This window comes from Plectonema radiosum NIES-515 (genome assembly GCF_025753815.1).
In the GTDB taxonomy this organism is placed as follows: Bacteria; Cyanobacteriota; Cyanobacteriia; order Cyanobacteriales; family Nostocaceae; genus Hassallia; species Hassallia radiosum_A.
Window position 1 is genome coordinate 1 of sequence record NZ_JAOWRF010000316.1, and the last position, 57,503, is coordinate 57,503.

The following is a 57,503-nucleotide window of genomic DNA, read 5'->3' on the forward strand; positions in this document are numbered from 1 at the left end:
GGGGGACAGGGGGACGAATTGGAAAAATTTCTTCCTTGTCTCCCCCTCTCCTTGTCCTATAAAGGTCATAGTCTGTTAGCGCGATCGCACTCGGTTAAATTTTCTACATAATTAGATTTAGATTAGACATATTTTGGATATGAATACTGAGACGCAGCAACGCAATTCCGTGGTATTAGTACATGGTATTAACGATACGGGGCAAGTTTTCCAGACAATGGCGACCTACCTGAGAAAGCGGGGATGGTCTGTGTATACTTTAGATTTAATCCCGAATAACGGTGATTTCGGTCTGGAGAAATTGGCACAGCAAGTTGCTGATTATATTGCCGACAGCTTTACCGCAGAACAACCACTAGATATAGTTGGTTTTAGCATGGGGGGAATTATCAGCCGTTATTACGTACAGCGACTGGGGGGAATTAATCGCGTACAGCGGTTTATTACCATATCTTCGCCCCATAAGGGAACAGCGATCGCTTATGCTTCCCTACGTCCTGGATGCCTGCAAATGCGTCCTAACAGCACTTTTCTCCAAGATTTGAATAAGGACGTAGCCATGTTAAAGCAGTTGAACTTTACCTCAGTGTGGACACCCTATGATTTAATGATTGTCCCGGCACATAGTTCGCGTCTTCCCCTAGGTACAGAGGTGATAGTACCATCAAGGCTCCACCCCTGGATGTTGACCGACTCACGCTGTTTAGCGGCAGTAGCAGAAGCATTATCTCAAACACCAATTAATTGCATAGATCCAAAGAAGTTTGTCGTCTAAACATCGCCAATTTTGGCATACTCAGGACTCCCAAAAATCGCTTCTGGGTAACGATAATACTTAAATTCCATTAAGTTATGAAAAGGATCTTCTAAAAAGAAAGCGCGGTGCTCTAGAGGAGAACCGACAAAGCGGTGTTTGGCTTCTTCAAAAAAAAGTAGCTCTCGTTGTTGCGATCGCCTTAATAAATCCTCCCAGTCACCTTCAGCACTAAAAATTAGTCCAAAGTGTCTGGGATAGATACCCCCTTGCGGTGTTAAAGGTTCTTTGGTCATATGCGCTACCAGTTGATGACCGTAGAGATTGAGAATCAACGCGTGCTTATTTTCGCGACCGGCAACGCAGCCAAGCCCATCGACATAATATGCCTTGGTTTGGGCAATGTCAGTAACCGGGAAAGCCAGATGAAATAAAACTTGGTTCATAGATAAGACCTTACAGACTCGGTACTTACAATTTATAAGGATGGATGGCTGAAAACCTAGTTTGCCCAATAATTGGACATCTCCGGAAAAGAATGTAGAGACGCGAAATTTCGCGTCTCTACAAGGGTTTCGGTTAACGCATAATTAATTTCCACGACGTTTGTCTATTGGACTTTGGACAAAAAAAGTCGAGTTTAGACCCGATTAAAGATCCGACTTTGCCGACTAGGGTGCAAGAGTGTAAGTCTGGTAAGCTGTTAATAACCAGTAAATACAATACTTGATCCGATTTATTAGCTGGTTTTTCAAATCAAAGACCTCATGACTGCAAGATTATAAAGCTATCACTTACGCATTGACAAAAATGCTAGCTCATGTATTCAAGTAGCACAAGGATTGGTTAGATTATCAAAAATGTATTTACGAACAACTTTTGTCAATACATTCCTTTGTAGTTCATACCAATTATAAATTAATTTATCAGGGCGCATTTTCTCCAAGCAAACAAATGCTTGAACCGAAAAAATATGTATGTTTTGAGTGCATAAATTTACCATTTTTTCAATGTGTAAGTCCTAAGTACATCATCCCTCATGTTTTAAATCATGAACAGTAAGTCATATATACAAGCCAACCCAGAACAAGAACTTTTGTTCTGCTTATCAAGGCTAGAAATCAAGGATGTATTGCCAGAGCAAAGCCAATTCAAAGCTCTAGCTCCAAATAATTGTCGGGATTTTTGGCAATTATGGGAATCATCTCAAGATGATTTTTACAAATGTTGCCTAAAGTGGATGGGAGGTAATTCTCATAATGCCGAAGACGCACTAAATCAGGCAATGCTCAAAGCCTGTAACGAATGGACAAAATCTGCAACTAAAATTACATATCCGAAAGCGTGGTTAGCTCGACTTATCTATAACTTCTGCATGGATGTGCATCGAAAACACAAACGAGAAGCCCCAGGAATTGAAAACATTGACGATATTAAATTTGCAGATCATCCAGCATTTGCTTGTAGGGTAGAATTTCCTGAATCCAATATTTTGAATTTGGAGATGCAAGCATATCTGCACCATAGAATTGAATCTTTACCTGACAGACTGCGCCATCCTTTTATTTTACACTGCTGCCAAGATAAATCCTATCAAGATGTCGCCAAACAACTCACCCTCTCTGAAGAGAACGTTCGCAAACGCATTCAAGAAGCGCGAAGGATTCTGCAAAAGCAGTTAAAGAAGTATCTTGCAGGGGAAGATAACACTTCTCTGTATTCCCCCTCACCACCCTTAAAAAAGGTAATTCCGATGGTGGAAGAGTTTCATCAGGTTGAAACAGTGATTTGTAATTGGGAATCACCAGCAACAACAAAAAGCAAGAACGAAGAAATTAACTATAAAGTAACCGTAATATGTCTGGAAACTTTGCCACCTTCTTGTTGCAGTTTACCCAATTCTCCGGTTTGGAGATGAATGCTCACTTGGTTTTAGAAGAAAAGCCAGCAAGACTTGAGCAGAAACTCATCACCTTAAGTAAGTATGTCCATAAATATCCCCAAGGATGGAAAAAAAGATTAGAACTGGCTGATTTGCATTACAAAATAGGAAACTGGCAACAAGCTGTTGCAGAATATCGTCAAGTGATTTCGCGACAACCTGAATTGATTGATGTGCGACTGCAACTGGGGAAAATTTTGCAGCTGATGGGACTAGAAAAAGAGGCTCTAGAAATATATGAAAAAGCCTTATTCTTGTCTGAAAATGAAGGGACTCAGAATCATGTAAATGGATTGATTGCAGTTTGCAGAGGTGAGAGTCACAAGGCAATCATCGCTTTTAATTTAGCAGCAGCTTTAGAACCTGACAAAATAGTTCACTGGCTGGCTTTGGCACAGGTGCATCAGGGGAGAGAAAATTCGATTGGTACTCTCAGTGCCTTGAAGCAGGTTTTGTCAGTCAACCCAGATGATGTTGTCGCGTTGATTCACAGCTATGACGCCCTGATGGCGGTGGGAGATATTCAAGCAGCTAGAGGGCGGTTAAACAGGGCTATAGCCTTAGCTGGCGATGATTTACGGGTACTGCAACGACAAATTGATCGGCGTTGTCAAATGAGATTGGTTTCTGGTAAAGAGGGTAAGCTGACTAAAAATATGATTACCTCTGCACTGCAACAGGCTCCTCATGGGGCTGAGGCTCACAATTCCCTAGCATATTATCACATTCTCCGTGGGGATTGGGCACAGGGTGTGGAGGTCTTAGCAGAGTTTACCGCAGAACACCCAAATCATCCTTATGGTTGGTATTACTATGGGCGGTGTTTATTCGACATGGGGGAATATCGGAAGGCGGCTGAGATAATGGGGAAAGCCTATCATCTGTATCCCGATGATTGTGAAATTTATCGGGCGTTGTGCGAGATTTTACCGCTTGAACCTCTCCCCCTACCCCTCTCCTGCGAGGAGAGGGGAGTAAGAGGTCTTGCTTCCATAGTGGAGGAGATGTTGAAGCGGTTTCCTGAATGTTGGAGTGTTTGGGCTACTGCGGGACGAGTCTTAGTGGAATGCTTTCAGGAGTTTGAACGAGGGTGTCAGGTTTCGGAACAGGGTACGCAACTACAGCCCCAATTAGCTGATGCTTGGTTTCGTCATGGACGGGTTTTAGCCTTGGCTGGTAAACATCAAGAAGCGGTGCAGGTGTTGGAGAAAGGATGGCATATATTACCAGCAGGGGGTTATCTGCAATTAGTACCTGGCTTGGTTTGGCTGGGGGAGAGTTACGCAGTGCTGAGGGATGTTGGGGCTAGTAAGCGATGGTGGGAAGCCGCTTGTGAGGGATGTCAGGAATGGAGGGCATTGAACCCCGCTGCGGCTGATTACTGGCTGGGGAGAGCCTTAGTGGGGTTGGGGGATAAGTTGGGAGCGATACAGGCTTATGAAAGCGCTTTAAGTCAGCAGTTGTTGTATCCGGCTCGTGGGGAAGTTGAGAAGATTTTGCAGCGGCTGAAAGGTAAGGGGCGGAAGGCTTCTGGTGGTTGAGAGTGGATTTTTGGGGAGAAAAATTGCCCGTAACTCGAAAAATTCACAAATAGGGGTCGGGAAACGTTTAGAAGATGTGGGAAGAAAAAACCACTTAATTCAATTCAACTCATAAAAGATTTTTGAGGATGAAATCTCTAACTAGAGTTTTTGCTGCTTTTCTACTGGCTATAACCATCGCCTTCGGTGGTTTTTCAGGCAATGCCCATGCTCAGTCACCAGTGGGTGCTAACGTAAATGTTTCGATTGATGCTAATAAAACCATAGAGCAAATTCTAGGGCTAATCACCTCGACACAGAAATTTCAAATGGTGATAGCTAATCAAACTGGGTCTCCACTTACCCGTGTGGGTGGTTACAATAGTCTATCAAATTGGGTTCTTGGTGATGTTCCTCCATTAACGGCTCAATATAGAGACTGGACAGAGAATGGTGCTGGGTATTTTACCTTTGCCTCTAACTATGCAGTTGGAAATACTGGAAAATTTTTCCAATTTGGAGCTTCATGGCCTCCCATAGGAAGAAGAAAAATTAATCTCTGCGCCCGTAATGAAAATGGCAACAGCCCAGCAAACGCATGTTGGGATGCGATGACTAATGCTGATGACAAAAATCTAGTCAATGGTCAGTTCACCGCTAGAGCCATTATGGCGAACAATAATGGCAGAGTCCAGTGGATATATCAAGTGAAATAACTTGATCTAAAAAGAGGTAGAAAAAAAAGATACCTACCTCTTTTTTAGTAGTTGCTGAGTTTTTGCAAAGTTTGGATGCTTAATTTCACCAATGTCATTTTTTATTTGAGAAAAAACTTGTCATTTTGAGTTAACTAAGGATATCTAATTCATATGAAATCTCTAACTAAAGTTTTTATTGCTTTGTTGTTGAGTGTAACTATTGCCTTTGGTAGTTTTAATACTCGTGCTAATTCTTCACCTATAAGTTATGTAGACCACAATCAAGTTAGTTCATCTGATATACAACCTCAAATTCTTCCCAATCAAACTATAGAAATGCCAATAATGACCATAACATATAAAAGCATAGTTGAAATAGCTAACAAGACTAAATGTATTCTTAGACCTGTAGGTGTTTACAATCATTCCTTAGAATGGCCTCTTGGTGATATTGATTCATTGCAACTAGTCGGTGAAAGATTTAATAGTGATACTTTTTCTTTTGCATCTAACTATCAAATTGATTGTGGGATAAGTAAAGAAAAAATAAATTTACAATTTTCAACTTCATTAGGTACTGAAGGAAATCAAAAAATTAATATTGGAGTTATTAATCAAGATGGCAATCAGCCAGCAAAATCAACTTGGGATGAAATGACAGATCCTAGTGATAAATCTCTCAATAATTCTCCTTTTCAGGTTAATGCTTTCATCAGACAAAAAGACCAAGCATCGATCTGGTTATTTGAAGTTACAGAAAAATAATAGCTTTTTTGTGAAGTTTACCTCGTTCCTAGTGCGATCGCCTGATCTTGTAGGGTGCGTTAATGAAATGTAACGCACCATCCCTATCATTAAATTAGGTGGGTTACGCTGTCGCTAACCCACCCTACCTTTTATTGCGATCGCTTTTTGTTTATGGAAGTGCGATCGCTTTTTTGTAGGGAGAAGGGCGTAGAATTAGCCCAACCCAGGCATCGCTTTTTTGTAGGGAGAAGGGCGATCCTGAAGGGGAATTTGGAAGGGCGATCGCGCTTTTGTGTAGGCAGAAGTGCGTAGAATTAGCCCAACCCAGGCATCGCTTTTTTGTGGGGAATGCGATCGCTTTATGCTACAAGTGATGGTTAAATAAATTTAATTTATGTATGCCAGCTAAAAATTTATTTCATAATACAGTTAAAACAGCCCTGGCAAAAGATGGATGGACAATTACTGACGAGCATCTATTTATTCAAGTTGAGGATGTTGATTTTTACATAGACTTAACCGCAGAGAGAATTTTAGCTGCTGAAAAAACTGGTAAAAAAAATAGCAGTAGAGATAAAATCCTTTTTAGGAGCCTCAGACGTAACTGAATTTCACCTAGCTCTTGGTCAATGTCTCAACTACCGTTCAGCATTGAGGTTGACCGAACCTGCTCGGATTTTGTATTTAGCCGTTCCGGTAGATGTTTATGATGAGTTTTTTAGTCGGAAGTTTATTCAAAGAATTATTGGCGAATATCAACTAAAATTACTAATTTTTAACCCAGATAAAGAGGAGATTGTTATATGGAGAGACTGAATTACAAAGAAGTAGTCCAAAAAATTCTTGAAAGTCACGCAAAAAATCGCTCAAATAGTCAGACAGAAGTCAAATTGATATTTGATACGGAGCGCGATCGCTTTTCTGTTCTTAATATTGGTTGGCAAGAGCTAACGCGAATATTTGGTTGTATTATTTACGTAGAAATTAAAGATGGCAAAATTTGGATCGAACGCGATGGAACGGAAATCGGAGTGGCTAATGAATTAGTAGAAGCTGGAGTTCCTAAACAAGATATAGTTTTGGCTTTTAAAGCCCCATACAAACGTAAATTTACTGAGTTTGCTGCTAGTTGAAGGACATAGGAGTCAGGAAACCTACGGCAAGAGCGGGAAGCAATCTACACGTGGGGTATCGCAGAAATTTGTGAAATGGCTACTTTATAGCGATCGCTTAGATGATGAGAGATGGAGAAGTGCGATCCTGAAGGGGATGGGGATGTAGAAACGGTGATCTCTTTTTTTATGGGAGATTAGGGAGTGTGATCCTGAAGGGGATGTAGTCCGTGCGATCGCTTTTTTGTGGGGAGAAGGGCGTAGGCGCAGCCCAACCCAGGCATCGCTTTTTTGTTTACAATAATAGGTAATAGGCGTAGCAAATTGTAATATTACTTACTCCAATCTTGAATTTCTAAGTTTTCTATTTTTCCAAAATCTCTGATATTATTTGTGACAATAATCAAATCGTTGGCTATGGCAATTCCTGCTATAATAATATCAATATCGTCAATTGGTATTCCTTTATTTCTTAAATTGGCATAAATATCAGCATAAATTGTTGCAGAGCTTGTAGTCAGAGGTAAAACCGTATTGTATGAAACAAATTCTCAAAAAGATATAAGTTGTTTTTGCGCGTCACGATGTTTTAATCCACTGACAATTTCATAATAAGTGATGATGCTGATGTTAATTTTGTCATGCTCTTTCAGATAGGCTTGAAAACGCTCAACAACTAGACTATGATTACGGAAGAAAAAGGACAAAATGTTTGTGTCAATCAAGACTGGCTTCATCACTTCTTCTTCCTAAAAATCCTTGCTGGCGACGTGCGATCATTTCTTCATTGAAGTTAGCAAATACTTCATCTGACATATCATTCCAACAGCCAGCAAACTGCATATTTTTGTTAAGCGAAGGTTTAGATACTTCTATACCTAATCGAAAATAATGAATAAAGTTATATAATTCTTCTAATTTATCTGGTGGGACAAGATTTATTTCTGTAATAACTTTTGTGCGTAGGTTTAAAGAATCCATAGCAAGTTAATATAGATTGATTGACAAATTAATTATATCTCACATTATATGGAATATTAGCAATATTATATGAAGCTGCGATCGCTTTGATGATGAGAGATGGAGAAGAGCGATCAGTTTGGGGATTTGAGGAGTGCGATCGCTTTTTTATGGGGAATTTGGGAGTGCGATCGCTTTTTTGTAGGGAGAAGGGCGATCGCTTTTTTGTAGGGAGAAGTGCGATGTTGTTATATTGAACATTATATCCTCAGGACTTGGTATAGTAATGAGGTTAAAAAGACCAAGGATTAATAATTACAACCCCTGTCCCGGCAAAGTCTTTTTCATTGCGGGTGACAAGTGATAGAGAGTTATGAATTGCGATCGCTGCAATCAGAGAATCCATAGCGGGCAGAGGTCGCCCGTTCTGTTCTAATTGTCCTACTAAGTTTCCCCATAATACCATTGTTGAAAAATCTATACCTAAGATTCTGTCTTTAAAGCGACTGGGTAGGGTTTCATTTAGCCATTTCGTCAACGATTCTTTTCGCTTAGACGCGGTAATTTTACTGATGCCTTTAGCAATTTCGCCAATTGTAATAATGCTGATGTAAAGTGTTTTTGGTGCTTGGGCATCTAGCCAATCTAAAACCTTTTGATTTGGGTGTTTGGCAACAAGTTCAGAAATCAGACAGGTATCAAGCAGGTAAGTCATAGAGTGAAGTCATCGCTCTTTAGGCTGCGATCGCGGCTAAAGTCCAGTTCTTCGCTGACTTCAGCTAGGGGAGATTGACGGAAAAACTCTGAAAGTTTACTTGGTTGATCTGAGTGGGTGTTGTGATTGGGTGCAATCAGGCTTTGGGCGAGTAGTTGGATGATATACAATTTATCGTTGAGCGAAAGCTGTAAGAGTTGTTGTTCGAGTTCTGGGATAGCCATGATAGGGGTTAAGTAAGGGATGATTTTATTTTAGCGTCAGGAAATGCGATCGCTTTTGTGGCGAGAAGTGCGTAGAATTAGCCCAACCCAGGCATCGCTTTTGATTTGGAGAAGAGCGATCGCTTTTGTGTAGGCAGAAGTGCGTAGGCGCAGCCCGCCGCAGGCATCGCTTTTTTGCGGGGAGATGGGCGATCGCTTTTTTTATAGGAGATTGGGGAGTGCGATCGCTTTTTTGTAGGGAGAAGGGCGATCGCCTTTGATTTACGGGAGTGCGATCGCTTTTATTTACGGGATGGCGATCCTGAAGGGGATGTAGTCGGTGCGATCGCACAAAAGTGTGACAAGTTCCTATTCTTGATAATCACTCAGAAGTATAGGTTCTTTATTCGGAATTCTGACAATAATTTCCATAGTTCCACCCAAAGCATTCACAACTGCTCGAAGTGTATTTAATTCCAGATTTTGCCTACGTTCCAGCTTGGATACTGCTGGTTGCTGCACTTCCAGACGCTCTGCTAATTCTGCCAATCGATAAACCGAGTTTTTCTTTTCAGATGTCTAAGAGTAATTTCTTCAAGACGAATTTGGGAAGCTCTTGCTGAAATCAGTTCTTGTCTCTTTCTGGGAAGTTTATTTAACTCTTCAGATAGGGTTGTATATTTTGTCATCAATTTTCCTCCTTAAGTATTTCCAGATATTTTTCATACCGTTTATCTGCGATCGCTTTGATGATGGGAGATTGATGAGAGCGATCGCTTTTTTTATGATAGATTCAAGAATGCGATCAAGTAGCCCGTCGTAGACATCGCTTTTTTATGGGAGTGCGATCGCACGAGGGTTAAACTGCTATCCTTACAGTTAAGGTAAAAGACTATTCTGCATTTAATCATGTAGGCACTTTGCGTTAGGACCCATAGGAGACACCAAACTTTTTATTCTTTGGTGATAACACCACCTCCGCAAAGGCTGAGGTTGAGTTGAAATCTATCTCAGTCCTTGCAGCTTTAAAAGCACTTTTGTAAATATTAAGAGGGTGTAGATACTGGTGATGCCTTTAATGCTTTCTTTTATTTCTTCTTTAAATCCCTGGCTGGTCGGAGTCGGATTAAACACAGTTTTATTAGGCATAGTTTTTATTGCTCCCAAAAAGCTGCTTACCCCAGCAGGTATATTGCACGCTTGGTTTTTGGGTGTACTACTCTGGGGAACTCTCGGCTGGCAAGGATATGTAGTAGTAATGTTCTACTTTCTTGTTGGTTCTGCGGTTACACGCATCGGGATGAAGCAAAAAGAAGCTGAAGGAATTGCCGAAAAGCGTTCTGGGGCAAGAGGTCCAGAAAACGTTTGGGGTTCGGCTTTGATTGGAGCGCTGTGTGCTTTGGCAATCGGGATCATAAATTGGGGATTGATTTCAATTCCCCAGTCCCCATTCCCAAATCTCCAATCCCTCCTCCTATTAGGTTTTGTTGCTAGTTTCAGCACCAAACTTTCTGATACGTGCGCTAGCGAAGTTGGTAAAGCTTATGGTAAAAGCACTTTTTTGATTACTACACTGCAACCAGTGCCACGAGGGACAGAAGGAGCGGTGAGCTTAGAAGGAACTCTTGCTGGAATGCTTGCTTCTGCTGCGATCGCACTTTTTGCTTGGGGTGTCGGTTTAATTAATATACTCGGTGTAGTTTGCTGTCTTCTGGCAGCCTTTATTGCCACAAATATAGAAAGTGTCATTGGCGCAACTCTGCAATCTAAATATACATGGTTAACTAACGAAGTCGTCAATATGATAAATACATTAATTGGTGCGATCGCTGCGATCGTATTCGCCTTAATATGGGCAATCTAGACGCAATTGCCGCCCACCCGATTAATTTAATATTTTTTAATAGACATCGACCGCTCTTTTATAAACCCCGCCGTTAACGGCGGGGTCTTTATGCGTTGCCCGAAACCCAAGAGACGTAGCTAGCTTACGTCTCTACGTCTTTTCTACGCTAGCTGTTAAAGGCTACAACCCTCAATACGGCTCGGTTAAGAATATTTGTGAACCCAAAACCCTTGTAGAGACGTTGCACTTGGTAGTCTCTACATACGTTAACACCAACGGTATTGCTACAACCCTTACCAAACAGCAAATTCTGATTCTCAGGCAATAAGAGCGAATGCCCCCAACGCGGTTGAAGCCAAACATTCCTGTATCAAGTTTATTGACAAATATTTCTAAAACTATTTACATTGCCTTATTATTACTGATATAAGTATTCAATAATTAATTTTAAAACACCCAGTAGAAAGCATAAATAAGTGCCTGCTTTCTGCGAAAAGTCATATTTGGCATTTTCCCAAAATTGACAATTTTAGTCAAGACAGGGACAACTTTCTGCTGTCTTCTATCAACTGTTGTTCAATCTTTCTTTTGCCAAGTTCAACTCACAAGACATCTACACAATGCAAGAATCCCAGAGTAAAACAGCTTTATCGGAAACAGTCCCCTCTGAATTTCCCCGACAATTAGATATCGCGACAGTCAGCGTTTATGGCTTGGCAATTCTCTCAGTTGCACTGTTTCTTTTTTTACCCTTCGTTAATCTTTTACATCCGAGTCCTTGGCAGCGGTCAATCGGTACTATCCACGCCTGCGGAGCCTTACTTGCAACAATTGTTGTAGTTTATACTGGGCATCTTGCCTTTCCTTTGCTGCGGGGTTCTAGCAAAATTTTGCCCCAAATGCGGACTTTAACGTTTTGGTCAACACTAGTAAGCTTTTTGGCAATTGCCACAGGTAACTTAGCCTACATGCGCTACCGAGCAGATGCCACTTACGGTGGTGCCCGTGCGTGGCTAAAAGCAAATTCGCCGCTTGTTCAATACGTTTTCATGGAATACCACGAATTCAGCGTATTGTTTACCTTGCCCTTAGGTGTGGCTTGTACGTGGATTTTGTGGAATTACGGCGACTCAATTCTAGAAAAGCACAATCGACCAGTGTTAACTGCTACCTGCGTTGGCTTAATGGCAATGATGTTTTTTGGCATGGGTGGTTTTGTCACGGGTTTGGCTATAGCCAAAATTCACGCTTTGTGAAATTACCCAGCATCAAAGAAAGCGAGTTTATACATCCACAGGAATGAACGCAAAAACTCTCTGCAACTCTTAGTCCTTCTCCTTGGCTTCCTTGGCTTCCTTGGCGGTTCGTTTTTTCATGACTTGTGCGCTCATTCCCGATCCATTAAAAAAGTAAATAATCATGGCTAAAAAACAATCTCTGGCAAGTGAGGCATTTTATACTCGATTTTGGAATCGGCTGAAAAGATTTCCCCAAATCTTACACAAAGGTTCTCACAACCCACCCGCAACTTCAGGACCAGCAGCCGCTTTTCTCATTAGTGGTGGAATTGGTGCCGTTACCATGATGGTGATTCATCACCTGAGTGACACATCCAAAGACAGAGAAAACGTTGTGCGTACCATCGGCAGTTGGATACCCGGTAGCGTCAACCTTGACCCGATGTGGGGCAATATTGGTAGCTACGCCGGTAAAGAAACTTTCATGCTTATTGGTTGGTTAGTCAGTTTGGCAATTCTTTATCCGTTGTTAAAAAACAAACAAGTTAAGCCGCGAACGATATTTTTCTGGCTTTTTGGGTTGTTCACTTTAGCAACTGCAATGGCTTGGCATCCTTTATTCCCCTATCTACCCTTAATGTAAAAAGGTCAATCAAGATGCACAGATATGTTTTAGTCTGGTTAGGAGTTTTTATCGCTTTTGCTGCGACATTCCCAACTGCGATGCTGCGTGTGAGTCAAGACAAGAAATTTGCCGGTCAACCTGTCAAATCTCTAACTTGTGAAGGTAAATATCCCAAAGTTAAAGGTGTTATTTCTTGGGCGCAGACTTGTAGCCAGATGGCAGTGAAACCCATTAAGAAATAGATTCTTCGTAGTAAGCGCGAAGAGCGCTTATAAAAAACATCTCTCAACTTATTGAATGTATCTTTCAATTAGCAAGTAGATATTATTTGAATTCATTAACACCTTGATGAATCAAAGTTTGTATTGCTAATTAAGGCGGAGCGAGGTTTTGACACTTCGCTCTAGATGCGTTTGTGTATTTTTCGGTCGCAAATTTATTGAAAATAACTATCTATAAGTATTGATTTTCCATAAAATTAATGATAGTTGTATTTAATACGCAGGGTTCACGCATCTAAGTGATAACCACAGGCAAAAAAATCTAGTGGTTTTGGCATCTTTGGAATACCGAAGCCCTTCGGTATTTCCCAGATAAATCGTCCATTCTGATTGTCCACATCAACACATAGGATTCATGTTAGATAGTAAACCACTGGAATTTGCCCAAGAAAGGAGTAGCAACTTCTCTACTGCCACTACGTCTGGGGAGCGCTACGCTTCGGGGCTAGAGTCGAATCTTCCACGAAGCAGTGCGCCGCTCTACTATGGCAATGACAACGATGTGATTACAGCAACGGATGGCAACCAAACCATCTATGCGGGGGATGGTAACAACATCGTCCTCACCGGAAGCGATCGCGACTTAATCTATGCAGGTAGCGGCAATGACATCATCAACTTAGGTGACGGCAATAACATTGTCAACGCAGCAGGCGGCAATAACCGCGTTTTGACTGGAGCAGGTAACGATTTGGTGTTTGTCGGCAACGGCAGCAACGCAATCTATACAGGTGCAGGCAATGACATCATTTATGCGGGTACTGGCAGAAACCGGATTAACGCAGGCACTGGCAACGATACGGTGTTCTTTGGTAGCAGTGTCAACCAACTGATTCTTTCTGGTGGTGAAGGTGAGGTGACGGTGTATGGATTCAAAGCAAATAGCGATCGCCTGCGTTTGGGAGGTGATATTGCTGCCCAGTCTCTCAAATTTGAAACTGAGGGCAAGGACACATTAGTCATATCTGGCAGCGATTTGTTAGCAACACTGAAAGACGCAACAGTGGGCGTGAAATCCCTCGTACCTGCTGGAACTCCACTGTTTAGCTATGAAGTGGTCGATCTAGGCGCACCCACCACTTACCCTAATAGCACCAGCGTAGCGGGGAATGTCATCAACGATCGCGGACAAATTGCCGGACGAGCTGCAACCGGAAACCCCTCTGCCTCTGCCTCACCCACCACACCCGTCAACGTACCCTATATTTGGGAGAACGGCAGCATCAAACTGTTGACACTAACAGGTGATAAAATTGGCGGTCCAGATGGCGGTACTACCGTCACCATGCCGGGACGCGGTGGTTTAATCAACGCCATCAACAATCAAGGTATGATTGTTGGTGCAGGCGATCAACCTTACCCAACTGGAGCAGGCGATCGCGGTCTCAAGTGGACAGCAAACACTGATGGTACTTACAGCTTGACCATTAACCAATACGAAGGAGTCACCGCCGGAACCCCAACCGGCTCATCCTTTGGCACCGGTCCCTACGCTGCCGAAAGCTACTACTTCGATATCAACAATAGCGGGCAGATTGCCGGACGCAACATCTACGATGGCGATGACCATAGCCGTCCGATTTATCTTGATGCCAATGGCAATAAGTTCGATTTGTCGGATCTTGGCGGCGATACAGGCACCGCACGCGGCATTAACAATCTGGGGCAAATCGTTGGTTTAGTGGATGGCGACGGCGAACTGAACGATATAACTGTTAATACAGCTGTGGTTTGGGAACAAGATGCAACCGGGGAATATATTCTGAAGAACCTCGGCACTTTTGGCTACGACCAAAGCTCTGGTCGCGATATTAACGACGTTGGGCAAATCATTGGTACTGTCACCAGTGGCACAGGTACTACAGCCATTACCCAAGCGTTTATCTACCAAGATGGGGAGATTGCCTTATTAGGTGGATTTGGTGGCACAACCGAGTCAGCTAATGGGATTAACCAATTCGGTCAAGTTGTGGGTTCTGCACAAAACGTGGGTAGACAAAACCGCGCTTTTGTCTGGAATGATGGCACGATTTTTGACCTAAACAATAGTGTTAGCAATCCGGCTGCACTTTCGGTGAATGGTTCTGCGGTAACGTTGACCAGTGCTACAGGTATCAACAACTTCGGTGATATTGTTGCCAATGGCAGCTACACCTACAGAGATGCCGCAGGCACAACTCAAACTGGAACTCGCGCTTACTTGCTCAGGGCAGTGGTGTAAAGTTTGATTCAGGCGATCGCTTTTTTGTAAAGAGCGATCGCTTTTATCTTGATTCAAACCCAAGACTGCAACAGAATTGTTATTGCACCCATTGTGGGATGAATTCTAGAGACGTTCCATCGGGATGAATCCTAGAGACGTTCCATCGGGATGAATCCTAGAGACGTTCCATCGGGATGAATCCTAGAGACGTTCCATCGGGATGAATCCTAGAGACGTTCCGATGGAACGTCTCTACATACAATATGTTGAATTTATCGACGTTGATTGTCAAATTCCAAGCGCTAATATGCAACTATTTTCGCATCTTTAATATATGAAGAAAGTTATCTAATTTCTTAAAAAAATATCTTAAATGTAGTATTGTAAATTTTAACTAAATGCGATGAAATATCAATAATTTAGAAATACTAACAATAAAGCGATCGCTTTTCTCATATCTTGCAATTTCACAGAAGCAGAAGGGACTTATCTGTGTTCTGTCTTTTATCTTTGATGTTCTGCCTTCTTGAAGAGCTGATAAAAATTGAACAGGGGTTAAAATCTATGTCTGAAACTCATTCTTCTAGCAAATCTTTTTCAAAATTGGTTCTGCTTTTTCTGCCTGTAGTTGCTCTTCTTGCTGCCTGGGGAGTAAACAGTTTTATGCATTCAAACACAGAAGGCAAACCCGAAGCGCTGGATAGTTCCACTGCCGAGACGCTCACAGTATCGCTAAAACGACCTTTGGCAGAGGGGATAGAAGCACTTGGAGACAAAAACTTTACTAGAGCAAAACGAGAATTTGGAGAATTTCAAGAGTTTTGGAACAAGGTTGAACCTGCATTCAAGGAGAAAGCACCAGATGCTTATCAACAGATAGACAAAGAATTAACTCAGGTGAAAGCGAGTCTGACTGAAACATCATCTCCTAATCAAGACAAAGCGATCGCTGCATTCCAAGCATTAAATCAGACGATTGAGGCAAATGCTAGCAAAGTAGTTTCCGGTCAATCTGTTGCTTCAAAACCTGCTCAACAGTCAACGACAACAGCTAATCTTTCACTCCTAACACTTGTCTCAATGAAGCGACCGATGGCAGAGGGGATAGAAGCACTCAACGACGGCAACTTTACCAGAGCAAAGCGCGAATACGATGAATTTTTGGGACTTTGGAAGCAATCTGAAGAAGCAGTGAAAAAGAAATCACCTCAAGTTTTTGATGAGGTGGAAGTCGGGATGGATTCGGTTTATGCAGCACTAATCGAACCGAAAAATCCGAATAAAGCAAAAGCGATCGCAGCTTTTACACAAATGCAAACAACTCTAAATAAACTGTAAGGTAAACTGAAATGCGTCGTCTTAGCGTTTTATTCCGAAATTATCACCGTCAGCTATCAATATTAACTCTATTTCCCCTAGTTTTAACGATTCTAACTGGAATTTTATTACCCATTTTAGAATCGAGAAACGGAATGGAAAAGATCACAAATTTTGTTCTTAAGCTTCATGCAGGCAGGTTCTTCGGTTCTGACATTGTATATTGCGGAATTTTAGGTTTGAGTTTACTTGCACTCACACTTACTGGACTTTCTATGACTGGACTGTTGCCAAATGTAAATCAACGGAAAACCGCAAATAAGTAAGATAACGAAGCTTTTTAGTAATATCTGAATGCAACCGTCAAAAAATTTCAACGAGGCTGAGGAAGTAAGTGGGCGAAATTAAATATAAAATACTCTCCGCTCTTCGTAGTGAGCCAGCGCGGTCTTGGGGGTTTCCCCCATGAGCGACTGGCGAACCCGGAGGGTGAGCGGTTTACCGCTCCTCGAGTCGGGATTTTAACGGCTCTTGCCGTTACTACGTTAAGGAGCGTTTATTTATGCCCATCTACTTAATACTCAGTTCTCATTTTGCTCGATTGTTAAATTCGGTTTCCGTCTTTGTATGATTAAAACAAAAGTTACTCAGCCGATGCTGATCGCAACAATTGCAACCATAATAGCGATCGCTTCTTTTCCAAACCTTATATTCTCTGCTTTACCTACCGCTAAAATTGTCGCTCAAGAAGTTGAGCCAATAAAAAAATCTCCAGATCAAGTAATTCGTTGGAATGCGATCGCCCTTGAGATAATTAAGGCAGAAAAAACTTCTGCACCAATGGCGGCTCATAACTTAGCGATGGTACACGCAGCAGTTTATGATGCTGTTAATGCCATTTCGCCTACTTACCAGCCATACCAAGTTAAACAAAAAGCTCCTGCAAAGACATCAAAATAAGCAGTTGCGATCGCAGCTGCTTCTTTTGTATTGAGTCAGCTTTATCCCAACCAAGTTACTAACTTAAATACGGAACTAGATACATCTTTGGAAGAAATTCCCCCAGGTGAATCAAAGACCCAAGGAATTGAATTTGGTAAATCTGTTGCAGAACAAATCGTCAAATGGCGACAAAATGACGGTTCCACATCCCAAGTGACATATACTCCTATCAATAAAATAGGATATTGGCAACCCGTCCCACCCGATTTTAAACCTGCATCCATGCCTCATTGGCAGAATGTCAAGCCTTTTGCAATGCGCTCTAACTCGCAGTAAAGCATATTTAAAGTTTCCGGAGATGATTACTGATTTCGGTGCAACCAAGCAACCAAATCAGCCAATTCAGAAAAATCTAGCAGTGCCTCACCCAAGTTTTCCAACTGAGCGATCGCGCTCCGGTTGAATTTGAACTTGTAGATCAGTCCCAATAGTTCCCAACCGTCGGTTTAACTGCCGCAGAACAAGCTTTAATTCACCTTTTTGCTCACCTTTTTGCTCACAATGTATAATTATTTTTCGGAGATATCTCTAAAATTGTGTTATTAAAACATTTTTAATTAAGTTTTGTGTCGTAGTCAATCAACTTAATCAGGAACTCAAACAACACTTTGTCACAGTAAAGGAAAAGGACTTTCTATAAGGGAATCGGGAAATGGAATTTTTATTAACAGGTTTAGTACAATTCCGTAGCGAAATTGTCCCTAGTCGCAGCCAAGGGATCACACACAAAACAATCGGACAATCTATGGTGATGAGGACTATTTGCCTTTGCTGCTCAAATACTTTACTCCGTCACGCACGCGATAGAGAAATTTACTTTTGTTGCAGTCATTGCTATCAAGAAATGCCCGTTTGAAACGTTATAAATAAGCTCCGCTTCCATTTCTCTCACGCGGCTAGTCAAATCACCAACCGCTATGCAGTCTAAGGGGTACAGGAACCACCTAAAAAGCCGAAAGCGCTATATCCATCCCCTATAAAGGAGCGCTTGTACATAGTCGCTTATGGATTTAACGAAGCTATTAACTCACCGCAATGCACCTACCCTATAAGAAATCGCCAGAACTATGAATTTGTCAAAAACGCTGAAAGAGTCTTTAATATCTGTTTTAGAACAGTCGAGATTAGCTTTGTGGATCGAAATTGTGACTGAGCAGCCCCGATGTACTTACTACTTTGGACCTTTTGCGTTTGCCAAGTCAGCTCAAAAAGCCGTTTCGGGCTACATTGAAGACCTCAAACAGGAATCAGCTCAAGTAATTGCTGTTACTTTCAAGCGGGTTCAGCCACGGGAGCTAACGATTGAAGAGGATGAAGTCAACTATCCCGGACGGCAGGCAGGGACTGAGACAGGGGCTTGAAAGATTGAGCTTTTGAGGCAAACAGTTGTCTACCGCACATGTTTCGATTTTCATCGATTTGGGAGAGCATTGCTCGCTAGAACGCAAAACACCTATCCCAGTTTTCATATCCGATGATATTTGTAAGATCGAAAACTGCTGTCATCCGCAATCTTGCTTCAATAATCGTGAATTAGAGGTCAAAATGTCACACGAATTAATCAATTTGACATTACCAACTGTCATTCTAGAAATTGAAAATGCCTTAAATGAGTATCCTGTACATCCTTATCAATCAGCCTTTTCGATTCATGAACTGCGACAAAAGCTAATTGCCCATATTCTCAGTCAAATCCCCAACCGCTATGCAGTTCAAGGGGTACAGGAACCACCCAAAAAGCCGAAAGCGCTGTATCCACCCCCGACAAAGGAGCGGTTGTACATGGAAACAGTGATTCACGGGAGTATCTTGCATATCCTGCGAGAAAATGCTGACTCGCTTAGTGACTACTTTAGTTTGAACTCCAGAATCTAAAACTACGAATTTTTGAGTCCCACTCTGCATTTTCAATATTCGCATAACGTTCCCGACATTAGACATCGACCGAATTTAATTATGCGTTGCCCGAACCCCAAGAGACGTAGCACTGCTACGTCTCTACCTTTTTTCTGGAGATGTGTATTATCAACTGAATCATCAGGAGTCCCCCACTGAATTCTGTACTCAGAATCAGTGGCGGGAGGAATGGTGGGCAATGACGAGTTGACCAACCACCAAAAATAACCGCAGGTTATTACGGGATGTTGGTCGAGGAGGAATTGCCAATCTCGCTACTCCACTTAACGACTAACTCTGGTAGCGCATCTCTAAGTTTGTTTTGCCAACCGGGAATTGCTTTAAGTTGTGTTTTTAACTCCGTATCTATCTTAAAGCAGAGTGGTTTGGCATCTAAAGCTTTTTCTCCTTCCGGTTTCCAACGATATTTGTGATTCTTCTGGAAAGGCATAACTACTCCTTGTACATAGTGGTATATTACTATTATAGTATTAGACAAGGAGGTAATGTTGATGTACAAAAAAGACCCGCAAATTTTGACAGTTGCGTGTAAGTTGATAACGACTCCGCAACAAAAGCAAGATTTTACCAACTTGTCGTTAATGTTTGCAGCAACTTGTAATTACATCAACACTAGTGTCGATCCTAAATATAAAAGCGCACCCAAAATCCAAAAGCTGATTTACGCGGACGCAAAAATTAAATCAGGGATGCAAGCGAATCACGTTATTCAAGCTTGTATCCGCGTTGCTGGAAACCGCAAAGTAGCATCCGTTTCTGAGTTTAAACCAGGTTCTGTATTGTACGATGCCCGCACTTTTTCGCTTGCCCGTGATTTAAAAACAGTTAGCCTATCAGTCTTAGGTAAGCGAATTAAAGTTGGTTTGATGCTTGGAGATTACCAGCGCGAAATGCTGGATACTCGTCGTTCTGAACCTTCTAGCGCGACACTTGTTAAACGTAAAGCTAATTGGTACTTGCATATTCAGGTAAAAGTAAATGCAAAAAATGATGTTCCGCTAATAACAAGTAAAAACAATTACTTGGGTGTTGATTTAGGGAGAGTAGACATCGCGAGTCTTAGTGATGGAACATCTTTCTCAGGTAAAGACATCGAAAAGGTGCGGGCTAAGTATTCTAAAATCCGCGCTAGGTTACAATACAAAGCTAGTTCAGGCACTCGTAGTAGTCGCAGACGTTGCCGACAACTACAGAAACGGTTAGCTGGCAAAGATCGCAGATTCCAGACATGGTTAAACCATAATATCTCTTTGCAAATTGTTTTAGGAGCGCGATGTACCTCGTATTCGCACGTTGTCTTAGAAGATTTGACAGGGATTAGAGAACGCACCAATACCACGACTCGAAGCCGCGAACAACGCTTTCTAGCTAACTGTTGGTCGTTTTACCAACTAAAACTGTTTATTCAGTACAAAGCAAATATTTATGGCGTTCCAGTTGTTTTGGTGAATCCTGCCTATACCTCGCAGACCTGTCATAACTGCTTGCATATCCATCCCGTAAAAGGTCAGTCTTATCGTAATGGAAAGAAATATCATTGCGGTCATTGCGACTGGAAAGGGGATTCTGATTACAACGCAGCGAATGTCATAAAACAATTAGGGGCGACTGTAAACCGTCCCTGCGGTTCAGAATATCTTAGCTGCGATATTTCCGCGCTATTAGATTCTAGGGCAACTGAGGCGCCTACTCCGTATTCGGTACTCCGAATCGGTGTAGGTAGTTTACGACAACATAGATATTAGGGACATTGGAAGTCCCTAATATCTAGCGATCGCCTAAAAATTTTCTCATTCACGCTTACTATCTTGTTGGCTATTTTGTCAATGCGTAAGTCGTAGTTAGAACAACTGAGGCTGTTCATAGTGGTGTCCCGATTGCGTCCGGTTTTGAACCTTCTGGATTTGAACCCGGACAGTATTATTTTGGCTCAAACCCCACAGATTTTGGTGTCGTCAAGTTGATCTTTTAGTTCATTCGACCGACACAGGAACCCTCACCGAATCGCTTCTTGGTTGGTTCCGCAGTGCTGATGGTACGATTCAACGTTACTATGTTGGTCAGGGTGATAAAGACTACGCCTTAGTGAAGAATTTTAACAATAACGATAAAGATCAGTTGTTCTTGGCAGGAAAACCAGGGAATTACGATATCCGAAGATGTCGCTGGAAATCTGCGGATATCAGATCAAGGGGGGAAATGGTCAGGCGATCGCGCTTCATTTTGTCAGCAGCGAGCTTGAAATAGCAAACAACTAACAGTATCCTAGGAATGGCTGTCTTGTCGTGTATAACAGAAAAGTTGCCTTTTCTGAAGCTTAATTTCACTCAGATGTCTACTGATTAAATGCCTTGCCCCTGACGTTAAACTAAAATTGGCAGATAATCTAGCTCAAAATTAGCAGGATTTACTTCCAAATCTAAGTATACTTCTATAGTCATATTTACGTATTTACTTTATGGAATCTTTATCATTTTTAATGGTAGATGACCAGTCAATTTCTATCCAGCAAGCAGTAAAATATCTCCAAGCGTCTGGAAAACTGGGACAATTTATGAGCGATATTCTCCGCCAGCATGTAATTGAGCAAGAAATTGCCATGCGAGAAGATATTGAGATCAGTCCGGCTTTAACCGAACAGACAATCATTGACTTTCGGCTGAAAAACCAACTCACTGACCCCCAAAGTTTCCAAGATTGGCTCAAAAATAATGGTACAGATTACGCTACCTTTCACTCATCAGTCGCTTTAGGCTTCAAATTAGAAAAACTTAAAGTCGTAGTCACACAAGCAAAACAGCAAGAATATTTTATTGAACGCAAAATTTATTTAGATCGAGTAGTACTTTCTCGGATAATAGTTGATAACCCTGAACTCGGTGAGGAACTGCAAATCCAAATCGAAGAAGGAGCAAGTTTTGAGCAACTGGCAAGAGAATATTCACTTGCAGATGACAAAATAGTCAGCGGCATGATGGGACCAGTTAGTAGGGGAACGATGCCGGATATACTAAGAGCGGGTGTTGATGTGGCAAAGCCCGGACAATTGGTAGGACCGATAGAACTTGAAGGACGTTACGGTTTGTTTCGAGTAGAACAATTTCTTCCCGCGTCTTCAGAAGATACTCAACTAAAGCAAGCACTACAAAATGAGTTGTTTGAGAAATGGCTAGCAGAGAAAATTCAAAAGCTGACAGTGAAACTCCAAGTGAGCTAAAACTCGTGGAAAATGAATCTTTAAGAATAGGTGTGCTAGCAACTTTACCTTGGAATCAACCGCCTTTAGGCTGGCTGACTCCCGAAGAACAATCTCAATTAAAAAATCGCTCAGAAACCCGTCAGTACAAGCTAGGGGAAAAAATCTGGTCAAAGCAAGAAGGAATTTATCAGTTTTTTATTGTTTCTGGTAAAGTCCGCTTGCGCGAAGAAGGTATGGGTACACCGTTAGCAACTTTAGAGGCAGGGGATTGGTTTGGTGAGTTGCACTCATCCTCTGTAGATTTTAAAGCTGTAGCAGCGAGTAAAGAAGTAATCGTAGTTCGCTGGGATAAAGCACTTTGGGCAGAATTTTCCACTCCACAAATTGAGCAGTTCTTTCGTGGGGAGGAAAAGGGGGAGAGGGGGAGACAAGAAGACTCCTTGTCTCCAAAAAGACCAGAAAACTCCTTGTCTCTAAGGAGAGAAGGAGAGTTTTCCCCCGTTTCCCCCGTTTCTCCCACACCACGCTTCCCCCACTCCTCCACTGCTGTATCCGGTTATCCATTCGTTGCTAACTCAAACACAGCCGCTGCTTGTTTAACAATGGTGGCGCAAAAGTTAGATAATCCCTTACAACTGGAATGGGTACAACGTCAACTAAGAGGACAACGACCGAAAAATGTTGTCGAAGCGGCTGAGAAGTTAGGTTTTATATTGCGGCGTTTGCGAGTAAGTTGGAGTGAATTACGTTCGTTATCTTTTCCGGCTTTGTTGCAGTGGGGTGGTGAGCCAGGGAAACAAGGCAATTGGGTGGTAGCATATGGCGTGAAAGGCGATCGCCTAATTATTGCCAATCCCAAATCGAGCTTAAGCACTTGTGAAGGTGTTTCGCAATCAGTTGCCGAAACAGCTTGGGATGGACAACTTTGGCAAGTAGAAGTCATCCAGCAGCAAGAAAAATTTAACCTGAGTTGGTTCATTCCCGCAGTTGCAAAATATAAGGGATTACTCGGTGAAGTCTTGCTGGCATCTTTTACTTTGCAACTTTTGGGGTTAGCAACACCGCTGATTACTCAAGTCGTCATCGATAAAGTGATGGTGCAAGAAAGTTTGCCCACACTTGATGTGATGGCGATCGCTCTATTATCAGTATCACTGTTTGAGGCAGCACTCGGCATCCTCCGGCTATTTATCTTTACTCATACAGCTCGTCGTCTGGATCTGAGTTTATCAGCACAGCTATTTCGCCACCTGATGCGGTTGCCTCTATCTTATTTTGAATCGCGGCGCGTCGGTGACACAATAGCACGAGTTCAAGAACTAGAACAAATCCGCCAGTTTCTCACAGGTACAGCATTAACTGTCATATTAGATAGCATCTTTGCCGTGGTTTACCTGGTATTGATGTTTTACTATAGTGGGCAACTCACCGCAGTCGCCTTGGCTGTGTTGCCGTTATTTGCCATACTGACAATTGTCTCAACACCAATTTTGCGAGGTTGGCTGAACGAAACATTTAACCGCAGTGCTGACAGTCAATCGTTTCTGGTAGAGACGGTGACAGGAATTCACTCAGTTAAAGCACATGCAGCCGAACCAGTAGCACGCGATCGCTGGGAAGGTTTATTTGCTCGCTTCATCCGCACAGGTTTCAAAGCCTCCACCACCTCCAACATTAGCAGCAACATCGGTGACTTTCTCACCAACCTTTCCAGCCTGCTAATACTCTGGTTTGGCGCCAAATTAGTCATCGAACAAAAACTGACCATCGGGCAGTTAGTGGCATTTCAAATGCTTTCTGGGAGGGTAACAGGACCATTATTGCGGTTAGTCCAACTGTGGCAAAATCTCCAACAAGTTCTACTTTCGGTTGACCGAATTGGTGATATTCTTAACGTTGCCCCAGAAGCGGAAGCTGGAACCGGTCTAGTTTTACCAGCCCTCAAAGGAGAAGTCACCTTTGAGCAAGTCTTTTTCCGCTACCGACAAAATACTGAACCGGTTCTTCGGGGAATCTCCTTTAACGTTCAACCAGGACAGTTTGTTGGCATTGTCGGACGGTCAGGTTCTGGGAAAAGTACCCTTTCCAAGCTGTTGCAGCGTCTTTATCAAATAGAATCAGGACGCATCCTCATCGATGGTTTTGATATCAAAAGTGCCGATCTTGCCTCGTTGCGTCAACAAACTGGAGTCGTTCTTCAAGAAGACTTTTTATTTAACGGTTCCATCTTGGAGAATATCACCCTCGGCAATCCCGATATTACCGCTGAACAAGTTGTAGAAGCTGCCAGATTAGCTGTTGCCCACGATTTTATCAGTGAATTACCCTACGGTTACGAAAACAATGTTGGCGAACGCGGTACAGCTTTATCTGGTGGACAACGGCAACGTATTGCTTTAGCTCGGTTATTTCTCTCCCAAGCACCAATTTTAATTTTAGATGAAGCTACCAGCGCTTTGGATAGTGAAACTGAACAGCAGGTTCTGCAAAACTTGCAAAAAGTTTCTAGTAACCGCACCGTGTTTCTGATTGCCCACCGCTTTGCACCCCTCAAACGTGCCGATTTGATTTTGGTGATGGAACGTGGTGTAATTGCCGAACGTGGTACCCACTCACAACTGTTGCAAGAAAAAGGTTTGTATTGGTCGCTATATCAACGGCAGCAGGCAAATATATAATAGACATCTGTTGGAAAACAATTATTGTGACGTGAAATTTCACGTCTCTTGGGGTTTGGGCAACGCATAGTTCATTTCTGGAGATGTCTAATAGACATCTGTTGGAAAACAATTATTGTGACGATTCTGTGCTACGTCTCTACAAAGGTTGTGGACAACGCATAGTTTATTTTCACTTCCTTTGTGTCTAATCAGTTCGGTGTTGCTGATTGATGGGATGAATTTTGGTGTAGAGACGTTACATGTAACGTCTCTTGGCTTTGTGGTAACGGATCACAAGCATAGCGGTCGATGTCTGTTAGACACAAAGGAAGTGAAAAAGAATTATTGTGACGTTACATGTAACGTCTCTAGGGATTCTGGATAACGCATATTAAAAGAGCGATCGATGTCTATTAGACAAACGTCGTGAAAAAGAATTATTGTGACTTCGGACGATCGCTTCTCTACAAGGGTTTTGGGCAACGCATAATTAATTTCTGGAGATGTCTATTGCATTGAGACTCTCCCGACTTCTAGTCGGGAGATTCTGGAATAGAGTCACTTAGTTTTCTTATTACCGTGAAGATTAAGTAAATTTTTTATATTTTCTTTGTTAATTTAAGCACAAAATATTTTTTTTTTAATAAAAGAAAGCCATCATCTAATTTGATAAAATATATACCTCCTGTACCGGATCGAAAATATGCCAGTGGATTACGCAGGCAACAGTCTAGATAAAGCTAGAAAAGTCGATATTAATAGTAATGCCCAAACTTTTACGGATAGAGTCGATAATCTCGACCTAAATGATTTCTATAGCTTAAGCTTGAGGAGTCGTAGCAGTTTTAATCTTAACCTGGATGGGTTAAAAGCAGATGCTGATGTGGCGCTGATTCGGGATGCTAACAATAATAGTCAATTCGATCAAGGAGAGGTATTAAGTGCTTCAACTCATAGTGGTAAGCAAGCAGAATCAATTAATCAAATCTTGGATGCAGGCACTTATTACATACGGGTTTATCCGGATGGTAATGCCATAACCAACTATAAATTAACTGTCTCGGCAAGACCCTTTGATGATACTATTAGCACTATATTTTCTAGTTCTGCTAATTTACCAATAAATTCAACTTCTGGGAAGACAGAGGTAAATGTTAACAGTGCGATCGCACCCGCATCTCCTACTAACAACATAAACATTGTCGCCGGAACTCTCAGAGCAGATACCTTTAATTTTCAATCTGGCTTCAACCGAACAATTTACATTGGCAATGGCAACGTTGACTACGGTAGTGGAGCGCGAGACTTCCTCAATTTATCACAGATTGCTTCTACTTCAGTCACAACCAACTATGCAGATAATTTAAAAGGCGGTGTAGTTTACAATGCAGGCAATGGTAATCGTCTGTATGATGCCATAACATTTAGCGACGGTAGCGAAATTTTGTTTCAGGGTATCGAAACCATTAAATTTCAAGACAAAACCGTTGACTTATCTGTAACACCCAACGACCCTTTGTTTAATCAACAGTGGGATTTACATATAACAGGTGTAAATGATGCGTGGCGTTTTACTCAAGGTAATGATAAAGTTGCAATTGGCATTTTAGATACAGGGTTGGGAGCTAATAGTAATGGTATTCACCCCGATCTACGCTCTACCACCTTCGTGGCTAACAACTACTTCGATGAATCGGCAACTTTCTCCCACGGTACTCGTGTCGAAGGAACCATTGCTGCTGCTAGTAACAATGGTGTGGGGATAGCTGGTATTAACTGGAAATCTCCTGTTGAGATGATCGATGTCATCGGTGGTGACTCAGGAGATTACGATTTAGTTCAAGCTACGCAAGCACTAATTAATGGTGCTGGAGATCGCAAGTTAGTTGTGAACCTCAGCTTGTCTGGTGGTAGCTCACCTGCATTTGAGAAACTGGTTGCCGATAACAAAGATAAAGTCTTATTTGTGATTGCAGCTGGCAATCAAGACCAAAATACAATTGCCAGTCCCGCATCATTAGCGCAAACTAACAACAACGTCGTTGCAATAGGTTCTTCTTGGGGAACTAAAGACTGGTATGGCAATGCAAAAACACCAGGGGAGCGCATCTCCTATGAAGATTGGTGGGGTTCTAACACTGGAGAGGGTTTGACTTTAACGGCACCATCTGAATTTATTGCCACATCTGCTACTCGTACTGATTCATCTGCAACTTATGGCTTCGGCTACTATGACCGTTTTAATGGAACTTCAGCATCAACAGCTGTTGTTACAGGGATAGCTTCTCTGGTGTGGAGTGCTAATCCAAATCTTACTGCTGGACAAATCAAAGCTATTCTATCAGAAACAGCCTACGATTTGGGTACAGCCGGCTATGATACGGTTTATGGCTACGGACAAGTTAATGCCGGTGCTGCTGTACGACGAGCAGAAGCTCTTGACAGGGGTTTTGCGTAAGTCCTAGTAATAACTCCTGCTCTACCTTTTGGGAAGTTGTTTTTAGATTAGGTCTGTCTACATTTTCCATCTAAATGCCTTACTATACGCTCTGCCTTAATCTTCACTCGAGGCAGAGTTTTTTAGTAGTTCGCTTCAAAATTGAGCGCGATCGCAACTCCTCATAGAATCAAAACTACCTGTGAAATCTCACTTCAATAGACATAGGAGTAGAAATTAATTATGCGTTGCCCGAACCCCAAGAGACGATTCTGTGCTACGTCTCTACATATGACTCTGGAGATGTCTAATAGACATGCGAAAGTGAAAAAGAATCCCTAGTGACGATTCTGTGCTACGTCTCTAAAGGTTCTGAATAACGCATATTTAATTTCTACCAGATATCTAATTCAGGCAATTTTAATTTTTGCAACACCAAAAAAACCTCAGTGTTTTTCCCTTTGTGGGAAAGACTGCTTTGCAACCGTCGTAGAGACGTTCCGCTGGAACGTCTCTATAAATTTTGAAATAAATCATACATATATTTAAATAAATTTACGAATTTTCAACTAGATATTTGCCTATTTTTCTCAGCATTTTTTCGTAAGCTTTTATAAATTTTGTATTTTAAAATACGTAATTTTATCCTAGCTGGTTTGGTAGATAAAGCAGCAGTATAGAACAACGCATATCAACTTAGTTTTGATGCGTAGCTATAAAAGCTTTAGATAACAAAGACTTCAGGGTGCGTCTTGTCAATTTATCTTCATAGCATAGGACGCAGAAATATTTATGCCAGTTGATTCCGCCGGCAATAATTTAAGTACAGCAAATTATTTAAAAATCACTTCTCTCCCCAATAAAATTACAGAGTGGATTGGCACAAGCGATCCAACCGATTATTACACCTGTAGTCTCAGTGGTCGTAGTAGCTTTAATCTTGCCCTTAACGAGCTATCAGCGAATGCAGATGTGCAGCTGTTAGACAAAAATGGAGCCGTAGTTACAGGTTCTTATAGTGATGGTCGCAATTCTGAATCTATCAGCACAACTCTAGAAACTGGTAGTTACTACATCCGAGTCTACCAAGTGGGTGGTGCGAATACTAGCTACAAACTGAGCGTTTCTGGCAACGAAGCACCGCAATTATTACAATTTGGCACGGATAAAAGCAGCTATCAAGTAGGTGAAACTGTCAAACTTGCTAACGCTACAGTATTTGATGGCAATGGTGTCAGTGACTTAGCACAAGTAGATTTTCGATTGCAAAAAGATGGTGGAAGCTGGGACATCATCAGCAATGTAAACAAGTTCAGCGGTGACAGCAACAGTAACCGTGCTAGTTTTAACTACAGTTTAAGTAATTTAGCTGCTGGTAAATATCAGTTATGGGCAAAAGCCTACGATAAATCTGGTGCTACTAGCAACGCTTACCAAACAAGCTTTAGCGTTTCTGTCAACGAAGCACCGCAATCATTACAATTCAACACTGATAAAAGCAGCTATCAAGTAGGCGAAACTGTCAAACTGACTAACACTACAGTATTTGATGGTAATGGTATTAGTGACTTAGCGCAAGTAGAGTTTCGATTGCAAAAAGATGGTGGAAGCTGGGACATCATCAGCAATGTGGATAAATTCAGCACTCAAGGCAGCGATAACCGCAATGCTAGCTTTAACTATGCGATTAGCGGTCTAACTAATGGTAAATATCAGTTGTGGGCACGAGCTTATGATAAAGTCGGTGCTACTAGCAACACTTGGCAAACAAGCTTTAACATTTTGCAACCGACTCCTGTAGTTGCGGATGGTGGGGATTGGTTTGAGCAGAATATTAAAGATACTGGTATACGTGCAGCAACAAGGTTGCGTTTCGCAGATCAGGTGTTAGATCGCAACGATATTATTAGCATCTTGCGTGAAGTCAAAGATAACAGTGTAGTTGATGCTACAGAAGTTAAAGACCTCCGCACTTTAGTTAGCAATGCCTCTTACTTAAAAATTCCCGAATCTGTCCGCGTTTTGGCTAACAAAGTTGTTAATGGTGATGTTGCTAATCAAAAGTATCAGAGTAATACACTGGGTAACTTGGATACTGGTAGTAGTGACGTGCAGTTGGAGAACTTAATTAGTAAGTGGTTTTATGGTGGCGATCGCCCAACAACACCCTACACTTATCAATATGCTAGTGGTTCTTTGTTCCAAAATGGCATCAGTTATCAAGACATAAAACAAGGTGTGATTAATGACTGCTTCTTCTTAGCAGGTTTATCTCAAACAGCTTTCCGTTCACCCAGCACAATTGAGAATATGTTTATTGATAACGGTGATAATACTTTCACCGTGCGTTTCTGGAAAAATGGGGTAGCTGACTATGTGACGGTAGACAGATATTTACCAACCACTGACACGGGGTATTTAGCATATGCAAATAAGGGGAATTATTATAAGAATTCTACAAATGAATTATGGGTAACTCTTGCCGAAAAAGCTTATGCTCAACTCAATGAATCTGGATGGATTTATCAAGATAATACCAATTCTTACAAGGGTATTGGTCATGGTGGATATATGAGTGATGCTTTTGCCCAAATCACCGGACGTAACGTTTCTAGTTTTAATGTTCTTGACTTTAACTCAATAGTCAATGCGTTTAATTCTGGTCAATTAATTGGGTTAGCAACTTTAGAAACTGGAGTTGCATCAAATATCGTCGCTGCTCATGGTTATACAGTGGTAGGTTATAATTCCTCTACTCAAAAGTTTACTCTTTTCAACCCTTGGGGAATCGATAACGGCTCCTCAAAACCGGGCATCATAGAATTGGCTTGGAACGAAATTGCAAGCAACTTTAGTTATTGGGATTCTACCAAAACTATATAAACTTAGAACGCGTCTTTCGTGAATAAACCTGGTTTCTTTCGGCTTGTTGAGAATAGACATCTCGATAAAAGACGTTCCAGACGTAGCACATGCAACGTCTCTACAAGGGTTCCGGCAACGCATAATAAGCATAGCGGTCGATCTCTAATGGTGCAACCAATTATTCTGGCATTGCACAAACCCTCGTGCGATCGCACCATTCCCCGACTCCCCACACCCCTCCCTATAAGTTACAGCAGTTTTCATCTATTTAGACCACACTCAAGTTTTCTGTATTTCTTCCTTTGCGGCTTTGCTCCGAGTGCGATCTGCTAAAAATAATGTGGTTCATTTAAGATGAAAATAGCTGTAATGGTGTTTTCAATTACCAATAAGGCAGGCTTTTTTTTGCACCGATATCCTGCTCATCGGTGGGTGGACGAGCGTAAAAGGTTTACTCCGGTGTGATTCTATTACCTACGTAGTTAGACTGGAATGGACCTCCTATATCTGGTAACCGGACAGGGTTTTGAGGAGTGCTATTTAAATCGTAAACGTCAAATGAGGCTTCCCCTGCTACTGTCTGAGTTCTTGAATTAAACCTTAACCTATATGTCGAGATACTGATGCTGGGTGGGAATCCGTTGCGTGTTCGATAGTTAAAATTAAATCCCCTGGCAATAATTTCCCGGTTTCTTGTACACTTCCAACTGCCGTGTGTTGGACCAAAGGTTTGGTTCGCAAAGCTGGTGGCATCCGGATCACCACCGGAATTTGACCCAGTGGCAGTAAAGTTCCCATCCCCGTTAAAAGTGATTAGTTCACTAGAAACACTGGTAGGATCGCTAGGTGAGGAGCTTCTTGCGAGGTATGTGCCTACAACTGATTGGCAACTGTTTTCTCTCGATTCATCTGCAACGGCTTGACGGGGAGCCACGAAAGTTGGAATCGTCAGTGCTAATAAGGCACAAGCTGTAACAAAAATTTTCATAATCAAGTTTTGCAAAAATGCTGAACAATTACTAAGTTTACATTTGTTTTGGCACATAATAAATATCAAACATACGCAATTACGTTGTTGCCAGAGAGTGAAGATTTGATGGTTATCACAGGAACCCGTCGGAGCGCGTACATTCCTGTTCCAATGCTTGTCGCACCCCATAATCAGGTAGCGAAGAAACTAATTGAGCGATGGCATCAGGTGATTCCTATTTAACGGAAGACTTCAGGAATATGCCCAGCATCAAAGCACCCTGGTTTCATTTGAGAAAAGCGATCGCACAAATAAAGCCTGACGAACCAGGCTTTTTAGACATGAAGTCTGCGTAGGCAGACTTTGTTTTTGTAGCCGCGACTTTAGTCGTCGGGTAATGAATTTCTGTGTTTTTTATGTCTATTTATTAGTTCCTAAATATACAAATAAAGACTTGATTAAAATATTGTTTTAATGACAATTAATCCTGACCTTTTCTTATTTGTAAGCAAATTGGCATTTTCACATTTCAATTCATAGTAATTATTGGCAAAGGGGAATAATTTCTTTTGGAAAATCTTGGCAGAAAGATTTTAACAGCTTGTGCTGTCAAAAATATTAATTCATATCAGGAAAGAAGACTTATGGAAAGTGATTCTAATTATTATGATAAAAAGCTCAATTTCACTCCTGTATCCCCAGTAGATTCCTTTAATCAAAAGGATGATTACAACTGGAGTTATGGATGTCACAGCAGCTTCAATTCAGCGACAAATGACGTGCAGATGCTCGATTCGTCTACCACTGCTTATAGTGAAAGTTATAACTATATTGATGGCTATGGTTTAATTAATGCCGCAGATGCAGTGAGTAAAGCTGCTGGTCAGAAGACTTTTGCTGATGTTCCTAACCTTGGTGGAAATAATTGGGGTGCTGACCTGGTAAAAGCTCCAGAAGCGTGGGCGAAGGGATACACTGGTAAAGGTGTTGTGGTTGCTGTGGTGGATACTGGAGTTGACCGCAACCATGACGACTTAAAGGATAATATCTGGACTAATACCAAAGAAATTGCTGGTAATGGCATAGATGATGATGGCAATGGCTATGTTGATGATGTCAACGGTTGGAATTTTGACGGCAACGACAATAACACCTTAGATGTAGCCGGTCATGGCACTCATGTTTCTGGTACTATTGCGTCCGAGAAAAACGACTTTGGTGTGACTGGTATTGCTTATGATGCGAAAATTATGCCAGTCAAGGTTTTGAATGACTCTGGTAGTGGTTCTTATGATGCGATCGCACAGGGTATTCGTTATGCTGCCGACAATGGAGCCAATGTCATCAACCTCAGTTTAGGTGGTGATTATCCTAACAGCGTTCTAGAATCAGCTTTGAAATATGCTAGCAGCAAAGGAGCGATCGTTGTCATGGCAGCGGGTAATGACAGTGGCTTACAACCAGGATACCCTGCCCGCTACGCAAACGAAACCGGAATTGCTGTTGGTGCTGTCGATAAGGAAAATAATTTGGCTAGCTTCTCTAACCTAGCTGGATTTAACCCACTTACCTACGTCACAGCTCCAGGAGTCGATATTTACTCGACACTTCCGGGTAATAAGTATGCGAATTATAGTGGCACATCAATGGCAACTCCTCACGTTGCTGGTGTAGTCGCATTGATGCTGAGTGCTAACCCTAATTTAACAGATGCCCAAGTGCGTCAAATTCTGCAAGACACTTCTGGAAATAGTACACAAGCGACAAATTCTAACTTCAGCTTAAGTTCTACAACTCAGAGCGATCGACTGATTGCAAATATATCTAATACCTCATTCCAGTCTTCTCCGGAAATTGCTGACGACTTTTTGCCCAGTTTTAACAGTGGAATTGAAAGTGATTCTAGAAACCTTTTCCCAACTTACAAGCCTGCAACTTTTAGCTTCACCGATAGTTATATTAAAGACAATAAAATGCTTTTCCCAGAACTTCAGTTACAATCCCAATATTCTCAAGACATTTTCGGCATCAATATTCACACCGATGCTCTTGTTGAAAACATATTAAAACAACCAAAAACACAAATCGAAGAGTATCAGGATTGGTTGTTTGATATCAATTCGCAAATAGTTTAGAAAAGACGATTTATCACAAAAACGCTCCACCCAACAGCCTAGAAGCCTATCGATCGTTCTTTTATTATGCGTTGCCAAAACCCTTGATTAGACGTAGCATTGCTACGTCTTTTCTGGAGATGTTTAATGAGAAGTTGCGCGTCTTTGCACCCAAATCTATCTCACAGAGAAAGCCTCGCTAAATCTGCGAGTCACCGGCTCGACGATGAAAGTCAAAATCGACTTCTTACGAGTGACAATTTCACCATTAGCAGTCATCCCTGGTGTAAATCCGACTTCTTGACCCCGCACAATTACAGAATGTTTATTTAGCTTAATTCTTGTCGGGAAAACTAAGCCTAATTCTTTATCGACGATCGCATTCGGACTGACTTGCACAACTTCACCATTAACTGTGCCAAATTCTTGAAAAGGAAAGGTTGCCATTTTCACTTTGGCTTTCATTCCCTCCCGAATAAAGCCAATATCGCGATTTAAAACTTTCACCTCTAGCAATAAGTCCTCGCCTTCTGGTAAAATAGATAATAACTCTTCACCTGATTGCACCGGTCCTTTGCTTGCTTTGATTCTGTAGATAGTTCCGGCAACCGGAGCTTTGATGGTTTCGTTATCTTGTTGCTTTCTTGCTTGTTCTAACTGACCTGCAACGTTGGTCATTTCTTCTTTGCGCTTGTTGAGTCCAGTTAAAATTTCACTTTTACGCTCTGATGCTACACGCTGCGCTTGATTGCGGGTGCCTTGATAAGCTGCTTCGATAGAGCGAATTTCTTGCTTTTGCCCAGCGATATCTTTTTCTAAAGACGAAACTTTGTCTTGCTCTTCGTTAATTTTGGTTTGGGCATTAACTATCTCATCTTTTGCCCTGGTTATTTGTGCATTTGCTTGGTTGTATGATTCTTGCGCTTGCAAATATTGTAATTTCGCTACTCCACCGCTCTTCAGTAAAGATCCAAGTCTATCTACTCTTTCTTGAGCTATCTTCAAGTTAGGTAATGTTTGGTTGCGGACTTGTTTAGCGTTTTCCAAATTATTTCTAATATTGGCAAGATTACTTCTAGCGTTATCTAAATTATCTTCCAAACGGGTGAGGCGTACTTTTGATTGGTCTATTAATGCTAATTGGCGGTTAGCATCAGCTTCAGCTGCTGCTTGACGTGCTTTGAAGTCTTGTAAACGAGAGTTTAAAAGTTCATCTTGGATTTGCGTTCCCGCTATTGTACCACCAATACGTTCTGCATCCAAACGCCGCATGTCTTCTTGAATCAATTTTACAGATTTGCTGAGGCGAGCAACATCGGTTTTTTGAACACCGGGATCGCGTTGAAGCAAAATTTGGTCTTTCGCAACGCGATCGCCTTCTTTAACGTTCACTGATACAATTGACCCACCACCCAGCGATGTCACCGGTCGCACTTGTGCCGAAGGAATTAATTCCCCTGGTGCTGTCGCTACTTCATCTATTTGCGAAAAATTTGCCCAAGCGATCGTTCCAAATATCACCGCACTAATTGTTCCTGCTAAAATTCTCGTGTATAGCGGTGGTAATTCCTGTACCGCTTTACTTAATTCATAAGATAATTGGTCTTCTGGTTTCGCGAATCTTTCTTTTGTCTGACGTGCTTGAGCAGCATTTGCAACTATGGAAGATTTCATATTTGGTTAGTTGTTAGTTGTTAGTTGTTGGTGGTTATTTGTTAGTTGTTGGTTAGTTGTTGGTTAATGGTTAGTTGTTGGTGGTTGTTCTACTAATATCATTATGAAGATGCATATAATTTAGCCTAGGTCGGTAGGCTTTGTTTGTGTAGCCCCAGGCTTACAGCCTGAGGGCATCATGTGCAGCCTCACATAAAATTGGTATAACCAAATTACAACTATCAACTATCAACCATCAACTATCAACTATCCACTATCCAGTTAAACTGCTAAATAACGCTTGATGAAACTTTCCAAGCTTTCTAGCTTAAAATTATAAATTGCCTCTAAATTGGCAATTTCCTCAGTTGTACAGAAAAATTCATTCGCTAGCAATGTACGAAAGGTTCCCAAAGCTTTTTGTCCTTCGGAATTAAATAAACCTAATCCACCCCGTAACCCATCAACTAGCAAAAGTGGTGCGTTAATCAATAGTGGCTCTTTGTTGAAGATGCGACTAAAAATCTGAGGAATATCTCCTCGCAATAAAATCTCCGGTCCTCCGACTGGTAAAATTTTGTTACGAGCAGCTGAAACTGTCACAGAATCTACTACCATTTTTGCTAAATCATCTGTACTCACAATTGAAGTACGGTTTTTCGCATCGCCAATAAGCAAATAAAGTCCCGTTTCCCGAAACCGTTCTGCTAATGGCAGTAAATTTGATGCTAATCCAGCTGGGCGTAAAATAGTGTAATTTAAACCACTCCCTTGTAAATAGCGTTCTACTGCTCGTTTTGCTTTGAAAACCGGAGCATCTTCATACCCTCGGTCAACACCTAGTACGGAAATAAAGACAAAGTGCTCTACTTTATTGGCTTTTGCTTGCTCGATTAATTCAATATTCGCTCGGTAGTCCAGAGATAAGGCATTGCTACTTGAACCGTGGGCGCTGATAATATACTGTACCCCCTGACAAGCTTTCGGGATATCTTTTTCTTCTTGCAAATCACCGATGAAGATGTCAGATCCTCGATGTTCTAACTCGCTGTAACGCGATGTCAAACGCACAAATGACCTCACCGACATCTCTTGTGTACGTAGTAGTCGCACGACTCTGCGACCAATATCTCCTGTTGCTCCAGTTACCAAAAACATATAAGTTTGAATTATGTGTTGGTTGATCGTTGATCGTTGATGGTTGTTGGTTGATGGTTGTTGGTTGATGGTTGTTAGTTGTTAGTTGTTGGTTGTTGGTTGTTAGTTAACCCCTAACTCCTAACTCCTAACCCCTAACTCCTAACTCCTAACCCCTAACTCCTAACCCCTAACTCCTAACCCCTAACTCCTAACCCCTAACTCCTAACCCCTAACTCCTAACCCCTAACTCCTAACCCCTAACCCCTAACCACATCCTAAAATCTAAAATTCAACAATGACGGGTGTATGGTCGCTCGGTTGAGGTAATTTTCTCGGTGCTACATCAATGGTGCAGCTGACTGCACCCTCATACAAGGGATCTGTGAGATAATGATGGTCAATTCGCCAACCTAAGTTACGGCGAAATGCGGCAGCGCGATAGTCCCACCAGCTATAATGTCCGCCTTCTGTGGTAAATTTACGAAAGGCGTCGGCAAATCCTAAGGCGAGAATCTTTCTTAAGGCTTGGCGTTCGAGTTGAGATGCCATAATATGATTTTCCGCAATTACACCTTCATGAATATCTTCAGGCTCTAAGGCTATATTAAAGTCCCCACAGATACAGATTTTTGGTTGTGATGATAAGAGCGATCGCAAATACTCATAGAGCAATTCTAACCATTCGAGCTTATATTCATATTTCTCGCTTCCCACGGCTGAACCATTGGGAACGTAAAGATTAACGATGCGAATGCCATTATTTACACCTGTAATCACCCGTTTGGAATCATCCCAAGTTGGCTCTATATTTGCCAAAATCGATGTAAAACCAGTACTTACATCTGTAAGCGGTTCACGACTAATCAGAGCCACACCGTTGTAAGCTTTTTGCCCTGATGTATACAAATGATAGCCCAATTCTTCAAAAGGCGATCGCGGAAAGCTACTATCTACAACTTTGGTTTCTTGTAAGCACAGGACATCAACCGGATTTTCACTCAACCAATTCACAACGTGTTCTAAACGAGTACGAATTGAGTTGACATTCCAAGTAGCTATTTTCATTCTTTTAAATTATCAGTAAGTCAGTTGTTATTTCTCAAGATTTATTAAGTTAGTTTGATTCCATAAAAATTCATTTGAACAAAAATTTAGTATTTTCAGCTACAAAATATCTAATTTAAAAGAGGGGGAAAGGGGAAAGGGTAAGGGGGAAAGGGTAAGAAATATAGAGTTATAGTGAATAAATCCCTATTTTATTTCCGTCCCTTTTCTCTTTTCCCCTTCTTGGTAATATATGATCCCCAAGATAGATGAAAGTATTTAGGATTACGCTGTAATATAGATATGGGGTTGGCTGATAAATGTGTGGTAAGAGTGTTTATTTAGTTAATTGTATTTTCCGAGTACGGTTAACTTATATTGCGGTATGGGGAGTAAATAAGGTTAATTTCAATTGCAAACACTTAAGTAGAAATGCTCTCCTGTGATAAGATTTCAGTGTATAATGTGAGGAATTTTTCAGCAGAACAAGCAAAGCAAAGAAATGAAAATCGCTCAAGTAGCCCCCTTATGGGAACAAGTTCCACCTCCGAGTTATGGAGGAATTGAGTTGGTAGTGAGTCGATTGACTGATGAACTAGTGCGTCGAGGTCATGATGTAACTTTGTTCGCTTCTGGAGATTCACAAACCTTAGCTGATTTAAAAGCAGTTTATCCGCGTGCATTGCGCTTAGACCCGAATGTCAAAGATTATGGCGTGTATGAAACACTCGAACTCAGTCAAGTTTACCAAAATTCAGCGGAATTTGACATCATCCATTCCCATGTAGGGATTTCGGCATTACCTTTAGCCAGTTTGGTGTCCACACCAACAGTTCATACTTTGCATAGTAGATTTACGAACGACAACCGTAACGTATTTTCTTACCACCAAAAGCAAGCATACGTCAGCATTAGTAACGCGCAACGCCAAATCGATCTCAACTACGTCGGCACAGTATACAACGGAATTAATCCGGCAGATTATCCTTTTGTCGCCAAACCTCAAGAACCGCCATATTTAGCATTTTTAGGACGCTTTTCACCAGAAAAAGGACCGCAACATGCGATCGCGATTGCGAAAAAAACAGGTTGGCGTCTGAAAATGGCTGGAAAAATCGATTTAGTAGACTCTAAGTTTTTTGAACAAGAAATTGCTACAGAAATAGATGGTCAGCAAATTGAATACCTCGGTGAAATAAACCACACCGAAAAAGCTGAACTTCTGGGCAATGCTACTATTACACTTTTCCCCATTACCTGGAGCGAACCTTTTGGTTTAGTAATGATTGAATCAATGGCTACTGGGACACCAGTAATTGCCCTGAATTTAGGTTCAGTACCGGAAGTGATCGCCCAAGGTGTTACAGGTATGGTTTGCCAAAGTTATGATGAAATGGCGGCAATGATAAAATCTGCTTTAAAATTAAATCGTCAAACTTGCCGAGAATACGTAGAAAACAACTTTAGTGTTAGCCAAATGGTTAACGGCTATGAAGCGGTTTATGAAAAAATCATTCAAGACCGGATTGATTTAAATGGACGCCTTCATGTCGGTAAAATTCGCTTTTAATTAACGCTTTTTTTTCTACTTCAAACAAACAACGATTTTTATGGAGGACATTCGTATGAGTATGAAAGCCAACACCTGTCCGTGTTGCGGTGCTTCCCTGCTACGTCATGTCCGTCAAGGTGAATTATACTGGTTTTGTCAATCTTGTCGCCAAGAAGTTCCACAGTTAACAGTTTGTTCCTTGACTAACCCAGAAACCAGAACCACGGGAGTGCTTACCCCTCCAGCAGTGAATTCTTAAATTATCCAGACTCATCCTCAAAGTTGAAAGTTCCCAGGTTCCTAAAATTCGAGATTAATTAACCTTTGTACATAGGAGTGGAAAAGATGTAGAGACGTTCCGGTGGAACGTCTTTACAAGGGTTTCGGACAAAGCATAATTAAATTCGGTCGATATCTTTTATACATAGGAATGGAAAAGATGTAGAGACGCGAAATACGAAGTCTCTACGCTAGTCTGATCGTGCAACGCATAATTAATTTCTATCAGATGTCTTTTGATAAAGTTGTCGGCTTCACCTGGTAAAATCAGGTGGAGCACTCTTAATGGGTTTTGGCTGTGTTAGCAGCATTGCTTTATGGTCAGGAAGATTTACGGTTAGAGTCAGTTGCCAATCCTACTCCTGGTGAGGGTGAAGTCGTAATCCTTGTGGGAATAGCCACAACTTGTGGTACGGATTTGAAAGTTTGGCGGCGCGGGGGTCATGCTAAAATGCTTAAGCCTCCAACTCTGTTTGGTCATGAGGCAGCTGGACGAATTGTCGAATTAGGTGCAGGTGTTAGGGGTTGGAAAGTAGGCGATCGCGTGGTGGCAAATAATTCTGCCCCATGCACGAATTGCTTTTTTTGTCAACGCCAAGAATATTCGCTTTGCCCGAATCTAACTTGGAATAATGGCACTTTTGCCAAATACTTAAAAATTCCCGCAGCGATAGTTCAGCATAATTTGTTGCCGATTCCCGATGACTTGCCAGATGAATTGGCAGCGATGACGGAACCTTTAGCTTGTGTGTTGCACGGGGTAGCACGTTCTAACGTCAAAGCTGGGGATAAAGTAGTCGTGTTGGGAGACGGAGCGATCGGCTTGATGTTTGTCGCCAAGTTAGCGTATGATTTTGCTGCTGAGGTGTTTCTGTTGGGTGGTAATGATACTCGGTTAGAAATTGGGACAAAGCTGGGTGCAGCAAAGACTTTTAATTATCGTCAGATAGCAGATATTCCCAGTTTGGTGAAAGAACTAACCGATGGGTGGGGTGCAGATGTGGTGATTGAAGCGACTGGTGTACCGAGCGTTTGGGAAAGTGCGATCGCCTGCGCTCGTCCTGGTGCTACAGTCAATTTATTCGGTGGTTGTCCGCGAGATACCACAATTACTGTCAATACAGAACAGCTACATTACACTGAGCTTACACTAAAAGGCGTATTTCACAATACTCCAAAGTTTGTGCGGGAAGCTTTATCACTCATCGCAAGTCGAAAAATTCCCTTTGAGTTACTTATCAGCGAACAGCGTCCTTTGAAAGATTTAGAACAGGTATTTTCTGATATGAAGGCGCGTAAAGTAATTAAAGTAGCGATGATTCCGTAATTAGGTAGGTTGAATTAAATATAAAACCACTAAGAGGGTATGTTACCGCCGAAAGTACAGCACCTGCGATCGTTATTTTCAACTATGCAATCAATTTTGAAGGAAAAAGGGAAAACTATGATTACACCCTCTATGGAGGGAATCGTAATCTAAATCCCCAAGAGAAAATGTTAAAAAAACCTCTGTTGATTTCTCTAGTTCCCTTAATTTGCCTGGGAATGCTTTCTGATTCCAAAGTTAATGCTTTACCAGGGCAAAGTACAGAGGAAGTCGGCACTTGGATTAAAGCTAATTCTACACTTCGTCCCAGCCCAAATGAGCGCTTTTTGATTCAAAAGACTGATACAGCAGCACAGCGATTTAGTTTTCAAGCATCGGTGTTACCACCTGGTAGAGTCGCTTTTACCAAAAACCGCAGCAGAATACGCACTGAACGGATTGCGATGTATGATGCAATTAATGGGATTACGGCTCAACGGTTGCAAGAATCGTTGCGCGTAATTTATGGGTTGGATATATATCAAGATTTCAATCGCGCTCAGGTGATATATGAGTATCCGAATCAAAGTGCGATAAATAATGCGCGTTTGGCGAAAACTCCCATTAGAGAAGCATTGCAGGGAGAATTACGTGTAGGCGATCGCTATGCATATTGGGTAGAAGTTGCTCAACCCAAAGAAGGTAAAGCCTTCGTCGGTCAGATGACAGTTTTGCTCAAAACCGATTTAGATAAGTTAGAAGCCGAATTGCGAAATCGTTAATAGACATAGGCGTACTCATATCTTGCATCAAGCCCTAACGACTAAAAGTCGCGGCTAAACAAACTAAGTCCGCCTGCGCGGACTACGGAAAATCATGGGTTTGCTAGCCTGCGTAGGCAGGCTTTGTTCTCTTAGCCGCGATTTGAATCGTTCGGTGCAAGATTTGAGCATAGAAATAAAATATGCGTTTTCCGAAATCCTTTGTAGAGACGGCGATTTATCGCGTCTCTACATCCTTTTTTACGCCTATGTCTAATGTAGAGTTTGCCAATCGCCAGAAAAGATACTTTCAACAGCGATGGTAATTCGCAGCAAGTCTTCTTTTAGTAGCGGGGGCCATTCAATTCCAGCTTTCCGCCCCGCTGCAAACAACTGTTGACTTTTCATGCTTAATTGATACAGCGAGTGAGCTAATTCCCTCTCTATAATTGTAGCATCCTTGAGTTCTTCAAAAACCACTTTCAACGCCAATAAAATCGAAGTAACGTGACCAGGTACAGGTGGTTTTCCCTGTTGCATCCGCATTAACAGAGCATCTGGGTTTTCCTCAGTTGTTATTGCCTGGTCAATAAGTAGTTTGCGAGCAGTTCCGTAATTCATGTTTACAGAGTACCATTGAAGCGCACATAGCGCGTGCGATCGCACGCGCTAGTTGCCGCAGTCAACTTGATTTTTTTCCCATGTCTCAAATAGGAACGCTTGGAACAGAGCTTTATATACCTGCGAGGGAAAACGCAGTTCATCGCGGCTACTTAATATATTGCCATATTGTAATTAAGTTAAGTTCTTTCATAATGAAAAACTTAAAAAATATTTTTATTATTTTTTAAGTTTTTAACTTTCTGAAAAGAGTGATTATCTAATTAAGTAGGCGATCGTCAATAAATTTAACTTACTTTTCTTTTCTTTTCTGCCCAATGCCCATAACCTATGAGTAACGTTTAATTTTTCTTAATCTACCTAGTTCCGATTAAGTTGAAGTCAGCGCGTTGCTGATTCTTAATGTTCATCAAGTTATAAATCCGATTATTAAGTTTTTGATAACACTTGTGTCGGCTTGTACGCTCATGCCCAATTTATTGCCGCAATTGTGTACGCTAAAAATAACTAAGCTAATGATTAGATTGAGGTCTGATGACTCCTACGATTATGCGTCAGCTTTGGACTGTGGTTGAAACAGCCCATTCCAAGACCCTCTTGCAACTAGACGATGCTAGCTTGGTGCAATGGTTAGTCAAGCAAACCAAAACGCAAGCATTGTTAGATTGTAACGAAACTGATTTTCTCTGTGACTACATTCAAGCCAGGTTAAGCCTAATTCGTGACATCGCCCATGACCGTCAATGTTACGGCTAAGATAATCTTGATTGGTTGGTTGCTAGTAGTTAGTGGTTAGTAGTTAGTGGTTAGTGGATAATTCTTAACCATCAACGCTCCAATGCTCCAACCATCAACTAACTACTAATGGCGATTTCATATGAAGATGCATAAAATTAGCCCACGCAGGTGGGCTTAGATCCTGTAGCCCCAGGCTAAAGCGCCTGAGGGCGTTATGTGCAGCCTCACGTAAAATTGGTATAACAACCATCAACTAACCACTATTAACTTTTTCGTGGCAAATAACCTTCTACCAAGCAGTCGGAACCTACTACACGCCAACTAACACCTTCTAAAGGCAAAGCCTCAGTCATAGTGGTGAAGCCTAAATCACCCACAGGTGTGGGTGCATTGTTACCACCAATGATTTTTGGAGCAATAAAGGCAAGAATTTTTTGTACAGCACCAGTAGCGATCGCACTAGCGGCTAATATCCCACCACATTCCCATAATACATTGCAAAAACCCCGCTCATACAAGTAAGCCATTACTTTATCTGGTGTAAGTGGAGTTAGTTCCAGCACCTCTACTCCCTGATGAAGCAACAATTGTTTAACATCAGGGTTAGCATCTACTTCTGTTAAAACCAAAGTGGGAGCTTCAGAAGTTTCCCACAAGTGGGCATTTTCTGGCAATCTCAGACTGCGACTCATCACCACCCGCAAGGGATTATTTGCCCCCTCCTCATGGCTGGTTAAATAAGGATTATCCTGTCGCACTGTATTGCCACCGACAATTACAGCATCGCAAGCAGCCCGCAGTTGATGTACTTCAGTGCGGGCATCTTGGTTTGTCACCCAAGCACTGTGACCGGCACTTGTAGCAATTTTGCCATCTAAAGTCATGGCATATTTCAAAATACCCAAAGGTCGTTTGTAGAGAATACGATGAACAAAACCTTCATTAATTTTCTGGCAAGCAACTTCATCCACCCCTGCCACAACTTCTATCCCAGCGGCGCGTAAACGGGCAATGCCACCCCCCGCAACCAGAGGATTAGGGTCAACCATGCCCACCACCACTTTTGCCACCCCAGCGGCAATTAAGGCTTCCGAACAAGGCGGAGTGCGTCCGTAGTGATTGCAAGGTTCTAAGCTGACATAAATTGTCGCTCCACGAGCGGCAGCACCAGCTGCTTTGAGGGCAAAAACTTCCGCATGAGGTTCGCCGGCACGAGGATGAAACCCCTCCCCGATTATTTCGCCATCTTTGACAATTACCGCTCCCACTAAAGGATTTGGCGAAGTGCGTCCGGTAGCGCGTTTTGCGAGTGACAAACACCGCTGCATCATGCGAGAGTCAAAGTCATTTCCCACCATTTTCTCCGAGTGTGAATCCAAACCAACTGCCGACTTGACTAAAAGTGCATTTTCTTCACTGTGATTATTGTTTGATGCATTTGGTTGAGCAATGACTGGGGAATTATCCATAACTTTGGGCAATACAACGATTAGAGACTAGGGACGCTTGGATTAATAATTAAGAATATATAACTTTTTAACTCTAGCCTTTAGCCCTATCCTAAGCGCCTAAGTAGAGAATTACGAGGGCGAATTCTCCGCGTCACGAGTGCGCTACCTGGTGCACTACGAGTGCCTTGAAATTTCAACCTTCATGATTGCTCCGCCAATTTTATCTGCTGCCACCACCTATTCAAGGGATAATAAAGCACAGGTGCCCAAAGACTACTGAGAATAGCAGAGGCAAGGGCGACTTTCTGGTAATATGTCCAGATGTCTTGGATATTGCGATCGCCCATCCAAATTAATAACGACGCAAAAATAGTTTCTTCTAAAACTGTCATTCCAAAGACAATTAAGGCAATAGAAATAAAGTCTTCTTGGATAAAACGCTGTTTCTGCATCAAGCCAGTAATCATTCCCACTATCCCCAAACTAATAGCATGACTGGGGTTGGGCGATGTCATGGCATCTTGAAGCAGCCCCAAAACTATACCTGCTAATGCTCCTTGAAAGACCGTGCGCTTCACGCTCCAAGATACCACCCAAATCAATAGCCAGTTAGGTGCAATTCCCAACAATTCCATCCCTGGAAGCCGGGTAGGCAACATCATTAAACATAACAGTACAGACCCTCCCGTCAACGTCAAATCTAACACCTGACGCAGCCGGGGATGCCATTGAGAAAGAGGCTTAATTTTCGGTTTCGATGGTGGTTTTGATTGGGATTTCGATTGCGATTTTCGCTCTGGCGATTTGGGCTTTTGCTGCCTGCTATGACCAAATGCAGGAATCTTCATTATTTTTAATATATTTAAAACGCGAAAATTTAATTAGACTATTGTGGTTTTTTATTTATCGATTCAGGTTTTGCTTGCTGTTGAATTTCCGGCACTTGGTTTTCCGGCTTGGGGTATACAGTTACCCAATCTAAAGATCGAATTGCCGGGAAAAATTCAATTGTTGCCACTGATGCTGGGAGTTTCTTCAAATTCAGAGATTTCACTCGTCCTACTGCCCAGCTAGAAGGAAACTTCTGACTGTAATTAGATGTAGAAACTAAATCTCCAGGCTTGACATTGGGAACTTTTTCATAAAATTCCAACACACCATCAGCAGAAGCATCTCCACGCAAAACGCCCTTAGCTCCAGTGCGGCTAATTGTTACACCCACTTGGCTCTTGAGATCGCTAATTAACAATACCCGGCTAGAATTTTCAGTCACTTTTTCTACCAAACCTACCAATCCACCCTCAGCCTTGACAATGTAACCTTCTTGTATTCCGGCCCTTGCTCCACGATTGATAGTTACTTGTTGCCACCAATGGTCAGCACCGCGTCCCACCACCCGCGCTGGAATTGGGCGGGCTGCTTTGGGTTCTTTTTCAATGTAACCGAGTAAGTCCTTTAGCTTTTGATTTTGGTTTTCCAGGTCTACTATGCGCGTTTTCAACTCCAACACCCGTGGATCTTTAACACGTTCTTCTTGAGTTTGACCTGTGTGCAACATTTGCAAAGGACGGGTCATTTCTTCATACATACCCAGCAAAAGACCGCCTTGAGTTTGTCGAAGCATCCAAGCGCCACCAACTACTAAACTTACCAGCCCGATTTGTAATCCTTTGCGCTCCCACCAGCGACGCGAAGTAAACATATATACCTTTTTTATAAGAATATTTTTACAAAAGATATTGGATTCTATGATTAGAACCCAATATCTAATAATTATTCATCAGTGTTACATATTGCGAGAACGTCCGCTGAATACACGTTCTAGCTGCTTGAAGTTCTCTAATACACGCCCTGTTCCCAGGACAACACAGCTCAAAGGGTCAGCCGCTATGTGGGTAATAATCCCTGTTTCATGACTAATTAGTGTATCCAATCCTCTCAGCAAAGCCCCACCACCGGCTAACATAATGCCGCGATCAATAATGTCTGATGCCAGTTCTGGAGGTGTCCGTTCTAGTGTTCGCTTCACAGCTTCAATAATTACTGAAAGCGGTTCTGCCATACTTTCACGAATTTCTGGACCTTTGATGGTGACAGTGCGCGGTAGTCCAGAGAGCAGGTGTAAACCTCGGACTTCCATGATTGCTTCTTCGTCTTCATGAGTGGGATAAGCTGAACCAATCCGAATTTTAATGTCTTCGGCGGTTCGTTCCCCAATCACTAAGTTATGAACTTTTTTCATATAATGCATGATGGCTTCGGTCAGTTCATCACCGGCGATGCGAACTGATTCGGAGATCACTGTACCTTGAAGACTCAACACAGCAACTTCTGTGGTGCCACCTCCAATATCGATAATCATGTTTCCAGTCGGTTCAGCCACGGGTAGCCCTGCACCAATTGCCGCTGCTACTGGCTCATCGATTAAGAAAACTTCTCTTGCACCTGCTTGGGTGGCTGCATCCATTACGGCTCGTCGTTCTACACCTGTGACTCCACTGGGAATGCCAATGACAATCCGTGGTAAAACCAGAGATCTGCCTTCATTTACACGCTGAATAAAGCTTTTTAGCATTAACTCGGCTGTATCGAAGTCAGCGATTACACCATCGCGCAAGGGGCGTAGCGCAATCACATTTCCCGGTGTTCGACCAAGCATTTTTTTGGCTTCTTCTCCAACTGCCAGTGCTACCTTTTCGTTTTGATCGATGGCAACTACTGAAGGCTCTTGGAGTACAATGCCTTTTCCAGATACATAAACTAGGGTGTTGGCGGTACCGAGGTCGATACCCATATCCCGCGATAAGGAAAACTTACTGAAAAGACCCACGCCTCTCTACGCCCCCTAATATTTAATACTTTTGACAACTACCATAAGAGCGATTTACGCAGGATTTTATTACGTTTTTTATCCATAGTCTAGTAAGGTAGACTATTTTCTCAGTAATATTTGGGAATCTTTACTAGATTTGAGACTATTGTTTTTTGATATTCTGCCGCTAGTTCAATAGATCCGTATAAAACTTTCGGTATTTTCTGGAAAATCTCATTATTTCTTAAGTAATTATAATTGTTAATTATTTAACATACTTTCAATTGCTTTGCAATTAGCTATTATGGAAGTCAGGAATAGTCAGTACATCTGTACTGTAAGGTGAAAGATATGAGTATCAATGTTGTGACTCTGGTTGGTCGTGTTGGCAGTGACCCAGATATGAAGTATTTTGAGTCGGGTAAAGTTAAGTGTCAGTTAAGACTGGCAGTAAATCGGCGATCGCGCAGCGATGAACCCGATTGGTTTACCCTAGAACTATGGGGAAAAACGGCGGAAGTAGCAGGTAACTACGTAAAAAAAGGCAAGCAAATCGCGGTTAAAGGTTCCTTAAAGTTTGACTCATGGAGCGATCGCAATACAGGCATCACTCGCTCATCACCAATTATCCAAGTAGACCAACTGGAATTATTAGGTTCCAAGCGGGATGCAGATAACGATATGGGGGATGACAATTTCTCATGAGTCAGTTGTTAGTCGGAGCGTTGGAGCGTGGATAACTCTTAACCGTCAACTAACAACTAGCAACTAACAACCAACAACCAACTAATAACTAATTTGCAGTGTTACCGATGCGTCTATTTCTTGTTCACCACCAACAACGGGGGTAGAAGCATCTTGTGCTGTTAACTTGGCGCTACGATAGGCAATAGGGGGTGGGGTGGGCGAAGAAGCATTATTAACTTGAATACTGACTATTTCTTTGGATTTAAAACCTAAAGAAGCAAAAACGGCATCAGCTTGTTGTTGAGCTTCTTGAGTCGCTTTTCTGAGTGCTTGTTTTTGGGCGATCGCGATCGCTTCATCACTAGCGACAAAACTAACACCATTAATCTGTGTCGCTCCCACTTTCACAGCTTCGTCTAATAATGTACCAGCTTTTTCGGTAGCAATACGAAAACTCACAGTATTCGTAGCCGCATATCCTGTAATCCGCTGTACATTATTGTTGTAGCTATAAACTGGGTTAAGTCTAATACCCGTGGTTTCTAATTTATCTACATTCCGACTCTTGAGCAACCCGACCACGGCTGATGTATACTGTGCAGCCTTTTGTTGTACATCCTGTGCAGTTTTACCCTGAACTTCCACACCTAAATTTACTATAGACAGAGTTGTCGCAATTGATTCCATGCCGCGACCAGTAACGGTAAGGGTTCGCAACATTTTTTCTTTTTCTTCTGCCAAACCAGGTTGAGCAAAACTTATACAGGCAATTAAGACCAAAGGCAGTGCTTTCCACAAATTGCCAGCGTTAAACCGAGAACCAGCTAAAACGTCTCTATTCATACTTTGTTCCACTCCTCAAACTATTTTTCGTAGACGCTTCAACTATGGCGTCACCAGTGATATATTCCTACTTTCGCATTGCAATAGTCAAAGGTGAGGGTGGTTACATTTTTTGCAACTAAAAATTGGGTAATTGTTAATTGTTAGGGGTTAGTAGAAGAAAAACGGGTGTTTTGTTAGCGAATTCTGACAAATCCGGCTTTCGTAATCAAATCCTGACATTTTCGACTAGAAATTGGACGACGAACTCAAAGGGGTAGCAACTGCAACCTAATATCTATACATATACCTCTAAAGCAAGTGACGCACGATAATGACAAAATTCCTGTTTATAGCAGAGTTAATTTTGTTCGATTATTTTCAGGTTCCCGCATCAAACGTGGTTTGTATCGTACTGCTAAAAAACAGCTAATTAACGCTGATATTAATGGCAGTATGAATATAATTCGCAAAGTAATTCCTCATGTCTTTGACCAGGGAATAAAGGCATTGCCGTTTATGCCAATAGTTGTTGATCCACTCATAACTTAAAAACATATACACCCTACCACACAAGCTTTTCCGCATATTGGGTAGATATGCATAGGTTTTTGGGAGCGGTAAACCCTTCAAAACAAGGATTTTAACGGCTGTTAACCGAGCTTTCCTGTAGGATAGCCGTTAGTTACTACGTTAAGAAGCGTTTGATTGGGAAAAGGGAAAAAAATTTCATGAGTTATTGATGTACGCAGTTCATGATGAATACTTACTCAAAAATTTAGTGTTAACCAATATTTTGAAATACTATTTTCAATAACTCAGCTTTTGTAAAAGGCTTCGTCAAATAGCCTGAAGCTCTGACGATTTTTGCCTTTACTCTATCTTGAAAATCTGTTCTTCCTGTTACCATAATTATAGGTGTACTTTTGAAAGACGAATGTTTACGTAATAAACGACATAGTTCATAACCACCGATATTCGGCATTTCAACATCTAGTAAAATTAAATCTGGTTTGTTACGGAGGACTTGTGTTAAAGCTTTCAATGGATCGGTAATTCCGATAACAGAAAATATTTGATCGTCTAAAAATAGTTTCATAACATTCAAGACAGTTAAATTATCATCAATACAAAAGATTGTGTAAATTTTCTCCTTTGTATATTGTTCGGGTATTTGGGGAAGTTTATTATCATCTATAACAATGCTTTCTTGTGACAATTCTTGTCCAATTTTTGTTTCAGTTGGTGGTTGAATTTTGTTTAAAGGTTGAAAAGAGGACTGTTGAGAAACTGCTGACTCGATAACTTTCGGATTTTTTAATTTGTTTTGACACTGTTCAACTAATGAACGCACATCTAGATAACAGAACTTTGGCATATCGTTCAAGAAGCTTTGAGGAGTAATTTCATAATTACCCTCGTTTAAAGTAAGAAATGACTTCAAGACTTCTAATGCCAATTCCTTGATGAGGATACCTGCTTGTTCGGAGCTAATATATTTATGTTCGACTAACCAGCAAATAGCCATATAATCTAGACGTGGTGTTATTTGGTTTTCAACACCAGTTAAAAATCTCGCACGCAACTGCTGATTAATTTCACCATTTAAAGTAAGAATTTCTTGACTCAAGTGCTGCAACTTTCTATCAAGCAGATCAAACATATTATTTAAATAGCAGGCATAAACTAGTTTTCCCTTCTCTAAGTAAATTAACCAAGATTCGGAAATACTAAATACTTGCAAACAACAAGTAGAATAATTACTGGTTATTTGACTTAATAGAGATAAAGGTTGTAATTTTTGTGAAATTCTGTATCTAATGATAGGAAAGGTATTCATTGTCAACACTATTTGCTAAAATTAATATTATTTGTCTAAAGTTGAGACGAAAAGGGAGTGTTTAAAAGATGATGAAAGCTGAACCGACTCCCATTGTTTGCATTTGCCAATTTCCCCGCCAGAAATTAATGTATGATTGGGGAATTTAATCTAGTTTGAAAGTAGCAACACTAGCTTGCAATTTCTGAGAAATATCTACTGTTGTTTGCAGAGAAAGGGAAATTTCCTGAGATGAATTGCTCGTCATTTCCGATACTTTGACCATTTCTTTCATGAGATTAGTAACTTCTGTAGACGTTTGCACTTGAGATATTGTTGCAGCAGAAATCGACTCCACCAAGTCATCAATTTGGTGACATACATTAAGAATTTGACTCAAACAAAGTTTGGTATGTCCAACAAGATGCGTACCTTGAATCACTTCTGCGGTTCCTAATTCCATAGCCTTGATTACTTCGATGGTTTCAAATTGAATATTGGCGACAACTCCTTCAATTTCAGTCGTTGCTGTGGTACACTGACCTGCTAGGGTGGCGATTTCTTCGGCAATTACACTAAAAGCTTGACCTGCTTCACCAGCACGTGCAGCTTCAATGCCAGTGTTAATCGCTAATAAGTTGGTTTGCTGGGCAATTTGACTAATCAATGACACCACACGATAAATTTGCTGCGAAGATTCTCCAAGACGTTTGACTTTTTTAGAAGTTTCCCCTAATGTTTGTCGCAGACTAAAGATACTTTCTACAGTGAGATCCATTGTCGTGCTGCCAGTTTTAGCTGTGTGAGAGGCATTACGGGCAACTTCTGCGGTAATATTTGCACTTTTTGCCACCTCTTGAATCGAAAGCCTCATTTGCTCAACGGAATCTAAAGTGTGGCTGATTTCTTCTGATTGTTTGAGTGCTTCAGTTGCAAGTTGATCAATTGCTCCAGAATTTCCTGCGATCGCTTCGTTGACCTGAGTAGCGGTAAATTTTACTTGGGTGACAATCTCTTGCAAACTTTCCACAATAGAATTGAAAAAGTCAGCGACAGTGCCTATTTCCCCTGAAGTTACTTCCGCACGCACTGTCAAGTCTCCTCTGGATGCTCCTTCAATCTGAAGCAGCAGTTCTTGTAGTTGCAGTTGGAGTTTTTCTTTTTGTTGACGTTCCTGTTGGGAAAATCTTTCTGCTAGATCGCGTCCTTTTTCTGTTTGCTCTAAAAAATTGGCTCGCTCTAAACTTAGACCAACAATTCTCGCAAATTGCTCAAATAAATCAATTTCTGACTGTTGCCACACACGTGGTTGAGAACACTGATGAGCAATTAATAATCCTAGCACTTTATCACCCATAATAATTGGTGCTACCAAATTAGCTTTAATTGCGAATGCTTGAAGTTGTTGAATGTAACATTGAGTTAGATTAGCTTGGTAAATATTGTTCGTTGCCACAACATGACCTTGCCGATATTTTTCAATATAGTTCGGAAAACAAGGGTCATGAATTTCTGCTCCCAGAGCTTTAGGAAAACCAGCAACTACTGATTCCGCAATTATTTTTCCGTGCAAATTATCATCAAATTTATAAATAACTGTTCGGTCTGCTTTGAAAGCTTGTCGGATATCTTGAACTGCTAAATTATAAATATCTAGCATGTTGATACTTTCACACAAATGGATGGCAAGGTCTTTTTGTGCCCTTGTTGCCTCTAATAAACTCACACGTTCTAAAGTAAGTCCGACTTGAGTTGCTAATTGGGTTAAGAAATTAATTTCATAGGTTTGCCAAACTTGAGGTTCTTGACAGTGATGGGCAATTAAAAATCCAAATAATTGATTATTCTTGAGAATTGGGGTGATCAAATTTGCCTTGATTTGCAAGCGTTCCATTAACGCTAAATGTGCAGGAGCAAGGTTGGCTTCCAAGACATTATTAACAGCCAAAACTCGACCATTTCTGTAAGCTTCTATTAGTTCCGGACTAATACAAGCATCTGCACTTGTCTCTCCTAAAGCTTCAGGTAAATTAGGAGCAACGGATTCGGCTATGACTTGTCCACTTTCTTTGTCGCTAAAGTGATATATAACTACTCGATCCGCTTTTAATGCTTGTCGGGCTTGTGTTACTGTGATGTTAAATAAGTCTTCGGAATAAAGAGACTGGCGAATTGAGATTAAAGTATTGGTAAACAACTTTAATTGTTCAGCCTCTGCTGTTTGTTTGTTTAGCAAGTCTTGCAATTGCTGTGCCATCTGGTTAATGTTATAACCCAAGGTAGCAAGTTCGTCTTTGCCTTCAATGGGGATACGGGTATCAAGATCCCCCTCACCCAATTTTATCACCGCTGTAGCAGCAATCCGAATTGGCAATATTAGATAGTGAGCAATAATTGCAGCGATCGCACCTGCTAGTAATGTGATGGCGACTGTCCCAATCCCCAATATCTGGAATAATATTCTTGATGGGTGTAAAGCGATCGCTGTATCGGTACTCAGAGCTAAGTTCCATTTCAAAGCAGGCAAACCCTCCACTGTTTGCCAAGGGACATAGGTGACTAATTCCTCAATCTTCTCATTTTTGTTAAACAATATGCGAGCATTTGCTTTATTTTTTGCTTGCATTTGTTTCCACTCAGGAATCACTTCTTTAACATTTTTACCCACATCTAAATTGGCTTTACACAGGAAAATTTTTCCCGACGCATCTATTAGGTCATAATCATCCTGATTACTTAAGCCTATATTTAATAGCTTCTGTAAAGACTTCACAGGTATCACTGTACGGATGATATAGATAGTTTGACTTGTCTCGCTATCTTTAACAGGAGCAGCCATGTAAATTTGCGGCTTATCTTCCCCTTTTGCGATTAAGGGTTGGCTAATATAAGATATGTTGGTTTTGAGTACTGTTTGAAAATACTCCTCGTTTTTTTGGTTAGGAATTAATTGTCCTTTTGATTCAGCAATTACATTACCATTCAGATCCAACACAGCAATGCTTTCATAACTATTTTCAATACTTAAATAGTTATTTAGCCGTGCTTGCATCTGTTGGTGAGTTATAGTTTCTCTTAATTTGCGATTTTGTAAAAATGTCAGATTGGAAAGTATCTGAATATCTCCATACCGTCTTTGCATAAAACCGTTGATATTATCTATCAAAAGATTGGCTTTTTCTTGTTTAGCATCGATAATTTGCTTTGTTTGTGATTGGTTGGCTACGTAATAGGCAAATGTTCCTATTCCTAATACTGGTAGCGTACTAAGAGCGACGGTAAAAATAATCGCTTTGCCATGTAAACTTATTCGCTTTACACCTGAAATTACAGCATTAATGGGAGAAATATCATAACCTCTTTTGGGTTGATACAAAGTTTCTTTTGCAGAGTAGACTAACAAACTAGATTCTGTAAAATTATGATTTTTTACTACACTACTTTGGGCTTGGTTATTTTTGTTATTCATTGTTAAAATCGAGTAATTGTGTCAGTAAATTAGCTTTTAGTAGATACTAGTTCCTATGAATAATTAAAGACTACACAATAGTCTGTATATTCAGCCCACTAACGATTTCAAGACATGCAGCAGATGTTAGAGAGATAAGGTAGGACTTACGCAACTGGCACATATCTTCGTGTCAAGAGTCAAGAGTCAAGAGTCACGCATTCAAGGTTTTTGGAATGCGTGAATGCGTGACTTCTTTCAACCTCGATGAAAAAAATATGACACGCAGCTTTAGTCCTATCAGGTTTACTTGTATAAACATCAGCACCTTGCTTTACAAAGAAGGAAGAAGTTAGAACCGAAGAAATAAAAACTTACTTTGTGAGTTGAGAGCTTCAGTCAAAATAAATACCCCCTTCCCGGTTTAAGATTACCTATCCTCTTTTTTCTTCCTTTGTGTCCTTGGCGCCAAGGTGGTTCGTTAAATTAGGTATTCTTTGAGTGGGAAGGCAGTAATTATATCGAGACGGCTTGCCGCAAGGTATAAAATGTCCTGGTTTCAATCCCACTATGAGTAAGGGTGGGTACAACTTCGGTCTTCTTTCTTCCCTAGAAGCGAGGGTGAATCCCCACACACGATTTGTGCTGAGATAAATCTTTTAATGCAAAGGCACGCAAAAGCTGACACATTGCAGAGAAGCGTGCTTTGAAACTTGAGTTTGCACCCTATGTAGTAGCTGAAAATTAATGGCGGTAGATTATGTTAATTTTTATGACAATAAAGATGGAATTGTATATGGTTGATAAATAAAGCATTCGAGTGTTTTGCTGAGTAATCGCCATTTTTAGCGAAAAAATAGGAGTTATTAAAAATCTTACTATAATTTTCCCAAAATATTCGCATAATCATAAATTATCAAGTATAAAAATAGTAAAGTTTTCATACCATAGTCTCGTTTAATAATTAATTAATATTTAGCTAAATTGGACTGAGAAAGCAAAAAGTCTCTAGGAAGAAGAGTCTAATAACCTGATATTAAATTCATTTAAAATTATCAACTCTCTAGGAAGAAGAGTCTAATAACCTGATATTAAATTCATTTAAAATTATCAACTCTCTAGAAATAGGAGTTTAATAGCCTGATATTAAATTCATTTAAAATTAAAGATAGATATTAGATTTGCTGACACAATAAATAATTTACTATTTTTGATATGGCGTATTGGCTGCTGAAAACCGAACCGGATAACTATTCCTACTTTGATTTAGAACGAGACAATAGTACAGTTTGGGATGGTGTGAACAATCCCCTTGCCCTTAAGCATCTGCGAACAATGGAGCTTGGGGACTTAGCGTTGATTTATCACACAGGCAAAGAACGGCAAATCGTCGGTGTAGCGGAAATAATCAGTAAACCTTATGCCGATCCAACATTAGATGATGTCAAACGGGTGGTTGTGGATGTGCAGGCAATCAGAAAAGTACCCCAAGCCGTAAAGCTAGCTAAAATCAAGCAGGATGCTAATTGGGAAAACTTTGACTTGCTACGTCTTCCTCGATTGTCTGTAGTTCCGGTTTCTGAGTCGCATTGGCAGCGTTTGTTGGAATTAGCAACGATTTACGAATTAATTTAAAGAAGCTGAGTGTAACGCATCTATAATTGTTCGTTTAAATAAAAGGGTAAAAATAAGAAAGAACGATTTTCACAGAACCAATGCAGTTTTTAAGTGCAATTAGCTTTCCTTTGCCTCTGCTGGCAAGCGCAACAAAAACAGCAGACAGTTCAATGGTACTAGCAGCCGTGCTGCTAAGTTTAGTAGTGATTTACCTCGCTAGCAAAGTTGGTGGGGAGTTATCCAACCGATTTGGTTTACCACCTGTGTTAGGTGAACTCGTCAGCGGTGTAGTGGTGGGTGTGTCTGTTCTACATCTGTTGGTGTTTTCTGAAGGTGGTGTAGACAGTTCTAATTTGATTATCACCTTTCTCCAAGGCACTGCCGGTTTAAGTCCTGACGCTGCTCCTGGGGTATTTGCAGCGCAGTCTGAGGTGGTTTCGGTTTTGGCAGAATTGGGTGTGATCATCCTGCTGTTTGAAATCGGCTTGGAGTCGAATTTAAAAGACTTGATGGCAGTAGGTATGCAAGCGAGTGTTGTGGCAGTAGTGGGGGTTATAGTACCCTTTACTGCTGGCACTGTGGGATTGATGACTTTGTTCGGTATCGATGCCTTACCAGCGATTTTTGCTGGGGCGGCTTTAACTGCAACGAGTATTGGCATTACTTCTAAGGTATTATCAGAATTGGGGCGGCTCAACTCTAGAGAAGGGCAGATTATTCTCGGTGCTGCGGTGATTGACGACGTACTGGGAATTATCGTTTTAGCGGTAGTTGCGAGCCTAGCCAAAGATGGTGCGGTGGATGTAAGCAAAGTTGTTTATTTGATTATCAGCGCTAGTGGTTTTCTGTTGGGTGCGATCGCTCTGGGTAATTTTTTCAATAAATCTTTTGTGGCGATCGCTGATAAACTTCAAACACGCGGCGAATTGGTAATACCTGCTTTTATCTTCGCCTTTCTCATGGCATATCTTGCCGCAGCTATTCAACTAGAAGCGATTTTGGGAGCTTTTGCTGCTGGTTTAGTCTTAGAAGAGACTGATAAGCGCAAAGAACTGCAAAAGCAAATCTGTCCGATTGCTGATATGCTAGTACCGATTTTCTTTGTGACTGTTGGTGCAAAAACCGATTTAGGAGTCTTAAACCCAGCAATCCCCAGCAACCGTGAAGGTTTAATTATTGCGACTTTCCTGATTTTAGTCGCCATTTTCGGTAAAGTAATCACAGGCTTTGTGGTGTTTGGTCAACCCGGAATTAACCGCTTGGCAATTGGTGTGGGAATGATCCCCAGAGGTGAAGTAGGCTTAGTGTTTCTTGGTATTGGCTCTTCTATCGGTATTCTCTCCAAACCACTGGAAGCAGCAATTATCATGATGGTTATTCTTACCACCTTTTTAGCCCCTCCTCTGTTAAGAGTTGTATTTCCCGATCCAGAAGGGGTGGGTGTTGCAAGGGAAACATTGATTTTAGAGACTAATGGTACACCATTGGCAATGGAATCACCAACTGCGATCAATTCAAAGTCAAATGACGCTACAAATCCGGAAGCAACCCCAGATGGGCATTAATCAAAGTCCTGATTAAAGACCGATTTTGAACAGAGTTATGAGTGAGTATAACCATGAAAAACTACTCATTCATAACTCAGTACTCTGTCAGAGCTCAAAGCGATCGCTACTGAAAACTTTTGATTTTTAACGTCCGTCGCCTCAGAATGTAAAATTTTAGCAGTTTTTTTCTAATTACTACTAACATAATGTTATTTGTTTGCAGTCTTCCCCGATTTCAAGCCTCCCAATAATCGATGCGATGTTTTACAAGCAATTAGGAAATTTCATACTTCATCCTTTAATTGGTGCTTATTTCTTTGTTAGTGCAATCGGATACTCTCTCGATGCAATGAGTGATGTGCTAACAACATGAAAAATTTAAAGGAATGTGCAAAAATTTAGCATCATTGTATTTTGATCCCAGGGCAAAATTTCAAAAAAGCACGCTTCGCAGACAATTTTGGGACTTGGGTTGTGAAGATTTGCCAATATTTTGACAGATTGACAGATGAACGCAAATGCGAATCAGGAGAAAGAACTGTGAGACTACACTGGCTACTACCTGGCACTTTTGGAACTATCTTTATGCTATCGTCACCGACTTTAGCTGCAAGATTGGAATCATGGCGTTTTGATGTTAATCAAAATCGGTTAGAAATTAATACTACCGGAGATGTTCAACCCCAAGCGCAATTACTCTTTAACCCGACGCGTTTGGTAATTGACTTACCAGAAACAACATTTGAGCGATCGCCAAAAGAACAGCAATTAAGCTTAGGATTTCGCTCTATCAGTGTTCAGCAGTTCAACGAAAAATCATCTCGCATAATCCTTGAACTTAGCCCTGGTTATACCCTAGACCCCAAGCAGGTGAAATTTGT

58 protein-coding genes (1 of these 58 running past the window's edge) are annotated in these 57,503 nt (G+C 41.3%); 35 read left to right on the forward strand and 23 right to left on the reverse strand.

Translation table 11 applies throughout. The features are described 5' to 3' along the window. Positions 1–139: 139 nt before the first annotated feature. A complete protein-coding gene (locus OGM63_RS21845) occupies positions 140–775 on the forward strand; it encodes an esterase/lipase family protein (protein WP_263747764.1) in 636 nt (211 codons plus the stop codon). Here OGM63_RS21845 and OGM63_RS21850 read toward each other — a convergent pair. Beyond that, positions 772–1,200, reverse strand: a complete 429-nt coding sequence (locus OGM63_RS21850; RefSeq protein WP_263747765.1) for a VOC family protein — start codon at positions 1,198–1,200, stop codon at positions 772–774. The two genes, OGM63_RS21845 and OGM63_RS21850, sit on opposite strands and share 4 nt — an antisense overlap. A gap of 605 nt (positions 1,201–1,805) precedes the next feature. Between OGM63_RS21850 and OGM63_RS21855 the strand changes: the two genes are divergently transcribed. The 7 genes from OGM63_RS21855 (at position 1,806) to OGM63_RS21880 (ending at position 6,794) form a co-directional block, all read left to right on the forward strand. Next, complete coding sequence (locus OGM63_RS21855; RefSeq protein WP_263747766.1) at positions 1,806–2,672, forward strand: RNA polymerase sigma factor; 867 nt, start codon at positions 1,806–1,808, stop codon at positions 2,670–2,672. Beyond that, complete coding sequence (locus tag OGM63_RS21860; protein ID WP_263747767.1) at positions 2,612–4,237, forward strand: tetratricopeptide repeat protein; 1,626 nt, start codon at positions 2,612–2,614, stop codon at positions 4,235–4,237. The genes OGM63_RS21855 and OGM63_RS21860 overlap by 61 nt, the downstream gene beginning before the upstream one ends. Positions 4,238–4,365: 128 nt before the next feature. Beyond that, on the forward strand, positions 4,366–4,932 hold the full coding sequence (locus OGM63_RS21865) for a hypothetical protein (protein WP_263747768.1): 567 nt from the start codon (positions 4,366–4,368) through the stop codon (positions 4,930–4,932). Positions 4,933–5,085: 153 nt separating this feature from the next. Further along, positions 5,086–5,679, forward strand: coding sequence for a hypothetical protein (locus OGM63_RS21870; RefSeq protein WP_263747769.1), 594 nt, complete (start codon positions 5,086–5,088; stop codon positions 5,677–5,679). 380 nt (positions 5,680–6,059) lie between these two features. Next, entirely contained in the window at positions 6,060–6,269 is a 210-nt protein-coding gene (locus OGM63_RS29625) for an element excision factor XisH family protein (RefSeq protein ID WP_318528518.1), read from the forward strand. After that, entirely contained in the window at positions 6,235–6,477 is a 243-nt protein-coding gene (locus OGM63_RS29630) for an element excision factor XisH family protein (RefSeq protein ID WP_318528520.1), read from the forward strand. Before OGM63_RS29625 ends, OGM63_RS29630 begins: the two co-directional genes overlap by 35 nt. Then, complete coding sequence (locus OGM63_RS21880; RefSeq protein WP_263747770.1) at positions 6,465–6,794, forward strand: XisI protein; 330 nt, start codon at positions 6,465–6,467, stop codon at positions 6,792–6,794. Before OGM63_RS29630 ends, OGM63_RS21880 begins: the two co-directional genes overlap by 13 nt. A 530-nt stretch (positions 6,795–7,324) precedes the next feature. On the opposite strand, the gene OGM63_RS21885 is transcribed toward OGM63_RS21880, so the two are convergent. Together OGM63_RS21885 and OGM63_RS21890 are read right to left on the reverse strand one after the other, a co-directional pair. Continuing rightward, positions 7,325–7,510 carry a PIN domain-containing protein gene (locus OGM63_RS21885; protein ID WP_263747771.1) on the reverse strand — a complete coding sequence of 62 codons (186 nt, stop codon included), beginning with the start codon at positions 7,508–7,510 and terminating at the stop codon, positions 7,325–7,327. Continuing rightward, the gene (locus tag OGM63_RS21890) at positions 7,491–7,754 is read right to left on the reverse strand and encodes a hypothetical protein (protein ID WP_263747772.1); all 264 of its coding nucleotides are present in this window, start codon (positions 7,752–7,754) and stop codon (positions 7,491–7,493) included. The genes OGM63_RS21885 and OGM63_RS21890 overlap by 20 nt, the downstream gene beginning before the upstream one ends. 89 nt (positions 7,755–7,843) lie before the next feature. On the opposite strand from OGM63_RS21890, the gene OGM63_RS21895 reads away from it, so the two are divergent. After that, positions 7,844–7,990, forward strand: coding sequence for a hypothetical protein (locus OGM63_RS21895; protein WP_263747773.1), 147 nt, complete (start codon positions 7,844–7,846; stop codon positions 7,988–7,990). Positions 7,991–8,025: 35 nt separating this feature from the next. On the opposite strand, the gene OGM63_RS21900 is transcribed toward OGM63_RS21895, so the two are convergent. Genes OGM63_RS21900 through OGM63_RS21920 form a run of 5 tightly spaced genes read right to left on the reverse strand, consistent with a single transcriptional unit; the run spans position 8,026 to position 9,340 of the window. Then, positions 8,026–8,448 carry a type II toxin-antitoxin system VapC family toxin gene (locus OGM63_RS21900; protein WP_263747774.1) on the reverse strand — a complete coding sequence of 141 codons (423 nt, stop codon included), beginning with the start codon at positions 8,446–8,448 and terminating at the stop codon, positions 8,026–8,028. Further along, entirely contained in the window at positions 8,445–8,672 is a 228-nt protein-coding gene (locus tag OGM63_RS21905) for a hypothetical protein (RefSeq protein ID WP_263747775.1), read from the reverse strand. Before OGM63_RS21905 ends, OGM63_RS21900 begins: the two co-directional genes overlap by 4 nt. A 25-nt stretch (positions 8,673–8,697) precedes the next feature. After that, positions 8,698–9,003, reverse strand: a complete 306-nt coding sequence (locus OGM63_RS21910) for a hypothetical protein (RefSeq protein WP_263747776.1) — start codon at positions 9,001–9,003, stop codon at positions 8,698–8,700. Between the two features lie 17 nt (positions 9,004–9,020). Then, complete coding sequence (locus OGM63_RS21915; RefSeq protein WP_263747777.1) at positions 9,021–9,200, reverse strand: helix-turn-helix domain-containing protein; 180 nt, start codon at positions 9,198–9,200, stop codon at positions 9,021–9,023. Then, the gene (locus tag OGM63_RS21920; protein ID WP_263747778.1) at positions 9,188–9,340 is read right to left on the reverse strand and encodes a hypothetical protein; all 153 of its coding nucleotides are present in this window, start codon (positions 9,338–9,340) and stop codon (positions 9,188–9,190) included. The genes OGM63_RS21915 and OGM63_RS21920 overlap by 13 nt, the downstream gene beginning before the upstream one ends. 389 nt (positions 9,341–9,729) lie before the next feature. On the opposite strand from OGM63_RS21920, the gene OGM63_RS21925 reads away from it, so the two are divergent. The 8 genes from OGM63_RS21925 (at position 9,730) to OGM63_RS21960 (ending at position 17,439) form a co-directional block, all read left to right on the forward strand. Beyond that, complete coding sequence (locus OGM63_RS21925) at positions 9,730–10,515, forward strand: TIGR00297 family protein (protein WP_263747779.1); 786 nt, start codon at positions 9,730–9,732, stop codon at positions 10,513–10,515. Positions 10,516–11,117: 602 nt separating this feature from the next. Next, positions 11,118–11,753, forward strand: coding sequence for a hypothetical protein (locus OGM63_RS21930; protein ID WP_263747780.1), 636 nt, complete (start codon positions 11,118–11,120; stop codon positions 11,751–11,753). Positions 11,754–11,916: 163 nt separating this feature from the next. Then, on the forward strand, positions 11,917–12,378 hold the full coding sequence (locus OGM63_RS21935; RefSeq protein ID WP_263747781.1) for a hypothetical protein: 462 nt from the start codon (positions 11,917–11,919) through the stop codon (positions 12,376–12,378). A 14-nt stretch (positions 12,379–12,392) separates the two neighbouring features. Continuing rightward, the gene (locus tag OGM63_RS21940) at positions 12,393–12,602 is read left to right on the forward strand and encodes a hypothetical protein (RefSeq protein ID WP_263747782.1); all 210 of its coding nucleotides are present in this window, start codon (positions 12,393–12,395) and stop codon (positions 12,600–12,602) included. Between the two features lie 394 nt (positions 12,603–12,996). Further along, positions 12,997–14,862: a hypothetical protein gene (locus tag OGM63_RS21945; RefSeq protein WP_263747783.1), complete on the forward strand. Its 1,866-nt coding sequence runs from the start codon at positions 12,997–12,999 to the stop codon at positions 14,860–14,862. A 645-nt stretch (positions 14,863–15,507) separates the two neighbouring features. Continuing rightward, complete coding sequence (locus tag OGM63_RS21950) at positions 15,508–16,182, forward strand: hypothetical protein (RefSeq protein ID WP_263747784.1); 675 nt, start codon at positions 15,508–15,510, stop codon at positions 16,180–16,182. A gap of 606 nt (positions 16,183–16,788) precedes the next feature. After that, complete coding sequence (locus OGM63_RS21955) at positions 16,789–17,121, forward strand: hypothetical protein (RefSeq protein ID WP_263747785.1); 333 nt, start codon at positions 16,789–16,791, stop codon at positions 17,119–17,121. A 30-nt stretch (positions 17,122–17,151) separates the two neighbouring features. Beyond that, entirely contained in the window at positions 17,152–17,439 is a 288-nt protein-coding gene (locus OGM63_RS21960) for a hypothetical protein (RefSeq protein WP_263747786.1), read from the forward strand. Between the two features lie 26 nt (positions 17,440–17,465). Here OGM63_RS21960 and OGM63_RS21965 read toward each other — a convergent pair whose 3' ends face one another. Together OGM63_RS21965 and OGM63_RS29635 are read right to left on the reverse strand one after the other, a co-directional pair. Continuing rightward, a complete protein-coding gene (locus tag OGM63_RS21965; RefSeq protein WP_318528521.1) occupies positions 17,466–17,543 on the reverse strand; it encodes a DUF4351 domain-containing protein in 78 nt (25 codons plus the stop codon). After that, a complete protein-coding gene (locus OGM63_RS29635) occupies positions 17,527–17,676 on the reverse strand; it encodes a DUF4351 domain-containing protein (protein ID WP_318528522.1) in 150 nt (49 codons plus the stop codon). Before OGM63_RS29635 ends, OGM63_RS21965 begins: the two co-directional genes overlap by 17 nt. A gap of 554 nt (positions 17,677–18,230) precedes the next feature. On the opposite strand from OGM63_RS29635, the gene OGM63_RS21975 reads away from it, so the two are divergent. Then, the gene (locus tag OGM63_RS21975) at positions 18,231–18,524 is read left to right on the forward strand and encodes a DUF1816 domain-containing protein (RefSeq protein WP_263747787.1); all 294 of its coding nucleotides are present in this window, start codon (positions 18,231–18,233) and stop codon (positions 18,522–18,524) included. A 184-nt stretch (positions 18,525–18,708) separates the two neighbouring features. After that, positions 18,709–19,038, forward strand: a complete 330-nt coding sequence (locus tag OGM63_RS21980; protein WP_263747788.1) for a hypothetical protein — start codon at positions 18,709–18,711, stop codon at positions 19,036–19,038. 259 nt (positions 19,039–19,297) lie between these two features. On the opposite strand, the gene OGM63_RS21985 is transcribed toward OGM63_RS21980, so the two are convergent. Next, positions 19,298–19,510: a hypothetical protein gene (locus tag OGM63_RS21985; protein WP_263747789.1), complete on the reverse strand. Its 213-nt coding sequence runs from the start codon at positions 19,508–19,510 to the stop codon at positions 19,298–19,300. A gap of 61 nt (positions 19,511–19,571) precedes the next feature. On the opposite strand from OGM63_RS21985, the gene OGM63_RS21990 reads away from it, so the two are divergent. The 5 genes from OGM63_RS21990 (at position 19,572) to OGM63_RS22010 (ending at position 30,259) form a co-directional block, all read left to right on the forward strand. Further along, positions 19,572–20,825: an RNA-guided endonuclease InsQ/TnpB family protein gene (locus tag OGM63_RS21990; protein ID WP_263747790.1), complete on the forward strand. Its 1,254-nt coding sequence runs from the start codon at positions 19,572–19,574 to the stop codon at positions 20,823–20,825. Between the two features lie 713 nt (positions 20,826–21,538). Further along, the gene (locus OGM63_RS21995) at positions 21,539–22,297 is read left to right on the forward strand and encodes a peptidylprolyl isomerase (RefSeq protein ID WP_263747791.1); all 759 of its coding nucleotides are present in this window, start codon (positions 21,539–21,541) and stop codon (positions 22,295–22,297) included. Next, the gene (locus tag OGM63_RS22000; protein WP_263747792.1) at positions 22,246–24,957 is read left to right on the forward strand and encodes a type I secretion system permease/ATPase; all 2,712 of its coding nucleotides are present in this window, start codon (positions 22,246–22,248) and stop codon (positions 24,955–24,957) included. The genes OGM63_RS21995 and OGM63_RS22000 overlap by 52 nt, the downstream gene beginning before the upstream one ends. 685 nt (positions 24,958–25,642) lie before the next feature. Continuing rightward, a complete protein-coding gene (locus OGM63_RS22005; RefSeq protein WP_263747793.1) occupies positions 25,643–27,397 on the forward strand; it encodes a S8 family serine peptidase in 1,755 nt (584 codons plus the stop codon). A 771-nt stretch (positions 27,398–28,168) separates the two neighbouring features. Next, positions 28,169–30,259, forward strand: coding sequence for a C2 family cysteine protease (locus tag OGM63_RS22010; protein WP_263747794.1), 2,091 nt, complete (start codon positions 28,169–28,171; stop codon positions 30,257–30,259). A 433-nt stretch (positions 30,260–30,692) separates the two neighbouring features. Here the strand turns inward: OGM63_RS22010 and OGM63_RS22015 are convergent, their stop codons facing one another. Next, on the reverse strand, positions 30,693–31,229 hold the full coding sequence (locus tag OGM63_RS22015; RefSeq protein WP_263747795.1) for a hypothetical protein: 537 nt from the start codon (positions 31,227–31,229) through the stop codon (positions 30,693–30,695). 626 nt (positions 31,230–31,855) lie between these two features. Between OGM63_RS22015 and OGM63_RS22020 the strand changes: the two genes are divergently transcribed. After that, positions 31,856–33,346 carry a S8 family peptidase gene (locus OGM63_RS22020; protein ID WP_263747796.1) on the forward strand — a complete coding sequence of 497 codons (1,491 nt, stop codon included), beginning with the start codon at positions 31,856–31,858 and terminating at the stop codon, positions 33,344–33,346. Positions 33,347–33,502: 156 nt separating this feature from the next. Here OGM63_RS22020 and OGM63_RS22025 read toward each other — a convergent pair whose 3' ends face one another. The 3 genes from OGM63_RS22025 to xth all read right to left on the reverse strand — a co-directional run bounded on the left by OGM63_RS22025 (position 33,503) and on the right by xth (position 37,183). Next, complete coding sequence (locus OGM63_RS22025; protein WP_263747797.1) at positions 33,503–34,999, reverse strand: beta-barrel domain-containing protein; 1,497 nt, start codon at positions 34,997–34,999, stop codon at positions 33,503–33,505. A gap of 261 nt (positions 35,000–35,260) precedes the next feature. Next, positions 35,261–36,136: an SDR family oxidoreductase gene (locus tag OGM63_RS22030; RefSeq protein ID WP_263747798.1), complete on the reverse strand. Its 876-nt coding sequence runs from the start codon at positions 36,134–36,136 to the stop codon at positions 35,261–35,263. Positions 36,137–36,400: 264 nt separating this feature from the next. Continuing rightward, positions 36,401–37,183, reverse strand: a complete 783-nt coding sequence (gene xth, locus OGM63_RS22035; RefSeq protein WP_263747799.1) for an exodeoxyribonuclease III — start codon at positions 37,181–37,183, stop codon at positions 36,401–36,403. Positions 37,184–37,664: 481 nt separating this feature from the next. On the opposite strand from xth, the gene OGM63_RS22040 reads away from it, so the two are divergent. The 4 genes from OGM63_RS22040 to OGM63_RS22055 all read left to right on the forward strand — a co-directional run bounded on the left by OGM63_RS22040 (position 37,665) and on the right by OGM63_RS22055 (position 41,081). Then, on the forward strand, positions 37,665–38,732 hold the full coding sequence (locus OGM63_RS22040) for a glycosyltransferase family 4 protein (protein ID WP_263747800.1): 1,068 nt from the start codon (positions 37,665–37,667) through the stop codon (positions 38,730–38,732). A 40-nt stretch (positions 38,733–38,772) separates the two neighbouring features. Then, a complete protein-coding gene (locus tag OGM63_RS22045) occupies positions 38,773–38,973 on the forward strand; it encodes a hypothetical protein (protein ID WP_263747801.1) in 201 nt (66 codons plus the stop codon). Positions 38,974–39,291: 318 nt separating this feature from the next. Continuing rightward, a complete protein-coding gene (locus OGM63_RS22050; RefSeq protein ID WP_263747802.1) occupies positions 39,292–40,320 on the forward strand; it encodes a zinc-dependent alcohol dehydrogenase in 1,029 nt (342 codons plus the stop codon). A 167-nt stretch (positions 40,321–40,487) separates the two neighbouring features. Then, positions 40,488–41,081 carry a hypothetical protein gene (locus tag OGM63_RS22055; protein ID WP_263747803.1) on the forward strand — a complete coding sequence of 198 codons (594 nt, stop codon included), beginning with the start codon at positions 40,488–40,490 and terminating at the stop codon, positions 41,079–41,081. Between the two features lie 252 nt (positions 41,082–41,333). On the opposite strand, the gene OGM63_RS22060 is transcribed toward OGM63_RS22055, so the two are convergent. Further along, entirely contained in the window at positions 41,334–41,681 is a 348-nt protein-coding gene (locus tag OGM63_RS22060) for a Dethiobiotin synthetase (protein ID WP_263747804.1), read from the reverse strand. A gap of 534 nt (positions 41,682–42,215) precedes the next feature. Here OGM63_RS22060 and OGM63_RS22065 point away from each other — a divergent pair. Next, positions 42,216–42,437 carry a hypothetical protein gene (locus OGM63_RS22065; protein ID WP_029634178.1) on the forward strand — a complete coding sequence of 74 codons (222 nt, stop codon included), beginning with the start codon at positions 42,216–42,218 and terminating at the stop codon, positions 42,435–42,437. Positions 42,438–42,682: 245 nt separating this feature from the next. On the opposite strand, the gene ribD is transcribed toward OGM63_RS22065, so the two are convergent. From ribD to OGM63_RS22085, 4 genes are all read right to left on the reverse strand, one after another. Then, a complete protein-coding gene (gene ribD, locus OGM63_RS22070; RefSeq protein ID WP_263747831.1) occupies positions 42,683–43,777 on the reverse strand; it encodes a bifunctional diaminohydroxyphosphoribosylaminopyrimidine deaminase/5-amino-6-(5-phosphoribosylamino)uracil reductase RibD in 1,095 nt (364 codons plus the stop codon). Positions 43,778–44,070: 293 nt separating this feature from the next. Next, positions 44,071–44,718: a rod shape-determining protein MreD gene (gene mreD / locus OGM63_RS22075; RefSeq protein ID WP_318528519.1), complete on the reverse strand. Its 648-nt coding sequence runs from the start codon at positions 44,716–44,718 to the stop codon at positions 44,071–44,073. Between the two features lie 38 nt (positions 44,719–44,756). Then, on the reverse strand, positions 44,757–45,572 hold the full coding sequence (mreC, locus tag OGM63_RS22080) for a rod shape-determining protein MreC (RefSeq protein WP_263747805.1): 816 nt from the start codon (positions 45,570–45,572) through the stop codon (positions 44,757–44,759). Between the two features lie 84 nt (positions 45,573–45,656). After that, on the reverse strand, positions 45,657–46,664 hold the full coding sequence (locus OGM63_RS22085; RefSeq protein WP_263747806.1) for a rod shape-determining protein: 1,008 nt from the start codon (positions 46,662–46,664) through the stop codon (positions 45,657–45,659). Positions 46,665–47,033: 369 nt separating this feature from the next. Here OGM63_RS22085 and OGM63_RS22090 point away from each other — a divergent pair, with 369 nt between their 5' ends. Continuing rightward, a complete protein-coding gene (locus OGM63_RS22090) occupies positions 47,034–47,387 on the forward strand; it encodes a single-stranded DNA-binding protein (RefSeq protein ID WP_263747807.1) in 354 nt (117 codons plus the stop codon). A gap of 81 nt (positions 47,388–47,468) precedes the next feature. On the opposite strand, the gene OGM63_RS22095 is transcribed toward OGM63_RS22090, so the two are convergent. Then, the gene (locus OGM63_RS22095; protein ID WP_263747808.1) at positions 47,469–48,212 is read right to left on the reverse strand and encodes an SIMPL domain-containing protein; all 744 of its coding nucleotides are present in this window, start codon (positions 48,210–48,212) and stop codon (positions 47,469–47,471) included. A 300-nt stretch (positions 48,213–48,512) separates the two neighbouring features. Here OGM63_RS22095 and OGM63_RS22100 point away from each other — a divergent pair, with 300 nt between their 5' ends. Beyond that, entirely contained in the window at positions 48,513–48,743 is a 231-nt protein-coding gene (locus tag OGM63_RS22100; protein ID WP_263747809.1) for a hypothetical protein, read from the forward strand. Between the two features lie 232 nt (positions 48,744–48,975). Here the strand turns inward: OGM63_RS22100 and OGM63_RS22105 are convergent, their stop codons facing one another. Both OGM63_RS22105 and OGM63_RS22110 read right to left on the reverse strand, forming a co-directional pair. Then, positions 48,976–50,031 carry a response regulator gene (locus OGM63_RS22105; protein ID WP_263747810.1) on the reverse strand — a complete coding sequence of 352 codons (1,056 nt, stop codon included), beginning with the start codon at positions 50,029–50,031 and terminating at the stop codon, positions 48,976–48,978. A 145-nt stretch (positions 50,032–50,176) separates the two neighbouring features. Next, a complete protein-coding gene (locus OGM63_RS22110; RefSeq protein ID WP_263747811.1) occupies positions 50,177–53,479 on the reverse strand; it encodes a GAF domain-containing protein in 3,303 nt (1,100 codons plus the stop codon). A gap of 1,194 nt (positions 53,480–54,673) precedes the next feature. Between OGM63_RS22110 and OGM63_RS22115 the strand changes: the two genes are divergently transcribed. The 3 genes from OGM63_RS22115 to OGM63_RS22125 form a co-directional block, all read left to right on the forward strand. Continuing rightward, on the forward strand, positions 54,674–55,093 hold the full coding sequence (locus tag OGM63_RS22115; RefSeq protein ID WP_263747812.1) for an EVE domain-containing protein: 420 nt from the start codon (positions 54,674–54,676) through the stop codon (positions 55,091–55,093). An 80-nt stretch (positions 55,094–55,173) separates the two neighbouring features. After that, positions 55,174–56,640 carry a cation:proton antiporter gene (locus OGM63_RS22120; RefSeq protein WP_263747813.1) on the forward strand — a complete coding sequence of 489 codons (1,467 nt, stop codon included), beginning with the start codon at positions 55,174–55,176 and terminating at the stop codon, positions 56,638–56,640. 456 nt (positions 56,641–57,096) lie between these two features. Then, a protein-coding gene (locus OGM63_RS22125) for an N-acetylmuramoyl-L-alanine amidase (RefSeq protein WP_263747814.1) crosses the window boundary here: on the forward strand, positions 57,097–57,503 show its beginning. The gene runs 1,537 nt beyond the window's last position; 407 of the gene's 1,944 nt are visible here — the first part of the coding sequence; its start codon is at positions 57,097–57,099; its stop codon lies beyond the right edge, outside the window.

What these genes read in the sequence shown, in the direction of transcription:
- OGM63_RS21865 (WP_263747768.1), top strand. Translation starts at nt 4,366, where the DNA reads ATGAAATCTCTAACTAGAGTTTTTGCTGCTTTTCTACTGGCTATAACC.
- OGM63_RS21895 (WP_263747773.1), top strand. Translation starts at nt 7,844, where the DNA reads ATGATGAGAGATGGAGAAGAGCGATCAGTTTGGGGATTTGAGGAGTGC.
- mreD (WP_318528519.1), bottom strand. Translation starts at nt 44,718, where the DNA reads ATGAAGATTCCTGCATTTGGTCATAGCAGGCAGCAAAAGCCCAAATCG.
- OGM63_RS21940 (WP_263747782.1), top strand. Translation starts at nt 12,393, where the DNA reads ATGCACAGATATGTTTTAGTCTGGTTAGGAGTTTTTATCGCTTTTGCT.
- OGM63_RS22085 (WP_263747806.1), bottom strand. Translation starts at nt 46,664, where the DNA reads ATGGGTATCGACCTCGGTACCGCCAACACCCTAGTTTATGTATCTGGA.
- xth (WP_263747799.1), bottom strand. Translation starts at nt 37,183, where the DNA reads ATGAAAATAGCTACTTGGAATGTCAACTCAATTCGTACTCGTTTAGAA.
- OGM63_RS22005 (WP_263747793.1), top strand. Translation starts at nt 25,643, where the DNA reads ATGCCAGTGGATTACGCAGGCAACAGTCTAGATAAAGCTAGAAAAGTC.
- OGM63_RS21880 (WP_263747770.1), top strand. Translation starts at nt 6,465, where the DNA reads ATGGAGAGACTGAATTACAAAGAAGTAGTCCAAAAAATTCTTGAAAGT.
- OGM63_RS21930 (WP_263747780.1), top strand. Translation starts at nt 11,118, where the DNA reads ATGCAAGAATCCCAGAGTAAAACAGCTTTATCGGAAACAGTCCCCTCT.
- OGM63_RS22040 (WP_263747800.1), top strand. Translation starts at nt 37,665, where the DNA reads ATGAAAATCGCTCAAGTAGCCCCCTTATGGGAACAAGTTCCACCTCCG.
- OGM63_RS22000 (WP_263747792.1), top strand. Translation starts at nt 22,246, where the DNA reads ATGGCTAGCAGAGAAAATTCAAAAGCTGACAGTGAAACTCCAAGTGAG.
- OGM63_RS22115 (WP_263747812.1), top strand. Translation starts at nt 54,674, where the DNA reads ATGGCGTATTGGCTGCTGAAAACCGAACCGGATAACTATTCCTACTTT.
- OGM63_RS22025 (WP_263747797.1), bottom strand. Translation starts at nt 34,999, where the DNA reads ATGAAATCTTCCATAGTTGCAAATGCTGCTCAAGCACGTCAGACAAAA.
- OGM63_RS21885 (WP_263747771.1), bottom strand. Translation starts at nt 7,510, where the DNA reads ATGAAGCCAGTCTTGATTGACACAAACATTTTGTCCTTTTTCTTCCGT.
- OGM63_RS22110 (WP_263747811.1), bottom strand. Translation starts at nt 53,479, where the DNA reads ATGAATAACAAAAATAACCAAGCCCAAAGTAGTGTAGTAAAAAATCAT.
- OGM63_RS21890 (WP_263747772.1), bottom strand. Translation starts at nt 7,754, where the DNA reads ATGGATTCTTTAAACCTACGCACAAAAGTTATTACAGAAATAAATCTT.
- OGM63_RS21905 (WP_263747775.1), bottom strand. Translation starts at nt 8,672, where the DNA reads ATGGCTATCCCAGAACTCGAACAACAACTCTTACAGCTTTCGCTCAAC.
- OGM63_RS21985 (WP_263747789.1), bottom strand. Translation starts at nt 19,510, where the DNA reads ATGCCTTTCCAGAAGAATCACAAATATCGTTGGAAACCGGAAGGAGAA.
- OGM63_RS22095 (WP_263747808.1), bottom strand. Translation starts at nt 48,212, where the DNA reads ATGAATAGAGACGTTTTAGCTGGTTCTCGGTTTAACGCTGGCAATTTG.
- OGM63_RS29625 (WP_318528518.1), top strand. Translation starts at nt 6,060, where the DNA reads ATGCCAGCTAAAAATTTATTTCATAATACAGTTAAAACAGCCCTGGCA.
- OGM63_RS21925 (WP_263747779.1), top strand. Translation starts at nt 9,730, where the DNA reads ATGCTTTCTTTTATTTCTTCTTTAAATCCCTGGCTGGTCGGAGTCGGA.
- OGM63_RS21990 (WP_263747790.1), top strand. Translation starts at nt 19,572, where the DNA reads ATGTACAAAAAAGACCCGCAAATTTTGACAGTTGCGTGTAAGTTGATA.
- OGM63_RS22020 (WP_263747796.1), top strand. Translation starts at nt 31,856, where the DNA reads ATGGAAAGTGATTCTAATTATTATGATAAAAAGCTCAATTTCACTCCT.
- OGM63_RS21950 (WP_263747784.1), top strand. Translation starts at nt 15,508, where the DNA reads ATGCATTCAAACACAGAAGGCAAACCCGAAGCGCTGGATAGTTCCACT.
- OGM63_RS21945 (WP_263747783.1), top strand. Translation starts at nt 12,997, where the DNA reads ATGTTAGATAGTAAACCACTGGAATTTGCCCAAGAAAGGAGTAGCAAC.
- mreC (WP_263747805.1), bottom strand. Translation starts at nt 45,572, where the DNA reads ATGTTTACTTCGCGTCGCTGGTGGGAGCGCAAAGGATTACAAATCGGG.
- OGM63_RS22045 (WP_263747801.1), top strand. Translation starts at nt 38,773, where the DNA reads ATGGAGGACATTCGTATGAGTATGAAAGCCAACACCTGTCCGTGTTGC.
- OGM63_RS22030 (WP_263747798.1), bottom strand. Translation starts at nt 36,136, where the DNA reads ATGTTTTTGGTAACTGGAGCAACAGGAGATATTGGTCGCAGAGTCGTG.
- ribD (WP_263747831.1), bottom strand. Translation starts at nt 43,777, where the DNA reads ATGGTGGGAAATGACTTTGACTCTCGCATGATGCAGCGGTGTTTGTCA.
- OGM63_RS21975 (WP_263747787.1), top strand. Translation starts at nt 18,231, where the DNA reads ATGAATTTGTCAAAAACGCTGAAAGAGTCTTTAATATCTGTTTTAGAA.
- OGM63_RS21870 (WP_263747769.1), top strand. Translation starts at nt 5,086, where the DNA reads ATGAAATCTCTAACTAAAGTTTTTATTGCTTTGTTGTTGAGTGTAACT.
- OGM63_RS22010 (WP_263747794.1), top strand. Translation starts at nt 28,169, where the DNA reads ATGCCAGTTGATTCCGCCGGCAATAATTTAAGTACAGCAAATTATTTA.
- OGM63_RS22060 (WP_263747804.1), bottom strand. Translation starts at nt 41,681, where the DNA reads ATGAATTACGGAACTGCTCGCAAACTACTTATTGACCAGGCAATAACA.
- OGM63_RS22055 (WP_263747803.1), top strand. Translation starts at nt 40,488, where the DNA reads ATGTTAAAAAAACCTCTGTTGATTTCTCTAGTTCCCTTAATTTGCCTG.
- OGM63_RS21955 (WP_263747785.1), top strand. Translation starts at nt 16,789, where the DNA reads ATGATTAAAACAAAAGTTACTCAGCCGATGCTGATCGCAACAATTGCA.
- OGM63_RS22090 (WP_263747807.1), top strand. Translation starts at nt 47,034, where the DNA reads ATGAGTATCAATGTTGTGACTCTGGTTGGTCGTGTTGGCAGTGACCCA.
- OGM63_RS21900 (WP_263747774.1), bottom strand. Translation starts at nt 8,448, where the DNA reads ATGACTTACCTGCTTGATACCTGTCTGATTTCTGAACTTGTTGCCAAA.
- OGM63_RS21935 (WP_263747781.1), top strand. Translation starts at nt 11,917, where the DNA reads ATGGCTAAAAAACAATCTCTGGCAAGTGAGGCATTTTATACTCGATTT.
- OGM63_RS22120 (WP_263747813.1), top strand. Translation starts at nt 55,174, where the DNA reads ATGCAGTTTTTAAGTGCAATTAGCTTTCCTTTGCCTCTGCTGGCAAGC.
- OGM63_RS21855 (WP_263747766.1), top strand. Translation starts at nt 1,806, where the DNA reads ATGAACAGTAAGTCATATATACAAGCCAACCCAGAACAAGAACTTTTG.
- OGM63_RS21845 (WP_263747764.1), top strand. Translation starts at nt 140, where the DNA reads ATGAATACTGAGACGCAGCAACGCAATTCCGTGGTATTAGTACATGGT.
- OGM63_RS22105 (WP_263747810.1), bottom strand. Translation starts at nt 50,031, where the DNA reads ATGAATACCTTTCCTATCATTAGATACAGAATTTCACAAAAATTACAA.
- OGM63_RS22015 (WP_263747795.1), bottom strand. Translation starts at nt 31,229, where the DNA reads ATGAAAATTTTTGTTACAGCTTGTGCCTTATTAGCACTGACGATTCCA.
- OGM63_RS21920 (WP_263747778.1), bottom strand. Translation starts at nt 9,340, where the DNA reads ATGACAAAATATACAACCCTATCTGAAGAGTTAAATAAACTTCCCAGA.
- OGM63_RS22065 (WP_029634178.1), top strand. Translation starts at nt 42,216, where the DNA reads ATGACTCCTACGATTATGCGTCAGCTTTGGACTGTGGTTGAAACAGCC.
- OGM63_RS21850 (WP_263747765.1), bottom strand. Translation starts at nt 1,200, where the DNA reads ATGAACCAAGTTTTATTTCATCTGGCTTTCCCGGTTACTGACATTGCC.
- OGM63_RS21980 (WP_263747788.1), top strand. Translation starts at nt 18,709, where the DNA reads ATGTCACACGAATTAATCAATTTGACATTACCAACTGTCATTCTAGAA.
- OGM63_RS21995 (WP_263747791.1), top strand. Translation starts at nt 21,539, where the DNA reads ATGGAATCTTTATCATTTTTAATGGTAGATGACCAGTCAATTTCTATC.
- OGM63_RS21860 (WP_263747767.1), top strand. Translation starts at nt 2,612, where the DNA reads ATGTCTGGAAACTTTGCCACCTTCTTGTTGCAGTTTACCCAATTCTCC.